The organism is Kamptonema sp. PCC 6506 (assembly GCF_000180455.1).
Classification (GTDB): domain Bacteria; phylum Cyanobacteriota; class Cyanobacteriia; order Cyanobacteriales; family Microcoleaceae; genus Kamptonema; species Kamptonema formosum.
In genome coordinates this window covers 1-57,671 of the sequence record NZ_CACA01000130.1, presented here as the reverse complement: position 1 = coordinate 57,671, position 57,671 = coordinate 1, and the positions used below count along the sequence as shown (strand labels likewise).

The following is a 57,671-nucleotide window of genomic DNA, read 5'->3' as shown; positions in this document are numbered from 1 at the left end:
TCAGAGTGCGGGAGTTAGAAATCTCTACAGGTAGCCAGGAAATTACTATCACCTTAGACAGCGCTGCTACTTGGCAACATTCAGATTTTGAACAAGCAGTCATTGCGGCTGCATCCCTGTATTTCTATGCTAGCAAGCGCCAGCTTAACGTCAAGCTCTGGACGGCGGGGACGGGGGAAGTTAGTAGCAGTAGAGGGGTGTTGGAAGCTTTGGCAGCAGTGAATGCGGGTGAAGATGTGGCTTTTGATTTGCCGAGGGTTCCTTTAATCTGGCTGAGTCAAAATCCAGGGAGTTTGAGCAGTCTTCCCCCTGGTAGCCGATGGCTGCTATGGTCGCCAGAAGAGGTGTTGAAAGGGGAAAAAATCCTCGGAAAGTACGATTTTCCAGGTTTGGAGATTCGCCGGGATGAGCCGTTGGAACTTCAACTCCAGAGGGTTCTAAGTCGCGTTTAGAGAGAGTGGGCAAGAGTAATTTTTAACCAAGTATGCCTTTAGAGGTATAGACATTTATGCTCTTTTGACGGATGATTGATTTGTGTGAGGAGTAGGTTTAAGTTTCTAAATCAAAAGAAAAAGCTCTTGGGGTCGAAACACGGCAAGACTCCCAAGAGCTTTTTCTCAATTCAAAAATCCATTCTCGTGTTTCAACATAGCCGAAGGCAGAAGGAAGAAGCAAAATCTAACGGGAAGCACCGATATTTTCCTCTAAATACTTTCGCCGTTTAGTACCACAAATTGAAGTTTTTACCCACAGCCTACTTGCTTGCCTTAAAATTTGAGTGGCAACCCATCCTGAAATACTAACATTTCCCCCGGCTGCATCTGCGTCCAAACTTCGTTATCAGTAAGCGGAACAGTAGCAATTACAGCCACGCGATCGCTTTCCCCCGTTAACTCTCGAAAATCTAAAGTTAAGTCTTCGTCAACTAAATGAGCAGTACCAAAAGGTGCTTGACGCACAATATAAGTTAGCAGCGTTGAGCAATGTGCAAATAAGTGTTCTCCATCCGAAAACAAATAGTTAAATACACCTTTTGCTGCCAGAATTTTACTAATATCTGCGAGAACTGAATAAAGTTCTTCTAATGGAGGTTTACTTTGAGGAAAGTGTTGCCGCAAAGTTTCTAGTATCAAACAAAATGCTTTTTCACTGTCAGTTTGACCGACTGCTTGATAAAAACCTGCATTTTCCGGCTCAAATTCGGGCAAATTACCGTTATGAGCAAATACCCAATAGCGACCCCACAGTTCCCGCTGAAAAGGATGACAGTTTTCTAGAGTAATTTCACCTTGAGTAGCTTTACGGATGTGGGCAATTACATTAGTAGAATGGATAGGATAGCCCCGCAACAATTTGGCTACAGCAGAACTGACGGAAGGTTGAGCTTCTAAAAACAGACGGCATCCCAAACCCTCAAAAAAGGCAATGCCCCAACCGTCAGCGTGAATATCTGTTTTGCCGCCTCTTGCGGAAAAGCCCTCAAAAGAAAAGCAAATATCCGTTGGCACATTGCAGTTCATTCCTAGCAGTTGGCACATGGATTTTGGATCTCTGGAATTGAGATTAATAATTGAGATTAATAATTATGTCTAATATTATCTCTAATATTATGTTTATTTTATGTGTAAAGGCGAACTATTTGCCCCCGAATCTCTGTAAAAACAGAATTTCCCTGATGCAAACACTTCGCCCTTACAAATTGCCGGAAACTAATCTAAAGTTTCACTTCAATATCCACACCGGCTGGCAAGTCCAGTTTCATCAAAGCATCAATAGTTTTAGCGGAAGGCTGATGAATGTCGATAATGCGGCGATGAGTACGAGTCTCGAAGTGTTCCCGTGAATCTTTATCAACGTGGGGCGATCGCAGCAAACAGAATATCCGCCGTTTCGTAGGTAAGGGAATCGGGCCGATCGCAGTTGCCGCAGTCCGGTTTGCTGTATCTACAATCTTCTCGCAAGATGCGTCAAGAATACGGCGATCGAAGGCTTTGAGGCGAATGCGGATTTTTTGTTGTTGGATAGTTGCCATTTGATTTTCTTTAGTTTTCTAGGTTCAGTTGTTTTTTTATTGTTAACCGTTAACTGTTAACTGTTAACTGTTAACTACAAATTAGAAGAGCAGAAAAGCTTATTGACATTTTGCAGCTTTTCTGCTCCACCTAATTTTAGCGGAGTCCTACTTGAGGATTTTGGAGACAACGCCAGCACCTACAGTGCGGCCACCTTCGCGAATAGCGAAACGCATCCCTTGTTCAATAGCGATCGGGTTGATCAGTTCCACTGTCATTTTGATGCGGTCTCCCGGCATCACCATTTCAGCTTCGCTACCATCATCACTGGTGAACTGATTGATCGTACCAGTTACATCCGTCGTGCGGACGTAGAACTGAGGGCGGTAGCCGGAGAAAAACGGCGTGTGTCGGCCGCCTTCTTCCTTCTTAAGGATATAAACTTCAGATTCAAACTGAGTATGAGGAGTAATCGATTTGGGCTTAGCAATTACCATGCCCCGTTCAATATCCTTCTTTTCAATCCCCCGAAGCAGCAGACCCACGTTGTCGCCAGCCAGACCTTCTTCCAGAGACTTGGTGAACATTTCCACACCAGTTACGGTAGTGCTGCGAGTATCCTTAATACCCACTAATTCCACAGTTTCGCCAACTTTAATTTTTCCGCGTTCGATCCGGCCAGTAGCCACCGTACCCCGACCAGTAATCGAGAATACGTCTTCAACTGCCATCAGGAAGGGCTTGTCAATTTCGCGTTCTGGGGTGGGAATGTAAGCGTCTACTTCTTCCATCAGCTTGTAGATCTTATCGATCCACTCATTCTCGCCTTTCTTGATCTTGGGATTAGCAGTCATCGCTTCGAGAGCCTTCAATCCCGAACCAGTCACAATGGGGATATCATCGCCGGGAAAATCATAAGAACTCAGGAGTTCGCGAACTTCCAGTTCCACCAGTTCCAGTAGTTCTGCGTCGTCTACCATGTCTTCTTTATTCAAGAAGACAACCAGACTAGGAACCCCAACTTGCTTGGCAAGTAGGATGTGTTCGCGGGTTTGAGGCATGGGGCCATCTGCTGCTGATACCACGAGGATACCGCCGTCCATTTGAGCAGCACCAGTGATCATGTTTTTCACATAGTCAGCGTGACCGGGACAGTCTACGTGAGCGTAGTGCCGTTGTTCCGTCTCATATTCGACGTGAGCTGTGTTAATCGTAATACCCCGCGCTTTTTCTTCAGGCGCAGCGTCGATTTCATCATACTTCCTAGCCTTAGCCTGACCAAGGGCAGATAGGGTCATCGTAATTGCGGCGGTTAAAGTTGTTTTGCCGTGATCGACGTGACCGATAGTGCCGATATTTACGTGGGGTTTCGTCCGTTCAAATTTTGCGCGTGCCATTCTTGATTCTGTTCCTTTGTCAGTTATTAGTTGTTAGTAGTTACTTGTTAGTTGTTAGTAGTTAGTTGTTTTAAGTTTACAACTAACTACTAACCCTTAACCCTACCACTAACAATTAGTTGTCATTAGTTAATTGTTAGTGGTTAGTAGTTAGTTGCTTTGAGTTGGCAACTAACTACTAACTCCTAACCACTAACAATTAAGAGTTCCCTTTGCTCTTGGCGATGATGGCTTCAGCCACGTTGCGGGGGACTTCTTCGTAATGGCTGAATTCCATTGTGAAGATCCCGCGACCTTGGGTTTTCGAGCGGATGTCTGTGGCATAACCAAACATTTGTGCCAAAGGAACTTTGGCCGCAACTTTGGCAAGTCCTTGTTCCGTCTCTTGACCTTCAATCTGACCCCGGCGAGAGTTGAGGTCGCCGATGATGTTCCCGATATAATCTTCGGGCACTTCGACCTCTACTTTCATCATAGGCTCTAGCAGCACGGGCGTTGCTTTCATCACGGCTTCTTTGATGGCCATTGAGCCGGCGATCTTAAATGCCATTTCGGAGGAGTCTACATCGTGGTAAGACCCATCTACCATCGTGGCTTTAAGGTCGATCACTGGATAGCCAGCGACAATGCCGGATTCGCAAGCTTCTTTCATCCCTTGTTCTGCGGGGCCGATGTACTCTTTGGGTACAGCGCCACCAACAATTTTGGAGACGAATTCAAAGCCGGTTCCTGGTTCCCCAGGTTCCAGTTCGATGACGACGTGGCCGTACTGACCTTTACCGCCGCTTTGACGGATGAATTTGCCTTCAGCGCGGACGGCTTTGCGAATGGTTTCGCGGTAGGCTACCTGGGGTGCGCCGACGTTGGCTTCGACTTTGAACTCTCGCAGCATCCGGTCAACCAGAATTTCCAGGTGCAGTTCGCCCATACCGGCGATGACTGTCTGGTTGGTTTCGTGGTCAACTCTGACTCGGAAGGTAGGATCTTCCTCGGAGAGAGATTGCAGAGCTTTGGAGAGTTTCTCCATGTCGGCTTTGGTTTTGGGTTCGACCGCTACGGAAATCACGGGTTCGGGGATGAACAACGACTCCAGAACAATGGGAGCGGTGTCATCGCAGAGCGTGTCGCCGGTAAAGGTGTCTTTGAGACCCAAGGCTGCTCCTAAGTCGCCGGCTCGAAGTTCGTCTACTTCGATGCGATCGTCGGCTTTAAGGACGATTAAGCGAGAAATCCGCTCTTTTTTGTCCTTAGTGGAGTTCATCACGTAGCTGCCTTTTTTGAGGATTCCGGAGTAAACTCGCACGAAGGTCAGACGGCCGTAGGGGTCTGCCATGATTTTGAATGCCAAGGCGGACATTGCCGCATTGTCATCGGCTCCCCGTTCGGCTGTATCGCCGTTGGGCAAGGTTCCCTGAATTGGGGGAACTTCTAAGGGGGAGGGTAGGTAGTCGATCACTGCATCTAGCAAGAGCTGCACGCCTTTGTTTTTGAAGGCGGAACCGCATAGCATGGGGACGATCGTACCTGCGATCGTGCCTTTCCGCAGGGCAGACATGATTTCTGCTTCTGTGAGTTCTTGCCCTTCAAAGTATTTTTCCATTAGGTCGTCGGAGGTTTCTGCCGCCGATTCGACTAATTTGGTGCGATACTCTTGGGCTAACTCTTGGAGGTCTTCAGGGATTTCGGTTTCTTCAACGTCGGTGCCGAGGTCGGTGGTGTAGATGTAGGCTTTCATCTTTACCAAATCGACAATCCCTTTAAATTCGCTTTCGCTACCGATGGGGATCTGGATGGGGACGGCGTTGGCTCTCATGCGATCGCAAATCTGAGCGTAAACTTTATAGAAGTTCGCACCCGTGCGATCCATCTTGTTTACGAATACAATCCGAGGTACTTTATAGCGATCGGCTTGTCTCCAGACTGTCTCAGATTGGGGCTGGACTCCGCCGACTGAACAAAATACGGCGATTACTCCATCCAATACCCGCATCGATCGCTCAACTTCAATTGTGAAGTCTACGTGACCCGGAGTATCAATGATATTAATCTTGTAATCTTTCCAACTGGTAGTAATGGCAGCGGCAGTAATGGTGATTCCACGCTCCCGCTCTTGAGCCATCCAGTCGGTAACTGCTGTTCCCTCGTGGACTTCACCCATCTTGTGAACCACGCCGGAATAAAACAGGATTCTTTCAGTCGTTGTTGTTTTGCCCGCATCAATGTGGGCGGCAATACCAATATTGCGTGTTCTCTCAAGCGGGACGGAACGTGCCACAGCTACCTCCTTTAGTTTGTGTTGCTGTTATATTACAATAATACTACATAATATCGAGTCATAACAACCGAGCTGGCTGACTCGTACATGGAGTTTACTGTTACATTTTAATATTTTTTGCAAGATTTGTTCACACAAACATTTGCTAAAAGCCCAAGGCAACTGGGGAAGAGTTGGGAGTTTTGAGAGATGGCTACAGATAAGCTTTATTCCTCTCTTGCCAGCATCCCCAGTCTCTAAAATTAGTACCGATAGTGGGCAAAAGCTTTGTTTGCTTCTGCCATCCGGTGGGTTTCTTCGCGCTTACGAATGGCACTGCCCGTTTCATTGGCGGCATCCATCAATTCATTCGCTAGCTTAATCGACATGGAGCGACCAGCTCTAGCCCGTGCAAACCGGATCAACCAACGTAAGGCCAAAGCAGTGCCTCTGTCAGAGCGCACTTCCATTGGGACTTGGTAGGTTGCGCCGCCTACCCGCCGCGCTTTCACTTCTACTAGAGGTGTTGCATTTTTGACAGCTTTTTCAAACAGATCCAAAGGATCGGCCCCCGTCCGTTCTTGGATGGTTTTCATTGCATCGTAAATAATGTTTGACGCAACTGATTTTTTCCCACTTTGCATAATGCGGCGTACCATCATCGTGACTAGGCGGCTGTTATAAACCGAGTCAGCGGGAATCGGACGTTTTTGAATAACCCTACGGCGAGACATAGTTTAATTTTGGATGCGTGATTTTTGATTTTGGCTTTTTGATTGGGCCCAGATGCGTGAGATCGCCACAGGCTTTGAGGAACTTGGCTGGCTATATAGCAGAAGGCACAAGGAAATAAAAGCAATGGCTTCAGCAATTCAGAACTTTTTAGTTACCTTGGCGGTTGCTATTTCACTTTGCTGATAAATAATTAAATCAGCAAGCGTTGTCGCCTTTAACTGCGCGATCGCGGTTAGATTCTTATTTTTTGGCAGCGCCAGCTTTGGGACGTTTGGCTCCGTATTTGGAACGCCCTTGTTTGCGGTCTTTTACTCCGGCGGTGTCTAAAGTTCCACGAATAATGTGGTATCTCACTCCCGGTAAGTCTTTGACCCGACCGCCTCTAATCATCACTACTGAGTGTTCTTGGAGGTTGTGACCAATGCCTGGAATGTAGGCTGTTACTTCAAAACCAGAGGTTAGGCGCACCCGCGCTACCTTTCGTAGTGCTGAGTTTGGTTTTTTGGGTGTGGTCGTGTAAACTCTTGTACAGACCCCACGACGCTGAGGGCAACTCTTGAGAGCTGGGGATTTAGTCTTTTTCTGCGTTTCTTCTCGTGCAGAGCGAATAAGTTGCTGAATAGTGGGCATGAGTTAGGGCTCGTTTAGCTTTGTCGCTAGTTTCTACTTTAAATGGAATCCGCACTGAAATACCCTTCCCCTTGGCAGGGATGGGATTTTGGGGGAAATATGTTTGGGTGGGGATACCAGACCTTCCATTGTAAATGACTTAACTGTTTTTGGCAAGAGATTGGGGAATTTAGGATTGGGAATTTGGGATTGGGAATTTGGGACTGGTCGGTGTAGTGAGTTAAAACTGTCGGGACGATGGTAAGTAGGTAGACACAAATAAACCTGGCTGTGTAACAGAATGTTTATTTGCGATCGCCCCTGCGATTGCTTCGTTTCACTCGCAATGACAGACTTAATGTATTTTCCTACTCATCTACTTAATGGCTTAATGGCGATCGTTCAAATTTGTAGCGGAAGTAGTAGAGAGAACAACGAAGAAGCAAAAACAACAAAGCCATATTTTTCCGATTTCCCTCATCCCCCCACCTTCCCCACCTTCCCCATCCTCCCCATCTCCCTCATCTTCCCATCCCCCCATCTCCCCCCTTTCCGCATCCTTCTAGGGAACCAGTTAGCAGATCGTCTACTCTATGGGAGTATAGCAACCCACACTTGACAAGGGGGTTACTACACCTCTGGTATCGCTCAAATTGCTTAGGCAGTAAGGGTTTAAGGCAATGAAACATAACTTGAGAGTGGTGACATTCCAGGTAACGGTAATCAGCAAAATGTAGTTGCCTGAGAGAGTGGAACACTAGGGTCACTCTTATCCTCTCTACCTCCCTAACATTCAAAGTGTAGAGAGTTGAATCAGGCAAGCGGATTCAAACCCAAAGGAAACCAGCCATTCACCCTCTATATCTTCTACCCTTTCCACGCAGTCGTTCAGTGCATTACCAGAGGTAAAACCATGTCTGTCAAGTTTGCTAACTCCCCCGCCACTAACAATTCTCCGATCGCTCCCATGCTGACAACTGTTGAAGAGGCTGCTCCTGTACGCTCTACTAATTTGAATGCCGCTGAAAAGAGTTCTGAGCTAGGCTTTGATACGATTACTCTGGCGGATTTCATGCTCAAGGAATTGCAAGCAGCACTGAAATCAACGACCAGAAGCGCTCAAACGGTGGCAATGCGAATCGCTTTAGAAGTGGAACGGATTTGTCAAAAGAGCGATCGCATCCAAATTTCTGGTGATGTTCAATCTTGGCAGCTTACCTTAGCCCGTCACCGTTTGCAAAAGTGCTTGGAATACTACCGCTTGGGTTCCAAACAGGGTCGCGTTGAGCTACATTCTCATCTAGCGGCAATGATTTACCGTCATGTTGCGTCTTTTCGAGCTAACTTAAATTTCCAAGCTCGTTACAACATGATTGAAGATTTCCTGCAAGGATTTTACATCGAAGCTCTGAGAGCTTTTCGTCGGGAACACCAAATGGCGGCTGACTATACACCGCGTACTCAATTAGAATTAGCGGAGTATATGGCATTCACGGAACAATATGCCAAACGTCAAATTGGTTTGCCGGGACGTTCTCGCCAAAGATTGATTGTACTTCGGGCTCAGGGTTTTGCTAAGGGCCAACCTCCCGAAACTGCTTTGGATATTGAAATGGCCGTAGAATCGGGTAAGGGCGAAGAAGCGGAAGCTCACAGTCGCTCAGCAGCGATGCAGCAGGTAAGGGAACAGATGGTTTCTGAGTCTGTCGATCCGGCGGAGGCGGTGTTGCGCGATCGCGTGGTCTCGGAGTTGATAGAATATTTGCAATCTCAAGGTCAGTCGGAGTGTATTGACTATCTGACTTTGAAACTCCAAGACCTCTCAGCTTCCGACATTGACCGGATTCTGGGTCTTTCTCCCCGCCAACGGGACTATCTACAACAACGTTTCAAGTACCATGTGGAAAAGTTTGCTCGTACCCAAAACTGGAAACTGGTACACCAATGGTTGGGTGCTGATTTGGATCAAAAGTTGGGTATGACTTCGGTACAGTGGGAAGCTTTTAAGGCAACGCTTTCAGAAGAACAGCTACAACTGCTGGAATTGAAGCGGAATCAAGAGAGCGATAAGGCGATCGCATCTGCTCTTAAATGTACTCTCAAACAAGTGCAAAAACGGTGGGCAGGGTTACTGGATATGGCTTCGCAGTGCCGTAATAGCACTACTCCTGCAAATGTGGGTAACGCCAAATGAGTCTAGACACTTTGTTTAACCCCCCCAGGCGAGGGCGGGATTTCCCCGCCCCATTTCCTACTACTGCGCCAAAAGAAATTCGATATATTAGACAAGGTTAATATTAGTGGTGACGGTATGACTGTCAATCTGGCTCCGGGTTTAAATTTAGAAAGGCCGAGGACTCCTACGGTGCTTGCGCTCAAGGAAGTTTTTCAAGGTCTTGATGCTGATAGCTGTCCGGGTTCTTACAATTTTCATCTGCACACTGTTTGTTCTGATGGGCAGCTACGGCCAGATGAGTTGATGGAGTCTGCGATCGCGATCGGTTTGAAGGGGTTAGCTATTACCGATCATCATAGTACAAATGGCTATTTTCAAGCTCAGATTTGGTTGGAGCGTTGGATATTAAATGATTCTGAGAGTAAATTAATAACGCCTAATCTGTGGACTGGCATAGAAATTAGTGCAAATTTGTTGAATATTGAAGTACATATTCTCGGCTATGCTTTTGAGCCAGGACATTCTAGTTTACAGCCTTATTTGCATGGTAAAACTGCGATTGGAGATGCTTATCTGGCGGAAAATGTAATTGATGCGATTCATCAGGCTGGAGGTTTAGCAGTGTTGGCTCATCCTTGTCGCTATCGGCTTTCACCTAATAAGTTAATTCCAGAGGCGGCAAGTTTTGGAATTGATGGGGTAGAGACTTTTTATGCTTATGGTAATCCTATTCCTTGGTGTCCGAGTCCTCAGCAAACTATGTTAGTTAAAGAGCTTGCTAAGGATTGGGGTTTGTTTAATACTTGTGGGACTGATACTCATGGTGTTAATTTGTTGCAGAAGCTTTAATCAACAGGATTTATGCAAGAGTCAGCAGCGATGATTGCTACCCGTAAATACAGCCGTACCTAGAACTTTTGCGGTTGTTAAATATGATTTTTCAGGAATATGCTTAAGGGCAGGTGTATAAGATTCTAAAATTACCTTTGGTTAAAACTTATGGATGCCATCACGCTAACGACTTCGATCGCTCCTTTTATCACTCCTTTTCTCCCCTTTTTGCTCAAGTTCGGTGAGAAGTCAGCCGAAACTGCGGGCGCTAAATTGGGGGAGGAAGGTTGGAATAAGGCGAAAAAAATTTGGGACAAGCTACACCCCAAAGTTGAAGCTAAGGAAGATGCCAAAGTTGCGGCTGAACAGGTAGCAGCAAAGCCGGATAGTAAGCCTCGCCAAGCGGTATTTCAGGAAGAATTAGAAACTTTGCTGAAAGAAAACCCTGATTTAGTAGAGGCGATCGCCCAAATCATGCAGGAAGGATCGGTTGCTGCTAGTGGAACACAAATTACCCAGACTGTCGAGAATAACGAAGGACAGACGATAGGTCAGATGACGGGCGGTAAAGCAGTCGGCAGGATTGACGGGAATATTCAGGGTGGTGTGAACTTCTAAATTGAAAGCGATCGCATTATGACAATTTCTCCAGATTCCGAATCAGCTTCCACCCCTGAACCTATTACCCAGATTAGGCAAGATACAGACAACAATCAGGGACAGGTAATCGCCCAGATGATAGGTGGTTTTGCACTGGGGCAACTCATTATTCATCAGTCTCAAACTCAAACGCTACCTAAAACAATAGAAACTGCTACCGATTCCGTTGAATTGGGAGAAAACCCCTATCAAGGACTAAAGCCGTTTTGGGAAATGGACGGCGATCGCTTTTTTGGCAGAGATATCGAGATTAACAAACTGTGGTCACGTTTTCAGGAGTTGTATGGCGATCGCACTAAAATTCGAGTATTGCCGATTTATGGGCCATCAGGATCGGGTAAATCCTCATTAGCAAGGGCAGGGTTAATTCCAGCTTTAGGTAAGCAACCTTTACCCGGAAAGGATCGGGGGCGCGTAGTAGTATTGACTCCAGGTAATGACCCCCTTGAAGCTTTAGCTACGGTGTTAGCTCGGATCGCTACTAAGGATGAAACTCCCGTTGCTAAGACAAGGGAATTTAAACAAGAATTACTTGAACTTAACGAAAAGCAAGAATTTGACGGGCTGCGCCGTATTGCCAATGTTTTGCCTGATATCGCTTTTGCACCGTTGATTGTATTGGTAGATCAATTTGAGGAACTTTACACTTACACCCTCTGCAATGATGAGCAGGTGCGCTCTGCTTTTGTAGAGAATTTGCTTTGTGCGGCAAGCGACTCTTCTCAAAGAGTTTCAGTGATTATCACGATGCGGAGTGATTTTTTAGGGAAAACTCAGCAACATCCTCGCTTAAATCAACTGTTTTCCTCTCAGGGTTTTTTAGTCCCGATTATGCAGCCAGAGGAACTGGCGATCGCAATTACTGAACCTGCAAAACAGAAAGGCTACGAATTAGATAAGGCAACAGTACAGTTGCTTGTTGAACAATCCAAAGGACAGGAAGGAGCATTACCTCTGTTACAATTTGCCCTAACTCAGATTTGGGAAGGGTTGCGTAATAAGATAGAACCAGCAGATACCCTAAAGCAAATTGGCGGTGTCGGTGGAGCGTTGGCGAATAAAGCAAAAAGTTTGTATGAGTCTTTAAACACTGAACAACAAAAAATTGCCCGATCTACTTTTCTGGCTTTAATTCAATTGAATGACGATCATACAGCAACCCGTCGCCGTGCGCCTATTTCGGAACTGATTACCAGCAAACAGGATGAACCCCTTGTGCGAGAAGTAATTGAGCGTTTTGCTGATCCGGGTGTATGGATTTTAGTTACTTTTTCTAATGAGCAACAGGTGGAAATGGTGGAGGTTGCCCATGAAGCTTTAATTCACAAATGGAAAGAATTACAGGAGTGGCTTAAGGAACACTGGGAAAACCTTCGCAATAAGCGCAAAATTGAGCAATCTGCTTTCGAGTGGCAAGATAATCGAAAATCTAAGGATTATTTGCTTCAAGGGCGCAGACTCCGTGATGCTAGAGAATTTATACAGGCTCAAAAAGATAATGCTGAAACCTCACTATGTGGATTGGCAAAAGAATTTGTAAAAGCAAGTGTAAAAAAACACAGAATTAATACCTTAAAATCTGCTCCTGTTTTGCTTGTTTTATCAATATCCATTCTGGGTTTTGTTCATTTACAAATCATTGGTAGAGCAAATTCCATATTATCTCGTGATGACTGCAAAGCAGATTTTGAGATTAAAGGACTGTTGGAATATATGTGGTGGACAAGATATGCTAATGGACTTAGAGATGTGAAGCTCTGTAATGAAGATTTATTTAAAGTTCAACTTCCCCGTATATATATATTGAATGCAAATTTTGATATGGCTAATTTGTCTAATTCTAATTTCCGCGGATCTAGATTACCTTTTTCTAGCTTTAAAGGAGCAACGTTGTTATCTACTGACTTTAGTGGAAAAGCAGTATTGACAGGAGCAGATTTTGGGTGCAACCATTCTGAATGCGCTACTTTATTTAAGGCTAATTTTGAAAATTCAAATCTAAGCGATGCTAACTTTCAGGGAGCATTCTTGGAAGAAGCAATTTTCAAAGGCTCCAATCTAACAAGGGCTAAATTAGATGCAGCAGAGGGATTGACTGAAGAACAACTACAAGATTCAATACTCTGTGATACAGTAATGCCTGATTATCTAACTAATATTCCTCGCAACAGAGACTGTCCACGTTAACAAACACATTTTTTCCCATTGCTAATGCCATATTTAATGCAATGGCCTTGGTTATCCACACAGCAACACTGCTCACCCTCCTTGGCAAAAAATGTAGCTTCATTCCTGCTATTAGTATCAAACATAGCAATTTCAGTACCACAGTCTGACAAAGCCTCAGATGCCATTTTTCTGAGCTTTTTAGCTTCTTTCTCTTTGTGTTCCGTTGTAGTGATATCAGTTTCAGTTATTAATAACGCTTCTGTTAAAACAAGAATTGCTGTTTCTTGATATCTACCAATTTTCATCAGTGCTTGAGCCAAAGATATATGTTCTTCTGTGATTTTTGATTTGTCAATTTTTACTTTTTTTGCTTGAACAAGTTGTTCATTCCTTAATTGATTAAGTTGTTCTTTTGTGTAAAAACATTTATCTAATCTTTCTCGCAAAGAAAAAGCAACCTTTGTAATCGGAGAACGAGGGATGAAGTTAGCCTCACTGATTTTCAGTTCAACATCTTCTAATTCTTCATTATTTTTAATTACTTCTTGCAGTTTTTTCTCGAATTCCCAACGGATTTCATCGAGTTTCTTTTGGAGTTTAGGAAATTCAGAATACATAGGTTTCCTCGCTTTTGATGTTAGATAAAGTGTTGAAAATTTTTGATCTGTTCGCTCTGAAGATGCACAATCATCATAATATTTTTCGTTAGTAAATGCCTTAATAGCCTCTACCGAAGCATCAGCATCAGCTAAACCATAGCCTGTTGCTAGATCCACTCCTGGTCTGGCTCGACTGCCTCCTGTACTGGGATTGCTAAAACCTTCAGTAACATCGCGGGCTGTTTGCTGCAAGATTTGCTTTACTCTAGCGGGAGACAAATGGGGATCGCTCTGCTTGAGCAAGGCACAAATACCCGCTAACTGAGGTGCTGCGGCTGAAGTACCACTAAAAACAGCCCATCCATCTGAGGGTAGTGTACCATCACCGGCAGCAGAACGCGCTTGATCTACCCGACTACCTGGAGGGACAGGTAGCCGAATATAAGCTCCATTGGGCAACTGTCCGACTAATCCGCAGACATCTGGAACTCGTCGTCCCGGATAAACTGGGCTAATAAAGCTGCTGGCATAATTGCTTGCCTCCAATAAACCTTTCAATGACCCTTTTAGATGTTTATAAACGCCGCCAACTGCGATCGCCTCTGGATGTTGTGCTGGAAAACCCCATTGTCCATTCCCAGCCGAAAAAATAACCACAATCCCTTCATAGACAGCACGAGCAACAGCAGCAGCTAAGAGTTTGTCTTGAGGAGAAAGTTGACGGTTTCTTTGATCGGAACCCCAACTACAAGAAATAATATCTGGTCGCTGCTCAATGGCTCGCTTGAAGGCTGCCACTGAGTCAACGTTCGCGATTTTATCTTCGACTACTACGCCAAACTTGATCATTATTAGTTCTGCTTCAGGAGCTATGGCAAAAACATTTGCAGATTCTCCTGTACCATGACCGCTAATATCTCGATCGAGATCGGTTGCACCAGGGGCAAGAACGACATTTACCTTATAGTTATGCTCTCTAAAAAATGGATGGGGATACCACCCAGAATCGATCATTGCCACCCTAACGCCTTTGCCTGTGATGCCGTTTTGGTGAACTAGGTTTGCATTTAAACCTTGAGCCACATCATCGGGTACATTCAGGTATTTTGCCGTTTTTTCTGGGGGTTCTGATGTGGGAATAGTCGGTCGAGAGTAGTAAACAGGTTCGTTAATCGCAATTCCATCTAACACATCATCCCAAATTGTCTTAGAGGTATCAATCTCACCAAATGGTGTGTTATCAACTGAATTGATCAATATTGTCGTGCCGATCTCACCCATTTCTGTGATCGTAGGGCGCTCAATTGCCTCCAAGGTTGTCTGAAACGATCGCTCATAAAGCTCTGGCTGGCCAGCAATGCTGATCGTGGCAAAGCCAACCTCTAAAATTTCAAATCCTGCCGCCTTTAAGCGTTTAATCGCTAATTCGACTTGGTGGGGTTCTGCATAAAATTGAGTCACATTTTCGCTAGTCACGGGCTGCGAGTGGCGTAACAACGATGCCCCAGTTATTGAACGAACAACAGCCTCAGTGTAGATTTTAGACGGTAATACTGGCTGATTTTCGCTGCTCATAAGGATTTCCCGTTCACACTGCGTTAGATTGCTAGGCGCGATCGCTTATTTTACCAAATTTACTTTCCCGATTTAGGCTGCTTAGTTTCAGGTTCAGAAGATTGTAAAGCCGCATCAAGAATTATATTATCATGAATTTTAACCTCCACCTTTGCCCACCAATCTATTCCTAAAAAAGCTTGAGCATTACCGCGAAAAACTGCAATTTCTACCCAACCATGAGAACCAACTAAAGCAATCAAATTACCAGATTCGGCGCTGCTGTAACTTGTGCCACTGGGTATGACAAAATCTCGATCGGACTCGCTGCTAAGTTTTGACCGCGCGATCGCAACAGACCAACTTTTACCCGCAACCAAAGTTCCCGGAATATTAGTAATCAAATTGCCAAAATAATCGATATACTGAATACAGCCATCTACACAGTTCGTTGTGGGAGTACAAGCTGGAATAGGCGATCGCACTAGACTATCAGGATCTATGGCTCGTCCCAACTCCTCCAAAGGAACCCCACTAGCTAAGTGAGCTCCCACCGTCGCAAAAATATCTCGACCGTGAAAAGTGCTGCTAGGTTGAGATGTCCGCCAATATTGCGGGTTACTTAATTCTACAGCCGCGTAGGTGTAGCCAGCCGTAGGCATCGCACTCTCGTGACTCAAAACCCCGCTAAACAAGCCATTATCCGGCCCCACCAGCACGCAATTGGCACATTTCACTGCTACACCGCGTCTACTACTTCCAACTCCCGGATCGACAACAGCAATATGTACGGTTCCCGCAGGAAAATAAGGATATGCAGTCATCAGGCAAAATCTACCCGCAGCAATATTTTGCGGCGGAATTTGATGGGTGAGGTCTACGATCGTTAATTGCGGGTTGATTTGAGCGATCGCGCCTTTGAGGACACCAACGTAGACATCGCTCAAGCCAAAATCTGTCAGCAGAGTTATTATTTTAGTTTTAAACATTTTGGAGGCTAATTTTTTATGGCTAAGAGTAAGTTTCCCCTACATCTAAAGATACTTGCCTTAGCCTTATTTTCCCTAGCTTTAACCTTACTTTTACCCACAATTGTCATTTCCCAGTCTGTACCAAAGGGTCTAAGTGAAATTCACTTTTCTCCACCGCAGGAGTCTGCACCAATGGTCGTTAGGAGGCAAGAGTTGCGATCGCGCTGTCCTTGCTACAATTCTATCAATTCTCTCACAGCACTACTACCGCCTACAAGTTTGGCACTAACTACCGCCGAGCACCCAACATTTTTTTTATATGTCCCCCACGCTACTACTACTAAAACCGTAACCGATAAAGATGAAAATGCGTGCAACAAAACTGTCAGCAACTCCCATTTGAGGGAGAGTTTTGAAGTAGAGTTTGAACTCCTTGACGAACAAGAAGAAAAAATTTACCATACAGCATTCACGATCGCAGGTACTCCCGGCGTTATTAGTTTCACTCTTCCTAAAGACTCTCCACCACTGGAACTGACAAAATATTACCGCTGGTATTTTGAGGTAATTTGCGATCCCGAAGATCGCAGCGGTGACAGTGTAGTGAGTGGATGGACTCGCCGAGTCGAATTAATTCCTAATTTAGCCCAAGAATTAGCACAAGCATCGCCTACAGATCGCCCTGCTATTTATGCCCGTTCTGGTCTTTGGCACGATACTCTAACGGCCTTAGCGCAGTTACGGAAATCACAACCCAACGATCTACCTTTAGCTAATGCTTGGGCGGAATTATTAAAGTCTGTAGGATTGGAAAATATCAGTCAAGAACCTCTAGTTGAATGCTGTAATATAGCAGAAGGCAGGAGGCAGGAGGCAGGAGACAGCAGGTAGAGCTAAATATTTAAATTGATTTTTGCTCTAAAATTTAGGAAAGAAATATGAGTCAGCAGTGGGACAATTTTCTAAAAAATTTAGGAGTTTGGGAAGGTACTTTTACCAAGTTCTCACCATTAGGAGAGCAACTTGAAGATATCCCTAGTATTCTGTCCTTAGAAGGCTTAAATAATAAAAAAAGTGCGCGCCTAACTCTCCGCCGCTTTTTACCTAACCCTAACAATGCCTCCGAATCAACAGTCAATGAGTTGGTGCGAGAATATCAGTATCTAGGCAGAGATATTCTGTTTTTTGAAAATGGGGCTTTTTCTCAAGGTAGTATCCAACTCGCCCCCTATTCAGAGTTTGGGGCCGAGTTGAGTTTTATCTACGGTAATCAGCGTCTGCGCCTAGTGCAGCTATGCGATCGCGACGGCAATTTAGCTAGTTTAACACTGATACGTGAAAAGCTAGCGGGTAAAGATGTACCCGAAAAACCGCCTTTGAAGGTTGATGATTTAATTGGCGAATGGCGAGGAGAAGCAGTAACAATTTATCCAGATTGGCGACCATCGGACTCTTATCCTACCTCACTGCAATTGCACCGCGATGACCACAATCAATTATTACAAAAGATAACTTTTGGTAGTGGTTTAGATATTAAAACAATTGCTTCTAGTGCTTTAATTGACGGTTCTATCCTCCGGTTTAATCAAAGTTCCCAAGCAATGCAAGTGCTATTGCTGCCCGGCGGTGCTTCTGCTACCACGCCAGTGCCAGTTCAGCGAAGAAAATCTTTCTTTTTAGAGGCGGGTTGGCTGGTAGAATCAGACTTACGGCAACGGATGATTCGCTCTTATAATGAAAACGGAGAATGGGTGAGCTTGACCTTAATAACCGAACGTAAAGTTAGCTAAAACTATTGACTTAAATTGTCAGCTACTTCTAACAAACTTCAGATAATCATTCCATTTTCAGGGTAAATGTTTTCTGGGATACAAAGAGGTAAAAGCAAGACTGTTATAGTTGAGCTAGTACCTAAGTATCATCATTTATAGTATGCGTCCTCACCCTATAAAATTTCCTCTGCGCGGGGTTCTTGTTGTTCCTTTTGTATTGCAAATTGTTCTTGCTGTCGGACTTACAGGATGGCTTTCCTTACGCAATGGGCAAAAGTCAGTTCATGATGTTACTGCTCAATTACGTAGCGAGATTACGGCCCGGATTGAACAGAACCTCAAAAGCTACATCGAGCTACCACATATTATTAATAAAATCAACGAAGATATTGTAAAACTCGGTAAGTTAAATGTGGACGATCAAGATGACTTGAGACTTTACTTACGGAAGCAACTTCAGTCATTTGAGTCAATCAATTACATCTCCTTCGGCAGCGAACAGGGACAGTATACTTCCTTCGATAGAACAACTACAGATGGTTCATTTCGCATTAGTTGGTTAACAGAAGCTCCGGGTAATCTACATATTTATGCAGCTAACAGCACAGGAGAGCGAGCCAAAGTCTTAGATGTTTTCCCTAATTACGATCCGCGTCGCCGACCTTGGTATCGCGCTCCCATCGAACAAGGTGGCCCCGCCTGGAGTCCAATTCATGCTTTGTACGCTCAATCAATACTGGCAATTAATGCTAGTCAACCCTTATACGATGAAACCGGGACTCTTCGCGGAGTATTCACAGTCAACTTTAGCCTCTCGCAAATTGGGAATTTTCTACGTAATTTAAAAATCGGTCGTTCTGGACAGACTTTCATTGTCGAACGTTCTGGAGAATTGGTGGCAAGTTCCGCAAACGTGCTGCCATTTACAATTACCGCTCAAAAAAAAGCAACGCGCATAAAAGCTACAGAATTTGGCTCTCCCCTGATTCGCGCGACCGCCAAATATTTAGTCGAAGATTTTGGGGGATTGAATCAAATTACTCAGAGCAAAAATCTTACTTTTCTAGTCGAGAATCAGCGGCAATTCGTGCAAGTATTGCCTTTTTCAGATAGCCGTAACTTAGATTGGCTAATTGTGGTTGTTGTTCCCGAATCCGATTTCATGGAGCAAATTAATGCCAATACAAATACTACAATTATTCTCTGTATATTTGCACTGTTAATAGCAACCGGATTGGGAATTTTAACTTCACAATGGATTGCTGTCCCTATTCAGCGATTAAGTCAAGCTTCCAGCGCCATCGCTGATGGCAAACTCAACCAAACAGTAATCGTCAAAGGGGTGAGTGAAATCCAGGTTTTGGGTGAGTCATTTAACAAAATGGCACGGCAGTTACAAGACTCTTTTACAGCTCTGGAAGTTAGAGTAAAACAACGAACAGCCGAACTACAAGAGGCCAAGCTTGCTGCGGAACTAGCCAACAGTGCCAAAAGCGAATTTCTCGCTAACATGAGTCACGAACTGAGAACCCCTCTCAATGGTATTTTGGGCTATGCTCAAATCTTAATGCGCTCAAAAAACATTCAAGAAACTGACCTCAAAGGTTTAGGTATAATTCAGCAGTGCGGTTCTCACTTATTGACTCTGATTAATGACATTTTAGACCTCTCCAAAATAGAAGCAAGGAAAATGGAAATTTATCCTAATCAATTCCATTTTCTAGCATTTCTTCAAGCCGTAAGTGAAATTGTCAGGATTAAAGCTGAACAAAAAGGAATTACTTTTATTAGCCAATTCGATCCAGCACTGCCGGTGAGCGTACAAGCCGATGAAAAACGCTTGCGACAAGTATTAATCAATCTTTTGGGTAATGCAGTCAAGTTTACTGAAGAAGGGAGCGTTACCTTCAAGGTTGGTGTGATTGAATCATCTACGATTGATGCAGAAGCAAGCACCTTCAATGCCATCAATAAAATCCGTTTTCAAATAGAAGATACGGGATTAGGGATGAGTGAAGAACAAAAACAAAAAATCTTCGATCCCTTTGAACAGGTAGGCGATAGTAAACGCAGAGCAGAAGGAACGGGGTTAGGTTTAGCAATTAGCTCAAAAATTGTGGAGGTGATGAGTTCCCAAATTAGAGTGACTAGCCAACTGGGAGAAGGTAGTCAATTCTGGTTTGATTTAGACTTGCCTTGTGCCAGCGAATTTACATTAAAACCGACTTTTGATTTAAAGGGAACAATTGTTAGTTTCCTCGGCAATAAACGCAAAATATTAGTTGTAGATGACCGCTGGGAAAATCGCTCCGTGATTGTCCATTTATTATCTCCTATTGGTTTTGAAGTCTTTGAAGCTACTAATGGTGCTGAGGGGTTAGACAAAGCAAATGAGTTAATACCAGATGCAATTATTACTGATTTAATTATGCCGATAATGGATGGTTTTGAATTACTGCGTCGCCTCCGTATTTCTGACCAGTTTAAAGATACAGTTGTCATAGTTTCTTCTGCTAGCGTGTTTGAAGCAGACCAATACAAGAGTTTAGAGGCTGGAGCAAATGCTTTTTTACCCAAACCTGTGCAAATTTCAGAATTGTTTGAAGTATTGCAGAAACAATTAGGTGTATCTTGGGTTTATGCAGAGCCAACTCCAGCAGCACTTACTAGCGGATCGAATACTGAATTATCCTCTGTTAGATGTTTGGTGATTCCCCCACCAGACAAAATGAAAATTTTGTATGATTTAGCAAAAAAGGGTAATCTTAAAGGTGCGATCCAACAAGCAGAGGAATTGAAAAAGTTAGATGAGCAATGGATTCCTTTTGCCGATCGTATATGTGAAATGGCAAAAGGGTTTCAGGAAAAACAACTTCAAGCTTTCTTAAATCAGTATCAAGTTAAATAGTTAAGGCTAAAAGAATAGTCCGCGTTAGTCATCTCCTTGATTGGTAATTCTGTCGTCATTGGGAGCTCCGTGAAGCAATCGCCAAGTCTCTGCGATTGCTTCGGGATTGCTTCGTACCCTCAGATGGCAACGCTTTTGCATCATCAATATTAGGGCTTACGCTCATAGCCCCAGAAACCGGGTTTTTGAGAGCATCTGTGGGTCACGAAGAAGGCAGGAGGCAGGAGGCAGAAGGCAGGAGGTAGAAGGTAGGGCGAAGTATTTTCGTCAAAAAACCCGGTTTCTTTGGTTGGGTGCGTAAGTGCTCTGTACTTCTATGTAACAGAATATCTAAGTGATGGACAGTCTTACAGTTTTTTTGTATTCGATACATATATTTCAAACCGAACTTTCTCCTCAAGTTAACCATTGCGATGTATTTTTTGCTACATTGAAATTCCACCTCAGACTTACATAGTCAGATGTATGGCGATCGCGATCGCAAGTTCTGAGCACTTGAGTATCTAACTTCCCGACACAGCGGGGCGTGCCATATTCGTCCCTTGTGGATATATCTCCCAACATCCCTTTTATGCAAACAACTTCCACAACTTCAGACAGCAATCGACCTTTTTTAACTTGGCAGCGAATTATAGACTGGGCACAAGAACACTACCGCTATCGAACTTTTAACAAAGACGAACGGATTCCTGCCAGACCCGGCTTGCTCTATTTAGTAGAGCGCGGTTCTATCCGACTGGTAGGCTCTTCCCTAATTAGCGCCAGCGGTACTAAAAAATCCCCGCGTCGCAATCCTGAAGAAGCTTTTTTAGGCTTCGTGGGTGCAGGTCAACCCTTTGAACTCGTAGCTCAGTCGCCTTTTACACTCCAAGCTTACGCCCATACTGACCAAACAAATGTACTGTGGATGTATTGGCACGATCTAGACAACTGGCCCCACTTCCGCCGGGAAGTCTTAGATGCCTTTCGCTATCAGCATCAGCGAAAACTTTTATGGCTCAGTACATTAGGCCAACGGCGAACTCTGGACAGATTGTACGGATTTCTAACTTTGCTGATCGAGGAATTCGGCGAACCTTACATTAATGAAGCAGATCCCGATCTAGTCCGGGGCTACCGTTTGCCTTGGCTTTTAACTCATGCTCAAATTGGCAGCGCGATCGGTTCTACACGAGTGACAGTGACGCGCTTAATGGGCAAATTGCGCTCCAAAGGTTTGATTTATACCCAAGATGATAATTTAATTTGTCTGCCTACCGACTCTGACCAAAACTAAAAAGTTTTTAACTGTTTAACTGTTTAATTGTGTGCTATTGACTGTAATGGTATGGGAATAATGTAAGATTAATTCTGTACTGCCTTGGCATTCTTGCAGGGTACGATTAATTATGACTAATGACCGACAAATATCTCTAACTTCCAATCAACTGAAACGAGTGGTCTTCTGTGACTTTGACGGTACGATCGCCCTTGAGGAAACTTTTGTCGGAATGCTAAAGCACTTCGCACCGGAGTTGTCGGCTCAACTAATCCCAGAAATGTACGCTAGAAGGCTGACGCTGCGGGCAGGAGTCCGACAGTTATTAGAGTCTATTCCTTCGGAACGTTATCAGGAGATTATCGAATTTTCTCAAGGGAAGTTAATGCGGCCCGGATTGGTAGAACTCCTAGATTTTCTTAAGGATCGCGAAGTACCTTTTGTGGTAGTTTCAGGTGGTATTCGGGTGATGGTAGAGACAGTGATGGGCGATTTGGCGGCTCGTACAGAAGCTATTTATGCGGTAGATTTAGATCCTAGCGGCTCTCACCTGAAAGTGTGTTCTGAGTTTGAAGGGGATACGGAACTTGTGTCTAAGGTGCGGGTAATGGAGCTGTATGAGGCTGACGAGCAGGTGGCAATTGGAGATTCGGTGACGGATTTGAATATGGCTAGGGTTGCGCCTGTAGTTTTTGCGCGCGATCGCTTGGCTGAATATTTGGATAAGGAGCAGAAATCTTACATATACTGGAATGATTTTTTTGATGTAATTGAGAGTTTATCCCAGCGATGGAGTTAATTGCTAACTGTTAACTGTTAACTGTTAACAGTTAACTGTAGGACTTACGCAGGGAGTCTTAGAAACCGGGTTTTTGAGAGAATCTGTGGGTACGGGCGAAGTATTTTCGTCAAAAAACCCGGTTTCTTTGGTAGGGTGTGTAAGCCTGAACTGTTAAGATGTTATACAGCTAAATTACCTATTCCAATTATTTAGATAATTAGTATAAGCAACAAACAACTAACAACTAACAACTAACAACTAACAATTAACAATTAACAATTAACAACTAACAACTAACAATTAACAACTAACAACTAACAACTAACAACTAACAACTCACCATGAATAGTGATTTAAGACAAAGTTTAATTGCAGCAGCAAGCCACTTTTATAATAGAGGTTGGATGGTTGGTACTGCGGGAAATCTTTCCGCTCGTTTGACTGACGGTAGCTTTTGGATTACAGCTAGTGGCAGAGCAAAAGGACAGTTAACAGAGCAAGATTTTATTCGTATGAATGTAGATGGTAAAATTATCGAGCAACCGCATTCAGATTGTCGTCCTTCTGCTGAAACAAGTATTCATCAGGCAATTTACAAATCTTTTCCAGAAGCTCAAGCTTGCTATCACGTACACTCGATTGAGGCTAATTTAGTCTCTCGATTTACTGAGGAAGATCGATTACCTTTGCCTGCGATTGAAATGCTCAAGGGTTTGGGGGTGTGGGAAGAGAATCCAGAGGTAGCAATACCGCTGTTTACTAATCATTTTGAAGTGCCGCGAATTGCTGATGAGATTTGCGATCGCTTTGCAATTTCACCGCCGCCAATACCCGCTTTATTAATCCGCGATCATGGTGTTACTGTCTGGGGTGACTCGACAGCTAAAGCTTACAATTATATTGAAGTTGCTGAATATATTTTTCGCTATATGGTAGCAGCTCGCTAATGGCTAATTGGTAATTGCTGATTAAAAGCATTACCTACGCACTGGAAAACTGGTATAGAGGCGTTAATACTGCGATGTCAGCAGTGCTACGTAAGTAACTTGTAAGTTTTTAAGTAAAAATTGCTACAGATTAGGCTTTACTTAAGTGGGAAGCCCAGATTAATTTCGCTAGCTCCAATTCATTAATTTTCCTTAAAAATCATCCATCTTTGGCCTAAAGTACCTCTACTTTTGGGAAGATATAAATTAATACCAAAAGTATAAGGTATATTAACATCGGCTGTACCCAGACTACCGGGGATCGTCATCATGTTGAAGTTAAGCTTGAATTTTAAGAATGGTTTAGTCAAGAAATCTGTCCCAGTCAAAACTGAGTTGGCCACATACCGCGACGGGCGCGATCGCGCCTTTGATGAAACATTGGAGGATAGATGGTTTCAGAGGTTTTTCGTAACCTTGTTATTGGGGGGGCAGGTGTGGTTGCGGCTGCTTAAGGGCAAGGTTTGCCGCAAGCTGGTGATCGAGCATTTGGTAACGGTGGGGTTGGGTTCGCTGAGGGCGGTATTGTTGATTGCTCTATTTGCAGGGATGATTTTTACGATTCAATCGGCGCGGGAATTGATTCGGTTTGGGGCGGTGGGGGCGGTGGGAGGTGCTTTTGCGATCGCATTTTGTCGGGAGTTAGCACCCGTTTTAACGGCGGGTGTGGTAGCGGGACAGGTGGGTTCTGGATTTGCGGCGGAAATTGGCGAAATGCAGGTGACGGAGCAAGTTGATGCTCTTTATATGCTGAAAACCAATCCAGTTGATTATTTAGTCTTACCGCGTGTGGTAGCTTGCTGCATCATGTTGCCGATTTTAACTATTTTTTCTGTGGTTGTGGGTATTGGCGGCGGCGCGTTTGCGGCGGCGATTTTTTACCATTTACCTCCGGGGATGTTTTTGGAATCAGTGCGGACTTTTTTGGAACCCTGGGATTTGGTGACAGTGGTAGTTAAGGGGGTGATTTTTGGCGCGATTATTGGCATTATCGGTTGCGGTTGGGGGTTAACAACGACTGGGGGAGGGAAGGGTGTAGGGCGATCGGCAACGGCGGCGGTGGTGACTTCTTGGGTGTCGATTTTTATGGCTGATTTCTTTTTATCGCTGTTGATGTTTCACGAATTGGCGATTACCAGATGAGGTTGAGAGTTACTCCATATTACAAAACTGTAATTCAAATACAGGGATAAATGTCATCTTGAGGCAGCTCAATGATTATAGAGAGGCAATGAAAGGCTGATTGATACTACATTCCCTTAGCCAAAAAGCTTCTTTAACCAAATTGAGAAAACTAATTGAGGCAATTACCCCATGGCAACACTATTTCCTAATTTAACCAATGCACCTGGCGATAATACTATTACGCAAAGCCAGATTCCACCAAATCCTAATCCTCAAAACCCTCCTCAAAATCAAACTCCACCAAATCCCAATCCTCCCAATCCTCCTCAAAATCAAACTCCACCCACTCCACCAACTCCACCAGCTAATAGTATTAGCACCACATCAGGGAATGACAATATTACTGGGGACGCTTCCGATAATTTCATTTTAGGTGGTACTGGCAGCGATACCTTGAGTGGAGGAGAAAGTACCGATACAGTTAGCTATCTTTCCTTAAATAGTGCCATTACCCTTCAGGCTGGAGGTATTGTCAACAAAGGTGCAGCAGGTAACGATATCCTTGACACTATCGAACAGATTATCGCTCCTTTAGGACAGATTAATACCCTTGATGCGTCTACAGGTAGCGGCGTAGCTTCTATTAATGTAGACTTGTCAACTAATAGTGTGGCTGTTAACAATTTACCTGGAATTGGCACACTGAATTTGACTGTAGAGAATTTCGTTAATGTCGTAGGTACTCCCAATGTAGATGTGATTACCGGCAATCGCCAAAATAACAATTTAGTAGGAGGAGCCGGTAACGATACTCTCTCAGGTTTGCGTGGTAATGATACTTTGATTGGAGTCGATCTATCTAGTGCTACACCTGGAAGTAATGAAACAGATGTATTGATTGGCGGTCAAGGTAGAGATACTTTTGTTCTCGGTGATGCCACAAATACATATTATCAGGGAGCAGGAGTTACATTCATTCAAGATTTCCAGCAAAACAGAGATGTCATTCAGTTACACGGACAGCTCTCTGATTATACTATTGTTGGTAATTCTATCAACTTGGCTGGTACTTCCGATCAAATTGCTGTAATTCAAGGCAATTTTACCACTGATAATTTCGTGTTTGTCTAAAAAATGCAATGAGTCTCTACTATTAACCTACTGATATATAGTAGAGACTCATTCAAGATTTTAGGATGGATTACACGAAATAGTTAACAATTGATTTCAGATTAAAAAGGAGTTTCTACCTCTAAATTAATATTTTTTCCTAACTGCGGATGCTCAAAATAAAGCTCCCTCGCGTGCAAATGTAATCTACTTGCGTCGGCTTGACATCCATAGAGGCGATCGCCTAAAATTGGTATTCCTAAACCTCTTTTATCTGACGCATGAACCCGAATTTGATGAGTACGACCGGTGAGCGGCATAAATTCTACACGAGTGTATTCTCCTTCCCTAGCTATCACCTGAAAACGAGTTAAACTAGGTTTACCCCTCTCTATATCAACTTGCTGATAAGGACGATGTTCAGGATTTCCCCAGAGTGGTAATGAAATCTCACCACAATAATCATTTACTACATTACCAGAAAGTACCGCCTCATAAACTTTTTTAACTAATTTATGTTGAAATTGACTGCTTAATTCCCGATAAATTGGTAAAGAACGAGCTAATAACATAATTCCCGAAGTTTCGAGGTCTAAACGATGGACAGGGATAATATTCATGCCATCCGGTAACAATTGACGTAAGCGACTTAAAACGCTATCTTGCCGATCGCGATAACGACCAGGAACAGAAAGTAAACCTGATGGTTTGTTAACTGCTATTAGCCATTCATCTTCATAGATAATTTGCAAATTTTCTGCTTCTAATATATCAAAGTTCTGCCGATATGTACCCATATCTAAAAAACTATTTTGCGATAATCCTGATAGTAAAAATCCCATTAATGGCTGACAACGTTCGAGGCAAGCGCCATAAAATCCTCCCTTAATTCTATCCAGATTTATTGATAAATTTCCCCACCAAAATTCTGCCATTGCTAAAGGTTTAAGGTTATTTACCGCTGCATAGTGGAGTAATTTCGGCGCACAACAATCTCCAGTACCAGTAGGCATTAAACCAGTTGGCATTAATGTTTGTAATGAACGAGAATGGCCGGCAAAATTAGTGAGACTGTAAGCTGCATACATCTGAGTTTGTAGTTGTTTTGATAAAGTTTTTCGCCGTTGTTTCAGTTCAGTAATTCGCTGAGTAGCATTGTCAATTATCTCTTTTAATGGTTGTAATTTCTCATTTTGTTCTCGTTTAAGGTTACGCCGTTCTATTCCATCTTTTTGACTTTCTTTATCAAGTTTTTCTAATGCTAAATTAAGTGCTTTATCTGTAAGAGTTTGGCTGAGAATTTGGCGTTTTTCCTGTCGCTGTTGTTTGCAATTACGATGATGTTGACTCATTAATTGCAACTGCTGTTCAAACTCGCTAGATAATGTTTGGTATTGTTGCCATTGCGGAAGTTGCTTTAGAGTAATTATTTCTTGTTTAATAGCGTCTAATTCAGCTAAGGTGTAGGCTTCTACTAAGGCTACTTTTTCTCGTCCCGGAATGGGTGGAACCCAGCCATCAATAGTATGACAACCATTGAGAAGGCCTGAGAATGCTTTGAGTACCCGTTGTTCGCCATTAGGAAGTTCAACTAAGAGTATGCCATACATTTTACCTTCGCGAGAATAATCATTATTATTGGCTAATTGCTGCATTAAACCTTTAGCAATTGCTTCGGCTATGGGTGTGCGAGGAAGTCTCAGTAATTGACCATTTTGAGGGGAGATTCCTTCGTAGTAATAGGTAGGATCTGAGTTATTGATAGGAGAGTTTTTGGGGATAAAATCTGAGATGGGGTGAAAGTTGAGCATAATAATTATCTCATAAATATTAATCCTTAGACAAGATCAAGTTCAGTACATTTAACTCGTTAGAAGTCAAAAGATACTTATCTGTAAAAAACTTTTCCCGACTTTGTTCTAAACTGTAACTTCTAAACACAACAAACGGGAAATCTTGATATTTATGTCCTATAGGCATAACATTACCAACTGGGTAAAGCGATCGCACATAGATAGACAGAATATCTCTAAACCGCTCGTCTTCTGGTTCTTCCCGCTTAATATCACCAAAATACTCCTTCATTTCTTCACCACTAACAAAGGCAAATAACGGCAAAGCATAATATTGATCCAAACGATGACTATGCTGTTGAAAATACTGAGTTTTATCCACATCCTTATTCAGCAACTTAACTAACTCAATAGCACCTCCTCTGATTGCAGAGCGCAAATTTTCTGGGTAAGAAATACTATCCCTAATGCGATACATTTTATGCATTAATTCCTTATTTACAATTTTTTTAATCTCTTGATGTAGCCTAATTTGGTAGTTTTCCTCTAATTTTTTGTCCGCCAGAGGAACTATCAACAAACTGCCACAAACATAACCTTTTTCCAGATTGCCATAACTGAGTAACCCGTCAAGAGGATTACACAGTTGCAAAAATTTACTATTAAAATTCTCCCGCATTTGCAGATATGAATCACCTGATTGTCGGGAATGTGTTGTATTTTTCAAAACAAACTCGGCTCGACTAAAAAGCTTCTCAATACTTGTATAAATATCTTGTAATGACTTGTTTTCTGGATGACTGCGATGTTCACTTTTTAATTCCTTAATCAGATTTCCCATTTGGCTAGTGAAAGTATCACCAGCCGTAGAAATCGACTTTCCACCGATGGGAATAATCAAAAACTTTTCGCTACCTAAATATCCATAACCTTGAATTCGTGTCATTACTGAAGTCTTGAGAATTAATAACATATTCAAAAGACTTAGCTTGCTTTCTTGCAGAGAAATTTCTGGATCATCTGCGTAGTAAACAGCCTGATCCGAGAGATAAAAAATTAACTCCTTATCTTCATTATCCAAAGTTTTACCTGGTTCGTATTCCCCGCGTCCCCGATAAATAACTTGTATGACTTCCATCAGGTTTTTTTCAATCTGAAAGCGAGGAATATCAACTAAAATATGCTTGGTTTTGGGAAAAGATAACCCCCGACTTCCAGATGCAGTCATAAAGATTACCTTAGCTTTATTTTTACACTCCTGTATTTTTGCTTTCTCCTCTTCTGAAATATTAGCATGAATTTCAAGATAATCTTCAAATCGATCAAATTTTTCGCGACTGTTCTTAATTTTATAAATCAATTCTGTCAATCTTCGCTTATCCTGAATATAGACTATTAATTGTTCGACTCCGGGTTTGGCTAATCGCTCGTTTATGTCTTGAACAATCTCAGACTGTACCAGTTTAATCAAGCTATTTCTTTGATTAAGAGACGCATTATCAGTAAATTTTACAGCTTCTATAAACACTTTATAAGTTATCTCTAAACTGCGAGCCGGATAGGAATTAGTATTAATTACGATAGCTGGTAATTCTCTAAACTTAAAAGGGATAGCTTGTAAGGGTAAGATTTCTTCAGAATTTTTGGCTAACTTCTTAAAATAAATTTTATCTGGTTCCGGTGAGGTATCTTTAAGGTGTTGTGTAATCACATCGTGGTCAACAATTGAAGCATCTGCAACAATAATTTTAGTGTTAAAACCATGTTGGGGATTGTACAAATCATACTTAGTGATAATCTTACTAATTCCTGTTAAAAATTCTACCCCGCCGTCATCTCCTGTAATTTCATCGATCATAATAAAGATGTGTTTAATGCGGCTAGAAATTTCTTGCATTTTAGCAGAAATTACCTGCTGTTCTCTTTTGTTATAAGCATCCTGAAATATCTTGTCAAAATGCTCAAGAGTATTAACTCCATTTTCTATTACCTTCAAAGACTGAATAGACACGGTAGCGACAATATTATTTGATGGTTGAGAGTTTATCAGCGTGTATATTGCTTCACAAATGCTGTTGAGGACTCCTTTACCTTTAACCTTTGCAGGTTGAATGATGGTTTTACTCTTCCTTTCTATTTGCGTTTGATGGTATTGCTGACGCTGAATATCTGGATTTTCTTTGAGGAAGTGAACAGTGTTTTTTGTAAAATCTTTTTGCTGACTATTAGCTACGTATTTAACCGTACATTTGCCACCATTGCCTTTAATAATATCAGAGTTAGTGTTAATGCAAAATAGGCGATTGTCTGACAACAAACCTGTTTCTGGATTTTTGAATTTTTCAATGATGTCTAGGTTAACTTGCTTGCGAGGACTGACATAAAAGAATAGGAAACCGTCATCAATATGCTGTTCAAGAAACTTGGCAATTGCAGTAGTTTTGCCTATTCCCGGATTTCCAGTTAGAAAGATGTAAGTTTGCTCAGAATTAAGTGCTTTAATAATCAATTCAGCATGAGCTTGTCTTAGATTTAATCCGGGAGCAACTTGCAATTTTTCTGCCAGTTTATCTGGTATAACACCAACAGAATTAAAAAAGTTATCAAGTCGCTCTGTATGAGCAACAGGTGTGGGAGTATTTCCTGTACTTTCTAATAAGCGATTGATAAACTTTTTACCATCTTGAAAACTGCGAATAGCGTTAATTTGAATAACTTTTAATACTTCTTTGCGAACCTCGCTAATATCTTTAGTATTAGATTCATTCTTATAAATTTGTGAACAAGTTGCTAAAATATTGATTTTATCTTTACGTAAGGAAATAGCACTAATGCCGCGATCGCTATTGCCAACTACATTAAATAATACGTCAGCATTATCTGGAATAATTCCTTTTTCTTGCAAAAATTTATAGAAACTATGAGCATAGCTACCCGCCTGAATCAACTTAGCACTTTCCTTATCTTTATACTTAAAAGCAGTAAAATAGCGTTTTAAATCCTCAGAGAAATCAATCCCCAAAGTGCTAGTATCTATCCGCAGATTAGAAAAAACACTCTTTGAGCGCAAATAGCTAATTTCCCTCATTAACAATTTCCGCATTATCTCTATTTCATGGAGGTCTACTCCCGACAACGCTAATACTGGAGAAAATACAGATAAGTCAACGCAGAGAATTCTAAAATCATTACGTTGTTGTACCAGCATAAGCGTATCAGCTTGCAAAAACTCACCTTTTTTTGAGTAGCGATGGATTAACAAATCAATATCAGCATTTGCAAAATCTGGTTGCACATTTGTAATCTGAGATAAAACCTCTTTAAATCCTTTTTGTTGACCCTTATTATATGTTCTAATACTGTTAGCATCACTAAAACTGCACTGATAGTATAAAATCTTAAGATTTTGCAGTTTACTACCAGCAGATTTGATGTACTCGCGAAAAAAGTTTAAGCCAGAAAAAAAACCTTTCTGTATAAAATAAAGGCTCCATTTCTCAACTATTTTACCATCCAGACTACCCAGGAGATTTGCTTCCCTAGTTATTTCTGCTGTCATTTTTGGCAATTTTAGGTGCTGCAAATCCAGGCGGTACAAATTGCCAAAGTTGTGAGGGATATTTTCCTGCTGAATATAAGCCAGAATTCCAATATTGAATCCGACTTCAAACAGACGACCCAAATCTTCACCAATCATTATTATCTACCTCATTATCTAATTCTCTTACCTTATTCAAAAAAGCCAACGAGTTAAAATTTGCACTTCCACCAGTATGACTAAATATAGATAAAGCACCAACCGAATCATCGCCAATAATCCGCTCGTAGGGGTCGAGTTTTAAACTAATATTCTGACGAGCTTCATACCTAGAAAAGTGAAATATTGTCAGATAGTGTAGCAAAGTATCTTTAGTTAGACCATCATAAATCAAATCTTGATGAATATCTTTGTCATCCAAAATGCCTTGATAGATATGCAGAAGTGTCGAGTAGGAAATCACACCATTATAAAAGTTTTTGTCTCCCTGTTGATCGACTTTAATCCCATTAAATAGGTTAAAAAACATCACGGATTCCTGATTGGGATCGTCAGCTAAATTACTAAGTTCCATTATATCTTGAATATAGAAGGATTCTCCTCTATGTTGTTCAAAGCTACGGACGAAATATTTATCAAAGAAAATGGGATAAATCTTGATGTCTCGCCTCTCTCCTTTCAAAGTTCGGATGAGACTTTTGGACATAAAAAACAAATCCTCATCTTCATCAGTTTTGGTAATATGTAGCGTGCTCGTATAAGGTGCTTGTGAAATATAAGCAAAGTTCCTATATCCTTGCTCATAAAGTTGACTCATTGCATCTTCCAGAATTGATGGCTGAGTATAGAGATGAGTAACGCTGTAATTTTCCGAAAAAGTTTTTAGCATTTCCACCTGAATTGAACCATCTTCTTGGCGATTAATGCCGACAATTTCTCCGATTAAACTTGCTTTTCTCTGAAAACGATTAGCGTTACCTTTTCTCGCATCACTTTCCCGACTGGAAACCACAATAATTGCTAAATTATCCAACTCTGGAGATAGCTGCACATTGTCGAAGCGAAACTTTTTGGGTAATATTGAATAGAGGGAACTTAGACCATTTCCGATAGTAAACTTTTTCGGTGGATGCTTAATCCGAAATCCTTGGGAATTACAGCGATATTTTTCGCTTAACAAATGAGACAATGTTTTAGAAAGATGGGCCATAAACTTTTCTGACGGTGAAGGGTTATTGTGGTCGCCTTCGTGAAGTCTCACCATCGGAATAAATAAATTTTTGCCCCAATTTTCTGCTAATATCTTCAGACACATATAAGATAGCAGGAGCATAGTAAACTTGTAAACAAAAGCCTCTGCTGGTGGTAAACCTCCATCGCTTTTTAATCGTTGATTTTCATAACGAAACACAACTAATTTTGTGTTGAAATGCTTGGCGTAGGTATCTTTAGAAATTGCACCTCTAGGAGTTAAAAGTACAGGCAAAGCATTAATACCTTTGATATTATATTCCATACTGAAACTTTGCCGTTCATCAGTAGGGAAATAACGGATATCTTCTATGGTAATATTGACTGGTAGCTGACAAATAGCTCTGGGATTCACCCTAGCATTTTCAACTGTAATATACTGGAGTGCTTGTTTCGGATTTCGCTCCAAAATGTCATTGAAAAATTTCCCAGTTGTTAAAGTATCATCTATCTGTTCTAGGATACCTCTTTTGATGTTGATGTGTCGTGATTCTGTTCGAGGCGGCAAAATTGTTTCCCTGTCTAAAAAGCCTTTTAAAAGTTGTTTGAGACGGTCTATTTTAACCTTAATGTTATATTGATTTAAGCCTCGGATGATACCACGAAGTATTTGCTGTTTCCTTTCTTCATCCGAACCACTTAAAACAGGCATTACCACAGACTCAAAGCTTTCTCGCGGTTGGTAATTCCCTTCAGATTCAGGGTTGTAATCATTCGCTAAAGGATTACTACGAGAAGCAAAGACAAAATAGTAAAGCAAGGCTATTTTTAATACCTTGCGGACGAATTTTTCCCGATTAAAATCCTCTGCTAGTTCTGTTTTTTGTTCATCACTATCAGGATTAAGCAAATTCAAATTATATTCAAATACATCATCCCCACCCCGTGCTTGAACCGGGTTATCAAACTTGATTTTCAAACCAAAGATAAATTTACGTTCGCTTCGGTGAGTATCTGTACTTTCTCCCAAATAACCTGCTACAATTGGAACTATCGGAAGTATATCTAACACTTCTGCTCTGGAAAAAATATCCCTGTAGTTAACTCTTACTCCGGCATAATTTACCTCATAGTCCCCATCACTTTTGTCAATATCGCTAATATATTCTTCTATCAACCGGAGTCGCCGAATTAAGTCTTGTAAATAGATTATCCCTACCCGATCTGTGCTATTACTACGAATATTCTCTAAAAGATACTCTAAATAGGTAATCTTAGCTTCTTTATTCAGCTTACCCAGGGTTTCCTTATCTACAAGTCGAATCAATTTATGAAAATTAGAGCTTTCATCTTGAACGATCTCATCAAGGCGATCGGTGAGATTTTCCCGATCCTCTTTATTGTCAGTATTTTCATTGATATATTTTTTTAAACCCTCCCTTAGCTGCTGCTGAAAAATGTCTGAGTTTCGCACAGAAATTGTCAATTTGTGCAGCTTTAAAATTGCCCGCGTGCTAGAATCCAGACGTTGCAAAGTTAATTTCTTTTTTTCTAAGGTAGAATGTCTGGGAAAATTGTATTTAAAACCTAACTCAGTACCGCCACCTCGAAAATACGTTGAATCCAAAGGCACAATTAAACTTGCCACAAATCTTTCAACAGCATCATCTCCTCCCAATATAGTTTCTAAATGTTGCCGCAAATACTCTCTAATCTGTCTAATTTGACTGCGAAAGCGAACCTCAACTTCCGCAGGAAAATTCACAGTAGCGGAATGCGCTTGACGTTCAAAAGAACCCAAGGGAGGAATGATTTGTAACTGGGAGACTTCATTGGCAATTGCATCAATATCAATTACCAGGCGATAGTTATCACTTGACCGACTAAAAGGATTTTGACTCTGTAAAACTCCCAAGATTTTATCCAGTAAATCCGTATAATCAACAGGAACTAAATCATCGTCACCTAATCTTAAGCTATTCACCATATTAACTCCTTTAAAAAGCCTGAATCCACTCTTTCACATCATACTCAGTCCAAACCCCATTTTCCCAATAAGGATCGGCCTCCACCAATTGTCTCACAGTTGCCTCATCTTCAGCTTCATAAATGCCAAAAACCTTAGTTAAATCCTTAGTCGGCCCAATTGTAATCAACACACCCGACTCTTTTTGCTTCGCCAATCCAGCCAGATGAGCGTCGCGAAAAGGAGCGCGTTTTTCAAGAACGTCTTCGCAGTAACTTCCCCACAGCACATATTTAGTCATATCTGTCAATCTTTCTAATAAATTAACTTTCAGGCGATCGCTCTACAATTAAATCCATTGCTATTGCAATAATATCACCTTCGCTTACCATCTTGGCAATTACTTCGACATCATAAATTCCTTCAAAAGCTTCTAAAGCCGCAGACTTCAACGCAGATTCATAAGCATCCTGTAAAGTCTCTATTAATTCCTCTTCGGTGAGATAGGTTCCTTTAGCTTTATGTCGCTTGTTAGTGCGCTGAATTTGCTTGACGGTATTGAAAATCAAAGTTTCCCAAGACTTAGTAGTTCGGTCTTCAGCAACTTTTTTAATCAGATGCAACAGCAAGATTATACCATAACTAAAAATTTTGTTAAGCTTATCCGACTTACTCATGTCCTCCAATTCTTGCACCAGTAGCAAAGCCTCTGCAACTTTGCCTCGGTGCAGCAGCTCCTTTAACTCCATTAATTCTTCCATAAAGTTTGATAGTGTTGCCTTTAATCTATTATGCTAGAATTAGTAATTACAAAATATTGCTCGTTCGGCAAGTACAGGAGACAGCTATGACATTATTAGAAATTCGTCTTTTCACAGTTCAAGACTATCACCAAATGATAGAAAATGGTATTCTTAATGAAGATGAAAAAGTAGAATTATTAGCAGGACAGATAGTAAAAATGGCAGCCAAAGGAACCGCACACAATGCAGCAGTAAAGCGCACTGTAGAGCTATTGCAAGACCTTTTAGGGAGATTAGTTTTGATTAGCGTACAAGACTCTATTCAATTAAATGATAACTCCGAACCAGAGCCAGATATTGCCTTGCTTATGCGAGATCCACTATACTACGAAGACCGACACCCAACCCCCTCAGAAATTTACCTGATTATTGAAATTGCCGATACTACACTCAGAAAAGATTGCGGTATCAAAGCCACAATTTATGCTCAATCAGGAATTACCGATTATTGGGTATTAGATGTCAACGATCGCCAACTCCACGTCTTTCGAGAACCGAGTCAGGAAGGCTACCAAAGTGAGCTCATACTTGCCGATCGCATGAGCATTTCACCTTTGCACTTTCCTGACACTTCCTTTATGGTTAGCGCAATGTTACGACCATTGACAACGCCCTAACTCCTTAAACTAACAGCAAACTGCTTCACCAGGGCATTGCGGACTTTTTGTTGCACAGGTTCAATATCACCGTCAGAAAGAGTGCGATCGCTAACCCGATAAATTAACCGAAAAGCCAAACTTCTTTGACCATCTGGCACATTCTCGCCGCGATACTCATCAAACAACTGCACCGACTCTAGCAGGCTCCCAGCAGCCTTTTTCATCACACCTTCAATCTCAACAACAGAAACATCAATAGGTGCAAACAAAGCTAAATCTCGGTCAGCCGCAGGATAGCTAGAATAAACACTGAATTTGCGAGTTAAATTATCAGCTTCATTCAACGCCGCTAACAACACCTTCAAATCAAATTGGAAGGCATAAACTGCCTCTGGTAAACCTCGTTCCTGTTGCAATTGTGGGTGCAATTGTCCGAATATTCCTAAGCGGCTACCATTTAAAGATAACGCCGCTGTCCGGCCTGGATGCAGTCGTGAATCACTGCGATCGCTCTCATATTCTACCGCCAAACCCAAGGACTCAAACACACTCTCTAAAATCCCCTTCGCCTCAAACCAAGTCAAAGCGCGATCGCGTCCACTCTGTTGCCATTTACCTTGCACGGGATCGCCGCCAATAATACCAGCAACCCTGTCCCCTTCCTGCATTTCCTCGCCATCTTTCCAGAAAATACGACCAATTTCAAACCCATTTAATGGCCCATTTCCTTGTTCTAAATTGTACTCAAAAGCATCAATCAATCCTGATAGCATCTCCGTCCGCAAAGCTGAATACTCAACCAACAACGGATTAGCTAAAACTACTTGATTTTCACCTTCCGTCTTCACTAACGAATAGTGCATCAATTCCGTCAAACCCGCCGCTCGAAAAGCCGCCCGAATATTGCGAATTGCCGCATATTCCAGAGGTAAAAAACCCGCCGCAGTCTTGCTTGGTAAAGTATCGCAGAAGCGATCGTAACCGTAAAGTCGCGCAATTTCCTCAATTAAATCAATCTCCCGTTCTAAGTCCCGATAGCGATAAACTGGGACTGTCACCGTCCAGACTCTTTCCTCAATACTTGGAGCAACACCGCAACCTAAAGCTGTCAGAATGCCCTTGATTTCATCAGGTTGCAGATACTTTTCATAAAGCGTATCTTCGCCCCGCTTAAGCTGCCCTAAAACCCGATCTACTCGATCTAAACGCAATTCTACATTGCGGGTTAAATTCGACTTATCTACACCAATGCTCGCAGTTTCCTGAACAACAGGAACTCCTTCTGCCAGTTCAACAATCAACTTTAAAGCACGGCGACAAGCTAAGGCTAATTCTGCCTGATTTACACCTCGTTCGTAGCGAGTAGAAGCTTCACTTCGCAAACCTTGAGAACGAGCAGAACGCCTAATTGCTACTGGTTCAAAAATTGCAGCTTCCAAAACCAAATTTTGCGTACCTTCGTAAACTTCCGTCTCTTCCCCACCCATCACGCCAGCTAGAGCTACGGGTTTGTCATTAACAGTAATTAAAAGCGTTTGTGCTTGCAAATTCCGTGTTTGACCGTCAAGAGTTTTCAGCGATTCCCCAGAATTGGCAAAACGAACGCCAATAGTTAAATCGCTGCTACCTGCAACAGCTTCCAATCGATCTCTATCGAAAGCGTGTAGCGGTTGACCCCATTCTAAAAGAATGTAATTAGTAACATCAACTACATTACTAATTGGTCTTACTCCCGCCGCTTGCAATCGCTGCTGCAACCACGCCGGAGAAGGGCCAATTTTGACTTTTTCAATCGCAGTACCGATGTAAATTGGGCAAGCTTGAGACTGAGAAATATCAATTGCTAAACTTGCAGTCTCGCCCCCTTCTTGCCCTTGAATTAACACCCCCGCTGCTTCAGGAATTCTCAGATTTGCTCCAGTTAGCGCCGCTACTTCTCTAGCTACACCTACCATACTTAAAGCATCAGCGCGATTTGCTGTTGCTGTCAAGTCTAAAATTACATCATCTAAGCCCAATAGTGGCCGGATATCACTGCCTAATTCAGGATTTTCTAACTCGAAAATGTGAATGCCCGGTGACTCTTTAGCTAGTCCCAATTCCGCCACAGAGCAAATCATCCCCTCAGAAGGAACGCCCCGCAGTTTAGCAGGTTTAATTTTCAAGTCGATATTCGGTAGATAAGTTCCGACAGTGGCGACAGCTACATAGATATTAGCTCTAGCATTAGGAGCTCCGCAAACAATGTTTAAAGGTTCGCCCTTACCGATGTCTACTTGACAGACTCTCAGCTTGTCAGCATTAGGATGTTGCTCGCAAGTGAGTATTTTGCCCAATACTACGCCATCGGCCCAAGTGCGGCGGTCTTCAATTTCTTCTACCTCAAACCCAGCCATTGTCAGGGTTTCCGCTAGTTCTTCTGGCGTTACGGCGATGTCTACCAGTTCCCGCAACCAGTTGATAGAGATACGCATTCTTTTGTCCTTTGTCTTCTTTCCATGTCCTTTTCGTAACGTAGCATCCAGAGGGCGACTTAAGCCAAAACTTGCTGGGGACTTAAGCCCCTGAGATGAAGGTTAACTCCTTCGGAAGAGGACTGTTAAATTCATTAGTCTTCTGGAGAGGAGTTAAATTCTGAGGGAGGGGTTTCAACCCCTGGGGGACTGGGCGATCGCGATCGTTTCCTAATTTTGACAGCATATTTACTTGAAAGTGTCAACAAAAAAACTATGGTATAATAAATCTTGATAATTCACAGCTAAAGGCTAACTGCCCCTTGCCCGCAAGCAACATTCTCAACAGAGTAACGATCTACCAGATAGAAATGACCGAGATAAGTTTTGACATTCTTAATTGCTCAAAGCATTGCTGAAGATTCCATTTCCCTTGTGTCTTGTAGCTTATGCCTTCTCCTATAAAAGTATCCAAAGCAGCAAAAAGCCCTTAAGTTTAGAAATAAATTCTATAATAGATACTAAATTCCGCAAGTCTTTAAAGAGTCTTTAAATATTTTCTCGAAAAATCGACCAGAATAGCGAGATAATTAAAATATAGTAAGGATATCAAGCTAAAAGACGTAGGTGCATCGAAAATTAGCAGCCCCGCCTACACCCCCCGACAACTGGCAGAAAATCATATTTCTAGCTGCTGTACCCACAGGGGGTCTCTGTAGTCGAGCTGTCCTAGCTAGATTAGCAAAACTTAGGCACACTTGATTAACATGAGCTACTGCATAAATCCGGCCTGCCCCCAACCTCAGAACCCGCCTGAAGCCATCCAATGTCAGGCGTGCGGTTCGCGATTGCTGCTGCGAGCTCGCTATCAAGTAATCCAACCTCTAGGACAAGGGGGTTTTGGAGCCACATTCCTAGCCAAGGATATATCATTACCTGGTCAGCCGACTTGTGTGGTCAAGCAACTGCGCCCCAACGCCACATCGCCGCGAATTTTAGAAATGGCACGGGAGTTATTTAAGCGCGAAGCCAAAACTCTTGGCAAATTGGGCGATCACCCCCAAGTACCGCGACTGCTAGACTACTTTGAAGCCGGTCAGCAATTTTATTTGGTTCAGGAATACATCAAAGGCGCTACCCTCAAACAGGAGGTCAAAACCTCTGGCCCCTTCAATGAATCCGGGATTATAGAATTTCTTAAAGAACTGCTACCAGTAATCAATTACATTCACAGTCAAGGAGTGATCCACCGGGATATTAAACCCGCGAATATCCTCCGCCGCAGTCAAGATAACCGCTTGGTACTGATTGACTTCGGAGCCGTAAAAGATCAAGTGGGTCAGACAATTTTACTGGACATGACGGATCAGACGGCTAATACAAAATTCTCCGTCGGTACATTTAGCTTCGCCCCTCCCGAACAGATGGCGATGCGACCAGTTTACGCCAGCGATATCTATGCTTTGGGGATGACGTGCTTATTCCTGCTGACAGGCAAATCCCCTAAAGATTTAGATTTCGACCCAGTAAGCGGCGAAATTATCTGGCAGTCCCATGTTTACGTCAGCAAGCACTTGGAAGGTATCCTCGACAAAATGCTTCAACCGATGGTTGGCTACCGCTACCAGTCGGCTAACGAAGTTCTCAGAGCCCTCAATCACGAACTAGAAGATACCTCTAGCCTTTCCGATGGCATGGTCAGCCAAAGAAGACCCCATCAGCAACCGGAAGACCCGACTGTATTTAACGCTGACGGTTCAGCATGGCTGTCGCCGGCAGCAAAAATCGCTCAGGATATTCGGGCCAGACAAACTCGCTTGGGTAATAAAAGCTCCTTCTCTCAAACTGGGGGAACGGGGATGCAGTCTAAAAATGGGCGCAATCCCGCTACTTCCAGAACTGGAATGACGGGGATGACGACCCACAATTCGGGCGGAAAAGGCTCGAAACTTCCGCCAAAGTGGGATGCGAATACGCTGCGCTCTGCCTATTTTAAAGGCAAGAGAGACTTTGCCGATTGCGATTTGGGCGGTTTGAACTTGAAGGGTGTAAATTTGGCCGGGGCAAATTTTTACGAGGCTCGATTGACTAGAGCAAATTTGCAAGGGGCTGATTTGTCGGAGGCAAATTTAGGTCACGCCCGATTAGTGGAAGCGAATTTGCGGGATGCGAATTTAACTCAAGCTTATTGCAGTACGGCAAATTTACAATCAGCGGATCTCAGAGGTGCTAATCTCGCTGGTGCTTACTTAAGTAAAGCCAATTTGCGCGGGGCTAATTTGTGCGGGGCTAATCTGATTGATGCAACGGTTTCTGATGAGCAATTAGCTATGGCTAAGACGAATTGGATGACGGTAAAGCCTGATGGTAAAAGAGGTTTTGGGCTTTAGAAAAGTAGCGAAAATTGTAGTAAGTATGTAACTTTTGTATTATTCAAAACTTAAAACTTAAAACTCAAAAATTACTTCCTTCACCCAATCAGGTAATGCAGTGGAAGGAAGTACGATCGCTTTGGGAAAGTGTAATTTAAAAGTAATACTCAATCGATCGTTCTACTACCTCTGGCAGATGTGGTATCAATAGTTCAGATGAAACTGCTTAAAAACCGCTATGAGCTGATATTGCACATAGGCATCCTTGCCTTAGCCTATTTTTTGACGGGAAAACTGTCCGCGTCGATGTTGGGACTGGCGAAAGCGGAGGCTTCCCCAGTGTGGCCGCCGGCGGGAATTGCCTTAGCAGCATTTTCATTGAAAGGCTTCCAAATGTGGCCAGGGGTAGCGATCGGTTCTTTTTTATTGAATTCAACGGGGGGAATAAGTATACCTTGGCCGACGATCGCGACCAGTGCTTTTAGCGTTACTCTCCAAGCGATCGCTGGGAAAATGCTGCTCGATCGCATCGGTTTTTCTCCCCGCCTGGAACGTCTGCGAGATGTGATGGCATTACTGGCTGCTGCTGTCATCTCTACGATCGTAGTGGCTACTCTGGGTAATTTGAGTGGGTGTATTTTTGGTATCGCTAACTGGAGCAGTTTTTGGACGAATTGGTGGACAACTTGGATCGGAGATGGCATGGGGATTTTAATTGTGACTCCCTTGTTGTTGATTTGGAGTTTAGGAGTTAAAAATTTCAAATTAAAGATTAAAAATGGGATTTATCCAATTTCAAATTGGAAATCTGAAACTTTTAATTATTTTGAGTTTAGTATCTGTCTGAGTTTATTGACCTGCGTTAGTTTGTTAGTATTTGGCTCGAAAACTGAGGCAGAAATTGCACTTTATCCTTTAGAATATTTGCCTTTTCCTTTAGTAGTTTGGGCGGCCTTGAGATTTGGTCAGGAAGGGGCGATTTTGGCTAGCGTGATTGTTTCCACTCTCGCTATTTTTGGTGCTGTTCAAGGAGGCGGCCCTTTTGTTGCTAAGAGCTTAAATCTCAGTCAGGCTGTGTTATTTTTACAAGTTTTTATGGGTGCGATCGCGAGTACGGCTTTAATCTTAGCTGCTGCTGTTGCGGAACGTCAGCAAGCATTAGTAGATGTACATCGCACGGCTTCTCTATTGCGAGAGAGTGAAGCAAGTTTAGCTAATGCTCAACGTATTGCTCAATTAGGTAACTGGGATTTAAAATATGCAGTTGAAAATGCAGCTAGCGATAATTTTCAATCCTTAATTGAAATGCCTTATTCATCGAAATTAAGAGGGGAAAGAAAGTCTATAATTGAGTTGCGGTGGTCGGCGGAACTTTACCGTTTGCTGGGTTATGTTCCTGGTTGCTGTGAACCCAGCGAGGAAGCGTTTTTACAAGCAGTACATCCCGAAGATCGGGAGTTAGTGGCGCGATCGCATCAGAGAGCAGTATTTGAGCAAAAACATTATTGTATTGAGTACAGAATTGTCCTCCCAGATGGGAGCGATCGCACTTTGCGGGAACACTCAGCCGTTAAGCACAATGGGATGGTGGCGGCGGTACAGGATGTCACGGAGCGTAAAGCCACTGAAGAAGCTTTGCGGGTGTCTGCTTGGCGCGATCGCTTGTTAGGCGAAATTGCACTGCGAATTAGGCGATCGCTTGACCTCGACGAAATTCTTAATACTACTGTCGCCGAAGTCAGACAATTTTTGAAAGCAGACCGCGCCTTTATTGCTACTTTAAATAGTATCGAAGCATCCCCGACAAAATCTCAGTATAGTATCATAGTTTCCGAGTCGGTAAATCCCGATTTTCCTTCGATTTTAGCCTGGAAATTTACCGATAATAATCACATTAATGAAGTGAGAAAATATTACGCCCATAATGCCGTCTGTGCCATTGCCGATACCACTCAAATAGAAATACCAGCCGCAATGGTTGAATACTACCATAATTATCAAGTACGGGCGGCATTAAACCTGCCAATTATGTTAGGAGAACAGCTATTTGGACTGTTGGTAGTCAATCAGTGTGCCGGAACGCGCCATTGGCAAGAATTTGAAATTGATTTATTAGAAAAACTAGCTACACAAGTCGCGATCGCTCTTCAACAAGCGCAGTTGTTACAGCAAGTAACAACTCTCAATGCTAACCTAGAACGCCAAGTCGAAGAACGCACCCAAGAACTCCAGCAAAAAATGCAAGAACTTCAAGAAAGCAACCGACTTAAAGACCTATTTATACACGCAGTTTCTCACAATCTCCGCACCCCACTGATGGGAATGTTGATTTTGCTAAAAAATTTGCTTAACAAGCCTTGCATGGGCAATTTGCCAGGGGAAAATCAGCAAAAAATACCCGTTCCTCGTTCAATTTTGGAACGAATGGTACAGGGTAGCGAACATCAGTTAAGTATGGTTAATTCTCTTTTAGATGCTCACGCCAGCGAAGTAAACGGAATTGTCCTCAACTGCACCCCACTACAATTAAGCGATTTGAGTTCAGACGTTGTAAAGGATTTAGAACATATTTTAGGTAAAAACAACGCAACTTTAACTCAAAGCGTACCCGCAGATTTACCCCTAGTAAATGGCGATGCTAAACAGTTGCGGCGCGTATTTGAAAACCTGCTGACGAATGCTCTCAAACACAACCCACCCGGAGTAAATTTAAGCCTTAAGATAGATGTGATTAATGCAAGCATCAAAACAAGACAATGCTCAATCCCCCATCCATCGACTTATAATTTAGGGAAAAGCACAAGCGAAAGTAACATAATTCGTTGTACGATTGAAGATAATGGAATAGGGATAAGTCCTCAGCAATGTGCATCTCTGTTTGAACTTTACGTTCAAGACCCTAATAATAGACAATTGACTGGTCTAGGTTTAGGACTATATATCTCTCGCCAAATTATTAAAGCTCACGGTGGCGAAATGGGAGTTGATAGTAATCTCGGAGTTGGTTCAAAGTTCTGGTTTACACTACCTATTGCTAACTATTGTTTGAATTATGAAATATAACAATCACGAAGATGGACAAGGCTATTTCTATTGCTTTAAAAACTTACGTAACGCCATCTTCTAGGCGGTATATTACCGCCTAGAAGGCGGCGTTACGTAATTAGTTCTAGGTTGTTTATAGCTAAATCCTTCTTACTTCTTCTTCTTCTTCTTCCTTCTTCCTTCTTCCTATGACCAATCTGAGCAATGTTAAAGCAGCTCAGTTGTCCGTCAATTATGAGGTTTGGCGTGACCGTTTTCTGAGAAACCGCCTGCGTCCCGCCTTGTGGATTGCAGTCTTTTTTGCTTTAACAATTACGGTTTATCTTTGGGGAGAATCTATCTTCGATCCCAAAGAATTTAAAGCTGCAAATCTCTATATTGGTATTGCTGTTGAATTAGGATTGCTTACCTGTTTAACATTGCACCAAACTGAACTAGGAAGGCGCTATCCTAGTTTATTATTTTTAGGTTTTTCTTGGTCGCTAACTATCATTGTACAGGTAGGAGCGGCCCTAATTGGTCAAGCAGAACCTCAGACTTTAATGTGGTGTTTGGCATTTTTAACTCAGGCGACATTAATGCCCGTGCGATGGCCCCTTCATGTAGTTTCACAGTTAGGCGTAGTTGCTTGTTATATAGGAGTAAATTGGGCGCTTAATCTCACCATCGCGAAGATGACAGCTTTCCATTTTGCAGGATTTTATTTATATTTATTTTGGTTTTGTTTTATCTGCGATTTGTCGGTATATTTGTACGAGCGCTTACAGCGAGATGAGTTTGAAACTAGGCGGTCTTTGGCAGTAACTTATGATAAGTTAGAAGCAGCGGAAGCGAAGTATCGCAGTATTTTTGAAAATGCCGGGGAGGGAATTTTTCAGAGTACTCCTGATGGGAGATATATTACAGCAAATCCGGCTTTAGCTAGAATTTATGGCTACGATTTATCGGAAGAAGTAACAGATATTTTTACTGATATAGAACATCAATTATATGTAGAACCAAATCGCCGCGCTGAGTTTATTAGACAGATTGAAGAACACGGGAGAGTATCGGATTTTGAGTCTCAAATCTACCGCAAAGATGGCAGCATTGTCTGGATTTCTGAGAACGCACGAACGGTGCGAGATGCTAATGGCAAGGTGCTTTATTATGAAGGTTTAATTGAGGATATCACGCAGCGAAAGCAGGCGGAGGAAGCTTTGCGGGTGTTTATCCATGCTCTCTCTCACGACTTGCGAAACCCGGTTGCAGGGATGTTAATGGTGTTGAAAAATTGGGAGAAAAAGCCTGGGGATGGGATCGCAGTACCGCGATCTATTTTATTGCGGATGATTCAAGGGAGCGAACAGCAATTAAAGTTAATAAATTCGCTTTTGGAAGTACAGGCTAGCGAGGTACGGGGTTTAGTTTTGCAATGCGAACCCCTACATTTGAGAGGTTTAATTGAATCTGCGATCGCAGATTTAGAACCAATGCTAGTGCAACATCAAACGGCTGTAAAAAATCAAGTTTCAGCCGATTTACCATTAGTTAATGCTGACTCTACGCAGTTATGGCGAGTATTTTCAAATTTGATTGCTAATGCTTTAAAACACAATGCGCCGGGACTTAATTTGACGATGACTGCGGCAATAATAGAGGTGGATAATCAGAGGAAAATTGCCGAGCGTTCAATCAAAATGATTCGCTGTACTGTGGAGGATGACGGCGTGGGAATACCTGCTGAACTATGCGATCGCCTTTTTGACCTTTATGCTAGGGGTTCTCAAGTTCGGCATTCTCTTGGTTTGGGTTTGGGACTATATCTTTGTCGCCAAATTATTGCCGCTCACGGAGGGGAAATTGGAGTAATTAGTAGTCCGGGTGCGGGTGCTACTTTTTGGTTTACTTTGCCGATTGTTGATAGTTAGGTTAAATAAAATTGCACTTAGGCATCATATTTTAATGGTTCGCCATTGAGAAAATTAATTAGTTTTTCCTGTGGGCCTAATCCGACCTCTTTTATTCCCATAAAACTTAAGAGATTATATGTGTTTAGCCTTTCTTGGTTGGTGGTTATCCTGTCGGCAATTAAACGCAGAATCACTTGCTGAGGTTCTGTTAACTGATCGATAGTTGTACCTTCTGGGATCTTTTGCCAGTTAAAAGCAAGTTCCTGTAATAAATCCCCGCAGTCATATATTTGTTGTTCAGGTTCCGCCAAAACTACTAAAATCTGCGCTAATTTACTATCGTCAAGCCGGCTAAAAAAATTAATAATCATCCAGTAATGTGCGGTTGCCATTGGGTTGTCATAGTGTTCCCACAAATGGGTAAATAACTCTTTATTTTTGATCAAACTTAGGAGCCGATTGAAAGCATTGTTTGAGATATTTTCGCCCGCTATATAAGCAAGGCTAACCCCGGCAGAAAGTTTGACAATATCGCTTTCATTTGAGTTCAAAATTTCCTCACAAAAAGCGGCATCTACAAGCGTACTTTTGCTGAGAAATGCCAGACACAAGGGAATTGTCGCTTTTACCATTTCATCAGACTCGCAGGTAAAATGCTGAATCATTAAATTGCATATCCGCTCTGCCTCTGACTTGCAACAAGAAAGCGTATAAGCAGCGGCTATTCTAACTTTGGGATAGTTGTGTTCTAGTAAATTAAGATAAAGATTGATTCCTTTATAAACTGCCTCAAAAGTCCCATTTACCCACCCTAACTCAATTAGCAACTGTTCCTGATATTCAGAAGGATATTCCTTATCTAATTCTAATATCTCATACTTGAAAACTGGCTGAGTGCCAAAAAATGTTGCTGCGGTTGCCAAGTGTGCCAGATCGATCAATATTGATTCTAATAAATCTGGTTCTGATTCGCGTGAGAGACGTTCTTGGAAAAATGGGACTATAAAATAAGCAGGCCAGGTCAATGTTCCCTGGTGCCAACTTGCATACCACAATTCCATCTGAGCCTCGCTACGTACCTTTTTATCATCCGCTGATAGGTCTTTTAAAAGAGTTACTAGCTTCTCGCCTAATTCGCTTTCTAGCCTATCCCAATCAATGTTTTCTAAGTTTTTAAACATTGTTATTTTCCTCTAAACTTGGCGTGTAAGTTATAGATATTGGCTTCCTTTCAATTTAACGCAACTTTTTGTATTACAGTCAATTTCTATTGCCTTACTTTTAATAGATGCAACCAAAAACTGCTACATCATAATAAATCTCCTGACATAAACTCTGTTACAACGGCAACAATACAACCCTCAGCATCAAGTCCAAAATAAGAAGCGTAGAAACCATCACCCTCACCCGAATCAAATGCAATCACATTTGCGTGTGTAGAGTCATCTACACATAGATTAGCCCAATTAAATCCAAGGTTATAGTTTTCTTCTAGTGCTTCTCCAAGCTTGCAACTCAAACTTTCTTCATAAGTTTCTGCTTTCCAAGTATTATCAACAATAATTTGACCAGCATCTGCATCCATAAAACAACCTGTTCCAGAGTCAACGCCATAACCGAATACTTCATTTCCTGAAAGCACACTTAAGTCTTCACCCAGTTTAGTAGCCAATTGCCACTTGATAGGAGCTTGCTCGTTGAAGCGAAGCATTGCATAAGCAACTGTTTTATTATCATCCTTTGGATTATATCCAACACTTAAAATCACTGGATAATGACCAGATTTAAATTGAGGAGCAAAAGGTTCTGTACCTGGAAAAACTAGAGGGTCGCAAGCTACTAACTTTCCTGAATTTAAAGTTAATTTTCCAATTTCATAGGATGTTAAAGTCAGCTCGCAAAACTGAGTAATTAATTTGTGTCCAGGCTGAAAAGCTTTCATCAAATCTAGCTTACTCATTCTTCACATCCTTATAATCTTAAACAAGCCCTGCTCTCAATGCTACTACTGCTGCCTGCACTCTATCATCCACTGCTAACTTATTCATAATACCACGAACGTGAGTTTTAATAGTATTAGGACTGAGATAAAGTGCAGCAGCAATTTCAGGATTGCTATAACCTTCTACCATCAGTTTCAATACTTCTGATTCCCGCTGTGACAGTTGACCTATACTTGCTGTAGATACAGGGGTAGGAGGCTTGAGATTTTCAATCACAGTCCTAGCAATTTGAGGATCGAGATAGGTAGCACCTTCAGCAGCAGCGGCAATTGCAGCTAACAAACGCTCTACTGAAGCACCTTTAATACAGTAAGCATCTGCACCGCTAGAAAGAGCAGCAATAATTTCTGTTTCCGCCGTATGAGAAGTTAGCATTACCACTCGTACATCAGGTAATTTTTCTTTAATTTGTTGCGTTGCTGCAATTCCATCCAGTCGTGGCAAACCGATATCCATCACGATCAGATCGGGTTTAAGCCTTAATGCTGCTTCGACTGCTAAGTAACCGTCTTCTGCTTGTCCTACTATTTCTAAATCGGGACAATCCCCTAAAACTTGCTCTAATCCCAATTGCATCATTGGGTCATCTTCAACAATTAAAATTCGCATAATTGGTAATTGCTAATGGCTAATGGCTAATGGCTAATGGCTAATGGCTAATGGCTAATGGCTAATTGCTAATTGCTAATTGCTAATAGTTAACACTTGAACTAAGTCTCCGGCTTGAATCCAAGTTTGATCCACAGGGATAACTGCTAAACCTGTAGTATTAGCTAGGTTAATTAAATTACCTGAACTTTGACTGCCGCTAGCGGGTTCAAATTCGTAATTGCCAGCACATAAATGTAATTGACCCCAGAGGTAACTTTCTCGCTTCCCATCCGATCGCAAATCTACGCGCGATCGCGCCTGCACAAACTCTGGCCCCCAAGCTTCCTGTTTAAGTCCAGAAAGTTTCCGCATTGCTGGCTGGACGAAACGCCAAAACGTTACTAAACTAGAAACGGGATTGCCAGGTAAACCAAAGTAAAGACATTGAGAATTGGTAATTGGTAATTGGTAATTGGTAATTGGTGAAATCGGGGAATTTCTCTGTTCCTCTCGTTTAAAACTTGCTACAGTTAGGGGTTTACCTGGTTTCATTCCTACCGCGCGGATGTGAATTTCTCCTCCTAAAGATGCGATGATTTCTTCAACATAATCGTAATCCCCCACCGAAACGCCGCCAGTGGAAAGTACGATATCGGCGGTGGAAATGGCAGATGCGATCGCATCTTTTAACTTTTCGCGATCGTCGGGAATAATCCCTAACCGGATAATTTCTGCACCCGCTTGCGAGCTCAAGGCGGCCAAAGCATACTGATTCGAGTCTACCAATTGACCCGGTTGCAAAGGTTGCTCAGGAGACACTAATTCGTCGCCAGTGGAGAGAATTGCAACGCGGGGACGGCGGTAAACTGGTACTTGGATACATTGCGCGGCCGCTAACACGGCGATTTCTGGAGGGTTGAGGACTGTACTCGGCATCAACAAAGGCGTACCTGCTTGATAAAAAGCGCCTTTGTGACGCACAAATGCTGTGGGTTTGGAAGGAGAAACTAAGATCGAAATGCGATCGCCATCCCTGCGCGTTTCCTCCTGCATCACCACTGTATCAGCACCAGCAGGCATAACAGCGCCAGTAAAAATCCGGGCAGCCTGTCCCGATTCAACAGTAAACTGAGGCTGATATCCTGCGGGAATTTCTTCGATAATTTCCAGTATTATAGGTTGAGTTGAGCTACAATTTTCCACATCCGCAAACCTCACGGCGTAACCATCCATTGCCGAATTATCCCAGTGAGGAAAGTCGAGGGAACTTGTCACAGGTGCAGCTAAAATTCGCCCCGACGCGGCCAATAAGTCTATCTTTTCTACATCCCTTTGACTGTCGAGGGGTTGTACTAAATCTAAAATAATTGATTCTGCTTCTTTAACTGACAGCATCGCTGTCCCCCTATCTGATAATACTTTTGTTAGTTTAGCAAAAAAGTAGCCATAGTGGGAATTTATTTTTTGCTATTCTAGGATAATCTTATTGTTTTAGCCTTCACTTATGTCCACATTTATCTCTCTATTTTGGCTGAATACGTTATCTTTGCTACTGGTAGGGATTTCAATTATTCTTACTAAATTATATGGATTAGAAGTCAAGGATTTATTTTTTCATCCTTTGTTTTACCCTCAGCCAAATGTCGCTTTTTTAACTCGCATATTCCAGTTATTGTGCTGCGTACCTGTCATTGTTTGTGCTTTTAGCTATGGACTACTTAAAACTTTTAATCCTCGCAATTCAGACAAGGAATTTATTCTAGCATCGGCTCTTTTGACAGGAGGATTCATGTTAAATGAAATTTACAGAATTCATATATACCTTGTAGGAATGGGAATCTCTAAGCTAGGAGTTAGTTTTTTCTATGCTCTTGCTTTATTTTCCTACGGATGGTTTTTTCGGCGGCAACTAAAATCTACTCCTTACGGGGTATTGCTAGTGGGCGTGGGGTTATTGTTTTTTGCGATCGCAGTAGACTCCCAGCACTTAAAAAACAAGATGATTTCCAGCTTATTAGAGGGAGTTCCCAAGTTATTTAGCGAGATTAATATCGTATTCTATTATTGGTGTGTCTGTAAATATTCAGTAGAAAAATCTATCAATCAAATTATTAAAACATAATTTTTAACCTTTGACAAATTAGTTAATCTCTGATATGATAATGATATCTACCGCAAACTAGATTAAAATATTTGCTGCTTACTTAGCACAAAATTGTCAACATCTATGTTTAGCATAAAATAGTATAAAAATAGAAACAATTATGACCGCTGTCACCATAAACTTTAACTCTGTTGTCCAAATAACTGACGACCAATTTTATCAATTGTGCCGAGATAACCCCGATGTCAAATTTGAACGTAATGCCAAAGGAGAAATAATTATTGTGCCACCTACAGGAGGAGAAACCGGAAATTGCAACTCAGAAATTAATGCAAATTTTGTTATTTGGAATCGTCAAACTAAGCTAGGCAAAGTATTTGACTCTTCGACTTGTTTCAAATTCCCAAATGGTGCAGATCGTTCCCCCGATGTTTCTTGGATAAAACAAGAAAGATGGGATGCACTCACTCCCCAACAAAAAGAAAAATTCCCGCCAATTTCTCCAGATTTTGTCTTAGAATTAATGTCGCCGACTGATACTCTCAAAGAGACACAATCCAAAATGCAAGAATATATGGAGAATGGTGTCAGACTCGGCTGGTTAATTAACCGCAAAACCCGGAGAGTTGAAATCCATCGCCAAGGACAAGAGGTAGAAGTGTTAGCATCGCCAACAGAATTATCAGGAGAGGATGTTTTACCCGGATTTGTTCTCAACTTGCAAACAATTTGGTAACAATTTTATTAATACTAAAATCCCTATTACTATGAACGCTGTCACCATAGATTTCAATTCTGTCATCAAAATAACCGACGAACAATTTTATCAACTGTGCCAAGACAACCCCAATGTCAAATTTGAACGTAATGCCAAAGGAGAAATAATTGTCATGCCACCGACGGGAGGAGAAACTGGAAATCGTAATTTTGAAATATCAGTTGATTTTGGAATTTGGAATCGACAAACTAAACTAGGAGTTTGTTTTGACTCTTCCACTTGCTTTAAACTACCTAACGGTGCAGATCGTTCCCCCGATGTCTCTTGGATTAAACAAGAAAGATGGGATACACTTACACCGGAACAAAAAGAAAAATTTCCACCAATTGCCCCAGATTTTGTTTTAGAGTTAATGTCACCAACTGATACGCTCAAAGAAACACAATCTAAACTGCAAGAATATATCGATAATGGTGTCAGACTCAGCTGGTTAATTAATCGCAAAACCCGCCGAGTCGAAATCTATCGTCAAGGACAAGAGGTGGAAGTGCTGCAATCTCCAATAGAATTATCAGGAGAAGATGTTTTACCCGGATTTGTTCTCAACTTGCAAACAATCTGGGACTAATTTTGATAAAATTGTATAAATATTACTTAATGAATCTGATGCAAACAAATACTGAGATTGAATTAAATCAAACAAGCGATCGCGCAAATTCCCTTACCCCCGAACAACACAAGCAGAAAATGCAGCGTCGCAAAGAAGTACAAGACCAACGCATTGCTGAAAAATCAGGGGAAAAAGGTTTAATTATCGTCAACACTGGTAACGGTAAAGGGAAGACGACGGCCGCCTTGGGAATGGTGCTGCGATCGCTTGGTCACGGCTACCGCGTCGCCATAGTACAATTTATCAAAGGAGCCTGGGAACCCGCAGAAAAAGCCGTTTTTGAGAAGTGGGAAAACCAGCTAGAATTTCATGCAATGGGAGAAGGCTTCACCTGGGAAACCCAAGACCGCGATCGCGACATTGAAAAAGCTCAACAAGCATGGGGAAAATCCTTAACATTTATCCGTAATTCTGACTTTAGATTAGTCTTGCTTGATGAAATCAATATAGCACTAAAATTAGGTTATTTGCAAGTCGAGCAAGTGCTAGCAGGACTGGAAGAAAAACCAGAACTATCTCACATTATTTTAACAGGTAGAGGCGCACCAGCAGGACTCATAGAACGGGCAGATTTAGTAACAGAAATGACTTTAGTTAAACATCCTTTTAAAGAGCAAGGTGTTAAAGCTCAACCAGGTATCGAGTATTAAATACATAACTTCCACAAATGACAACTAATGGACTAGAGCCGACTACCTTTAACGATCTATTATCCTTGGCACTATCTTCTATTGAGTCTGCACAATCAACAGCAATACCTATCTCTGGAAAACTGGCGCTACTGCAAGCAAATCAACTAATCTTATCTCAAAACAACATTAATGTTAATGCCAATCTCTTGCTGCAAACCTTATGGAAAATAGCCCTAATTAATCCCTTTGATGACTTTGTTCAGACTTGCTTAACCTGCGAAGGAATCAATCAAGTTCAGGGATTTAGAGAACTTAGAAATAAAATAGCAATAGCCTACAATATTCAAGGGAATGCCTTCTATCAACAGGGTCAAATTCAGCAAGCAACCCTGCAATACGAAAAAGCATTACAAATAGGACAAGAACTTGCTCCCGCTGACTTGCTTGGCATTTACTTTAATGCAGGAATGGCATCTTTTGTACAAAAGCAACCCGAAAAAGCACAACATTTTTTTCAAAAAGCACTACAAATTCAACCTAACTTAGCGCAAGTAGAGCAGATGCTCATTAGGGTAAATTATCAACTTGAAACTAAGCAAAAAGGATATAAATTTAGTCAAGATTGGTTTAGCAGAAATCTCGCAATCTGGCAAGAGTATTTAATGTGTTTTCGCAATCAACCCGATTTAAACATACTAGAAATAGGAAGTTGGGAAGGGAGGTCTACTTGTTGGCTATTAAACAATATTCTCACTCATCCCTCGTCGCAAATTACCTGTATCGATACATTTGAAGGCGGTGGAGGAACTGAACTAGAAGCAAGCGATACTAAAGAGTCTATAGAAGCAAGATTTGACTTTAACATTGTCCTGACTGAAAGCATAGCAAAAGTCACAAAAATTGTCAACAAATCGAGAGCAGCATTGCGGGAAATTCCCTTTGATAGCTTTGATATTATCTATATTGACGGCTCTCATTTAGCTTGCGATGTACTAGAAGATACCCTTTTAAGTTGGGGACTTCTCAAGATAGGAGGTTTGATGATTTTTGATGATTACGATCATGTTTTTCGAGAATTTCCTCATCAAAATACTAAGATTGGGATTGATGCTTTTATGGCAAGTTTTTGTAATAAAATTCAGCTTGTTCATCAATCTCATCAAATTTTTGTTAAAAAGATAGCTGATTAAAAATGTAGAGGAATTTAACTACTATATTCTACTCATTTAATTAGTAGCCTGCCTAATTCCTGATATTTTCTAACAATGTGCTATACTTAAAGATTAGTTAGCTACAAGCTAAAGCTACTAGCCCCTGTCAAAGCAGGAGAAGAAAATGGTTCAGAAAATTGCTCTATTTAATCACAAGGGTGGTGTTAGTAAAACCACAACTACATTCAACTTGGGATGGATGTTAGCCACCAAAGGAAAAAAAGTAATCTTAGTAGATGCAGATCCACAATGTAACCTCACAGGAATGGTTTTAGGATTTTCAACTAAGGAAGACCTAGAGGAAGTCTATAAAAAAGAACAGAATATTAAATCAGGTTTAGCACCTGCATTTGAATCAAGACCTAAGCTAATTGAGGCTGTAGATTGTTTACCAGTAGAAAAGTGTGATGGTTTGTTTTTATTGCCTGGTCATGTGGGATTTGCTGAATATGAGGTAACATTAGGCATGGCACAGGAGCTAACTGGTTCAATTAAAGCATTGAAAAACTTACCTGGTTCAATTTCATATCTTTTGCAGAAAACAGCAGACAAATTTGAGGCCGATTATCTATTGATTGATATGAGTCCAAGTTTAAGCTCAATCAATCAAAACCTACTGATGACCAGTGATTTTTTTATCCTTCCTACCAGTCCTGACTTTTTTTCAGTAATGGCAATTGATTCTTTGGCAACAATTTTGCCAAAATGGTATGCCTGGGCTCAAAAAGCTTCAGAAATCAGGATTTTAAAAGAAGCTGACTATCCATTTCCCAAAGTTACACCGCGCTTACTTGGGACTATTCTTCAAAACTATACAATCATAAATGGAGAGCCTGCTGCGGTTTTTCCAAAGTGGATTGATGAAATTAAAGTAGCTGTTTCTACTAGATTAGGGCCATCTTTGCGACAAAATAATATGCTCCTAGCTAAAAAGATATACAGAACTCAAGAAATCAGTAGTGATTTCTGCCTTGCAAAAATTTCTGATTTTAACAGCCTGATTGCTAAGTCTCAAGAGAAGCAAACACCAATTTTTGCTCTCACGCGAGATCAAATAGGGCAGTCTGGTATAATTCTTAAAAAGACTCTAAGAGCACAAGAAGAGTTCAAAAAAGTTTTTTCCACACTGGCAGACAGAGTAATTGAGTTAACGTGCCATGCAGTCAGCAATTGATCAATTTCGCATCAGTATTACCCGCGTTCGCGATCTAATTGCTTTACATAACTCTCTCAAAGCTCAAGCTACCAGTGTTCTGGATATTTCAGATATTTTAAGAGCCGCACTTGTTCTAGCAGTTAGCGCTTTAGACTACTATATTCACGAAGTTGTCAGGATAGGAATGTTAGAAATTCATCGCGGCCAACGTCCTGAACCTCCAGCATTTTCCCGATTTCAGCTTTCATTAGGTAGTGCTCGCGCAGGTATAAATGCAGGACAAAATATTGATGCCTGGTTAGAAGATGAAATTCGTCAACGCCACAGCTATAAAAGTTTCCAGCAACCAGAAGCTATAGCTGATGCTATCCGGCTGATTTGTGATAAAAAGTTATGGGAAGAAGTCTCTATGAGCATGGGTAGACCAGCTAAAGATCCTCAGATTAAACAACAATTAAATCTCATTATCGATCGTAGGAATAAGATTGCTCACGAAGCAGATATAGATCCTACATTATCAATAGGTAATCGCTGGCCTATTGACGAACTATTAGTCAATGAGGCGATTGACTTCCTAGAGCAAGTTGTTGAAAGCATACACAATATTTTATAACCCACAACAACATTTTAGCTCCAAATTTCTCTAAGTTCTGTTAGTTTTAAATAAATTAGCGATAGGTTTCAAACTATCAGCATTAAACCTATCGCTACCACCTCAAAACTACTAAACCTTAGCCCCCTCCTTCACCAAATTACCCCAACCCAAATCCTTAAGCGAATTATTCCGACGCAAAGGACGAGTCACCAACTCCAAAATATCCCGCGCATTCCCAAACCCGTGAATCTGAGCAAAAGTAAACTCAACTGACCACTTAGTATTAATCCCCCGCGCCTCCAAAGGATTAGCATGAGCCATACCCGTAATCACCAAATCAATATTCTGCTCATAAATCCGCTGAATCTGATTGTAATTATCCGGTTTCTCCACAATTCTCGGAGTAGGAACCCCCATCTCATGGCAAGTCTTCTCCAATAACTCCAACTCCGCCGCTTGATACCGCTTATCCATATAAGGAATACCAATTTCCGGGCAAGTCATACCGCAGCGAATCAAAAACCGAGCCAAAGAAATCTCCAGCAAATTATCTCCCATAAAGAAGACAGACTTACCGCGAACTATCTGTAAATAATCCTCCAAACTTGCCCAAATTTGTGCTTCCCGCTCGTCTAAACCCTTCGGTTCAATATTTAAAACCGAGCAAATCTTTTCAATCCAAGCGCGAGTACCATCAGGGCCAATCGGGAACGGAGCACCAATTAACTTACACTTCCGACGGCGCATCAAAGTAGTAGCAGTCCGCGACAAGAAAGGGTTCATCCCAGACACATAATACCCTTCTTCCAACACTGGCAATTCAGTGTAACGCTTAGAAGGCAACCAACCAGAAACCTTAATTCCTTGCTTCTTCAATTCTAAAGTTAACTGAGTTACAACCGGGTCAGGCAAAGAACCAAAAAGCACCAAAGGAGTATGCTTCACATATTCCGATTCATCGGCTGCAACTTCCTCTTTCTTCTTCCCAAAATTCAGTAATTGAGAAATAGCATTCCGTTCCTGTTTTTGAGATTCCATAACAGGCGCTTTCTCAGGACACTTAGCAGCCATAGCCGCTAAAACCGTATCTTCCCCTTGGGTAAAAGCATAATCCAAACCATTAGCACGAGCCGTTACAATTGGAATCCCAATCTCAGCTTCTAACTTCGGTGCTAACCCTTCCAAATCCATCTTAATAATTTCCGTCGTGCAAGTGCCAATCCAAACAATTACACTAGGATTGCGATCGCGCTTAATCTGCAAACACAAACGCTTCAACTCTTCATAATCATTCAACTGAGCCGAAATATCGCCCTCTTCCAACTCCGCCATCGCATAGCGGGGCTCAGCAAAAATCATCACTCCCATCGCATTTTGCAGAAAATAGCCACAAGTCTTAGTACCAATTACCAAGAAAAAGCTATCCTCAATCTTTTGATAAAGCCACGCCACACAGCTAATCGGGCAAAAGGTGTGATAATTTCCAGTTTCACACTCAAAATGTAGCGCTTCAGGTTGAGTAAGAGTCTCCATGACCTAAAATTTTCTCCGTTTAATTGTTTATTAGTGCGTAATTCCTAATTTGAGCAAACAAACCCTCCCTGAAGTACATACCGCCTTCAGGGTGGGGATTCATTTCCCCAAACTGCACAGTCAAAATCAGTAATTTTGAGTTATAGCAACCGCCAGGGCGGTTAGGGGCTAGGGGCTAGAGGCTAGGGAAAGAAGGGAAAGAGAGTCAATGGTTTCAGCCACGATCGAGTGTCCTAACTGCCTTGGCGGTTGCTATATCAGATTGCTTCCTTCACAATTCGAGTTAAGCGCCTGAGATGATTTGTAGGGGTGGTGTTTCTCCGTCCGTAAGCAAGTTTTGAATATTGAGTTAATTCGCAATTCCAAACTTAACAACGACGAGAGCGATGGGTACTCCACCCCGAACCATCAACGATCTAGGCAACAACTCTTAAGTTGAATACAACCCTTACTTAAAGTCCGATAAGAACCCAGAAATTTCTTCATCCTCATCGGCATCGTCATCTAGTCCCAAGGCATCTAGATCGGCTTCATCAGCATCTCCAGATGTTGCTTCGCCTAGAGCATCAAGCCCGATCTCATCCAAGTCATCTGATAAGGACAAGCCGCCAAAATCGTCATCTTCCTCATCCAAACCCCCCAGATCCATATCTAGGTCATCTGAGGTTGCTTCCCCAAAGGGATCGGGTATGGATTCTGGCACGAAATCATCGTCTTCTTCCCCAAAAGGATCTGCACTCGCGACAACTATCTCCTCAGACTCCTCAGAAACCGATAGCCCAAACTCATCATCGGCATCTTCCTCTAGTCCACCGAACCCATCCAAGTCATCGGAGGCTGATACCCCAAACTCATCATCATCTGACTCTTCCTCCATGTCACCTAAGCCCATGCCGCCC

General features: G+C 42.0%; 47 protein-coding genes and 1 pseudogene (1 of these 48 running past the window's edge). 25 read left to right on the top strand and 23 right to left on the bottom strand.

From position 1 onward, the window contains the following. A protein-coding gene (locus OSCI_RS07675) for a DUF58 domain-containing protein (RefSeq protein ID WP_007354335.1) crosses the window boundary here: on the top strand, positions 1 to 452 show its final stretch. Its footprint begins 724 nt before the window's first position; the window shows 452 of its 1,176 coding nt (coding positions 725–1,176); its start codon lies off the left edge, out of view; the stop codon is at positions 450 to 452. Positions 453 to 767: 315 nt separating this feature from the next. On the opposite strand, the gene OSCI_RS07670 is transcribed toward OSCI_RS07675, so the two are convergent. The 6 genes from OSCI_RS07670 to rpsL all read right to left on the bottom strand — a co-directional run bounded on the left by OSCI_RS07670 (position 768) and on the right by rpsL (position 7,028). Further along, complete coding sequence (locus OSCI_RS07670) at positions 768 to 1,538, bottom strand: class II glutamine amidotransferase (RefSeq protein WP_007354333.1); 771 nt, start codon at positions 1,536 to 1,538, stop codon at positions 768 to 770. Positions 1,539 to 1,714: 176 nt separating this feature from the next. Further along, the gene (gene rpsJ, locus OSCI_RS07665; RefSeq protein WP_202796229.1) at positions 1,715 to 2,023 is read right to left on the bottom strand and encodes a 30S ribosomal protein S10; all 309 of its coding nucleotides are present in this window, start codon (positions 2,021 to 2,023) and stop codon (positions 1,715 to 1,717) included. A gap of 156 nt (positions 2,024 to 2,179) precedes the next feature. Continuing rightward, the gene (gene tuf / locus OSCI_RS07660; RefSeq protein WP_007354331.1) at positions 2,180 to 3,409 is read right to left on the bottom strand and encodes an elongation factor Tu; all 1,230 of its coding nucleotides are present in this window, start codon (positions 3,407 to 3,409) and stop codon (positions 2,180 to 2,182) included. A 199-nt stretch (positions 3,410 to 3,608) separates the two neighbouring features. Then, positions 3,609 to 5,684 carry an elongation factor G gene (gene fusA, locus OSCI_RS07655; protein ID WP_007354330.1) on the bottom strand — a complete coding sequence of 692 codons (2,076 nt, stop codon included), beginning with the start codon at positions 5,682 to 5,684 and terminating at the stop codon, positions 3,609 to 3,611. A gap of 242 nt (positions 5,685 to 5,926) precedes the next feature. After that, positions 5,927 to 6,397, bottom strand: coding sequence for a 30S ribosomal protein S7 (gene rpsG, locus OSCI_RS07650; protein WP_007354329.1), 471 nt, complete (start codon positions 6,395 to 6,397; stop codon positions 5,927 to 5,929). A 241-nt stretch (positions 6,398 to 6,638) separates the two neighbouring features. Then, positions 6,639 to 7,028, bottom strand: a complete 390-nt coding sequence (gene rpsL / locus OSCI_RS07645) for a 30S ribosomal protein S12 (RefSeq protein WP_007354328.1) — start codon at positions 7,026 to 7,028, stop codon at positions 6,639 to 6,641. Positions 7,029 to 7,353: 325 nt separating this feature from the next. Between rpsL and OSCI_RS29740 the strand changes: the two genes are divergently transcribed. The 5 genes from OSCI_RS29740 to OSCI_RS07625 all read left to right on the top strand — a co-directional run bounded on the left by OSCI_RS29740 (position 7,354) and on the right by OSCI_RS07625 (position 12,861). Next, positions 7,354 to 7,626: a hypothetical protein gene (locus OSCI_RS29740; protein WP_157135548.1), complete on the top strand. Its 273-nt coding sequence runs from the start codon at positions 7,354 to 7,356 to the stop codon at positions 7,624 to 7,626. 294 nt (positions 7,627 to 7,920) lie between these two features. Beyond that, on the top strand, positions 7,921 to 9,201 hold the full coding sequence (locus tag OSCI_RS07640) for a HetZ-related protein (RefSeq protein ID WP_007354325.1): 1,281 nt from the start codon (positions 7,921 to 7,923) through the stop codon (positions 9,199 to 9,201). Between the two features lie 117 nt (positions 9,202 to 9,318). Next, the gene (locus OSCI_RS07635; protein WP_007354324.1) at positions 9,319 to 10,032 is read left to right on the top strand and encodes a PHP domain-containing protein; all 714 of its coding nucleotides are present in this window, start codon (positions 9,319 to 9,321) and stop codon (positions 10,030 to 10,032) included. 150 nt (positions 10,033 to 10,182) lie between these two features. After that, on the top strand, positions 10,183 to 10,632 hold the full coding sequence (locus OSCI_RS07630) for a hypothetical protein (protein ID WP_007354323.1): 450 nt from the start codon (positions 10,183 to 10,185) through the stop codon (positions 10,630 to 10,632). Between the two features lie 18 nt (positions 10,633 to 10,650). Continuing rightward, on the top strand, positions 10,651 to 12,861 hold the full coding sequence (locus tag OSCI_RS07625) for a pentapeptide repeat-containing protein (protein WP_007354322.1): 2,211 nt from the start codon (positions 10,651 to 10,653) through the stop codon (positions 12,859 to 12,861). On the opposite strand, the gene OSCI_RS07620 is transcribed toward OSCI_RS07625, so the two are convergent. Both OSCI_RS07620 and OSCI_RS07615 read right to left on the bottom strand, forming a co-directional pair. After that, positions 12,858 to 15,017 carry a S8 family serine peptidase gene (locus tag OSCI_RS07620; protein ID WP_007354321.1) on the bottom strand — a complete coding sequence of 720 codons (2,160 nt, stop codon included), beginning with the start codon at positions 15,015 to 15,017 and terminating at the stop codon, positions 12,858 to 12,860. The genes OSCI_RS07625 and OSCI_RS07620 overlap by 4 nt on opposite strands. A gap of 59 nt (positions 15,018 to 15,076) precedes the next feature. Next, on the bottom strand, positions 15,077 to 15,985 hold the full coding sequence (locus OSCI_RS07615; protein ID WP_007354320.1) for an SAM hydrolase/SAM-dependent halogenase family protein: 909 nt from the start codon (positions 15,983 to 15,985) through the stop codon (positions 15,077 to 15,079). A gap of 18 nt (positions 15,986 to 16,003) precedes the next feature. Here OSCI_RS07615 and OSCI_RS07610 point away from each other — a divergent pair, with 18 nt between their 5' ends. From OSCI_RS07610 to OSCI_RS07600, 3 genes are all read left to right on the top strand, one after another. Next, positions 16,004 to 16,858, top strand: a complete 855-nt coding sequence (locus tag OSCI_RS07610) for a DUF928 domain-containing protein (RefSeq protein ID WP_019487724.1) — start codon at positions 16,004 to 16,006, stop codon at positions 16,856 to 16,858. 47 nt (positions 16,859 to 16,905) lie between these two features. Then, complete coding sequence (locus OSCI_RS07605) at positions 16,906 to 17,757, top strand: DUF3598 family protein (protein WP_007354318.1); 852 nt, start codon at positions 16,906 to 16,908, stop codon at positions 17,755 to 17,757. Positions 17,758 to 17,899: 142 nt separating this feature from the next. Further along, the gene (locus OSCI_RS07600; RefSeq protein ID WP_007354317.1) at positions 17,900 to 20,647 is read left to right on the top strand and encodes a hybrid sensor histidine kinase/response regulator; all 2,748 of its coding nucleotides are present in this window, start codon (positions 17,900 to 17,902) and stop codon (positions 20,645 to 20,647) included. A 396-nt stretch (positions 20,648 to 21,043) separates the two neighbouring features. On the opposite strand, the gene OSCI_RS29735 is transcribed toward OSCI_RS07600, so the two are convergent. Then, a complete protein-coding gene (locus OSCI_RS29735) occupies positions 21,044 to 21,211 on the bottom strand; it encodes a hypothetical protein (protein ID WP_155523422.1) in 168 nt (55 codons plus the stop codon). 7 nt (positions 21,212 to 21,218) lie between these two features. On the opposite strand from OSCI_RS29735, the gene OSCI_RS07595 reads away from it, so the two are divergent. From OSCI_RS07595 to mtnB, 3 genes are all read left to right on the top strand, one after another. Further along, positions 21,219 to 21,923, top strand: coding sequence for a Crp/Fnr family transcriptional regulator (locus OSCI_RS07595; protein WP_007354316.1), 705 nt, complete (start codon positions 21,219 to 21,221; stop codon positions 21,921 to 21,923). A 112-nt stretch (positions 21,924 to 22,035) separates the two neighbouring features. Continuing rightward, entirely contained in the window at positions 22,036 to 22,704 is a 669-nt protein-coding gene (locus OSCI_RS07590; RefSeq protein ID WP_007354315.1) for an HAD-IB family phosphatase, read from the top strand. A gap of 323 nt (positions 22,705 to 23,027) precedes the next feature. Continuing rightward, positions 23,028 to 23,633: a methylthioribulose 1-phosphate dehydratase gene (gene mtnB, locus OSCI_RS07585; RefSeq protein WP_007354314.1), complete on the top strand. Its 606-nt coding sequence runs from the start codon at positions 23,028 to 23,030 to the stop codon at positions 23,631 to 23,633. Between the two features lie 182 nt (positions 23,634 to 23,815). On the opposite strand, the gene OSCI_RS31895 is transcribed toward mtnB, so the two are convergent. After that, positions 23,816 to 23,944 carry a hypothetical protein gene (locus OSCI_RS31895; protein WP_019487722.1) on the bottom strand — a complete coding sequence of 43 codons (129 nt, stop codon included), beginning with the start codon at positions 23,942 to 23,944 and terminating at the stop codon, positions 23,816 to 23,818. On the opposite strand from OSCI_RS31895, the gene OSCI_RS07580 reads away from it, so the two are divergent. Both OSCI_RS07580 and OSCI_RS07575 read left to right on the top strand, forming a co-directional pair. Next, positions 23,943 to 24,815: an MlaE family lipid ABC transporter permease subunit gene (locus tag OSCI_RS07580; RefSeq protein WP_007354312.1), complete on the top strand. Its 873-nt coding sequence runs from the start codon at positions 23,943 to 23,945 to the stop codon at positions 24,813 to 24,815. The genes OSCI_RS31895 and OSCI_RS07580 overlap by 2 nt on opposite strands. Positions 24,816 to 24,986: 171 nt before the next feature. Continuing rightward, positions 24,987 to 25,928, top strand: coding sequence for a calcium-binding protein (locus tag OSCI_RS07575; protein WP_007354311.1), 942 nt, complete (start codon positions 24,987 to 24,989; stop codon positions 25,926 to 25,928). Positions 25,929 to 26,029: 101 nt separating this feature from the next. Here the strand turns inward: OSCI_RS07575 and OSCI_RS07570 are convergent, their stop codons facing one another. The 5 genes from OSCI_RS07570 to OSCI_RS07550 are packed head-to-tail and all read right to left on the bottom strand — an operon-like array spanning position 26,030 to position 35,156. Further along, positions 26,030 to 27,718, bottom strand: coding sequence for an RluA family pseudouridine synthase (locus OSCI_RS07570; RefSeq protein ID WP_007354310.1), 1,689 nt, complete (start codon positions 27,716 to 27,718; stop codon positions 26,030 to 26,032). Positions 27,719 to 27,737: 19 nt separating this feature from the next. Beyond that, on the bottom strand, positions 27,738 to 31,397 hold the full coding sequence (locus OSCI_RS07565; protein ID WP_007354309.1) for an ATP-binding protein: 3,660 nt from the start codon (positions 31,395 to 31,397) through the stop codon (positions 27,738 to 27,740). After that, the gene (locus tag OSCI_RS07560) at positions 31,387 to 34,416 is read right to left on the bottom strand and encodes a hypothetical protein (protein ID WP_007354308.1); all 3,030 of its coding nucleotides are present in this window, start codon (positions 34,414 to 34,416) and stop codon (positions 31,387 to 31,389) included. The genes OSCI_RS07565 and OSCI_RS07560 overlap by 11 nt, the downstream gene beginning before the upstream one ends. 10 nt (positions 34,417 to 34,426) lie before the next feature. Continuing rightward, entirely contained in the window at positions 34,427 to 34,696 is a 270-nt protein-coding gene (locus tag OSCI_RS07555) for a YciI family protein (RefSeq protein ID WP_007354307.1), read from the bottom strand. Between the two features lie 22 nt (positions 34,697 to 34,718). Next, the gene (locus OSCI_RS07550) at positions 34,719 to 35,156 is read right to left on the bottom strand and encodes a DUF29 family protein (protein WP_007354306.1); all 438 of its coding nucleotides are present in this window, start codon (positions 35,154 to 35,156) and stop codon (positions 34,719 to 34,721) included. An 86-nt stretch (positions 35,157 to 35,242) separates the two neighbouring features. Here OSCI_RS07550 and OSCI_RS07545 point away from each other — a divergent pair, with 86 nt between their 5' ends. Continuing rightward, positions 35,243 to 35,815, top strand: a complete 573-nt coding sequence (locus OSCI_RS07545) for a Uma2 family endonuclease (protein WP_007354305.1) — start codon at positions 35,243 to 35,245, stop codon at positions 35,813 to 35,815. Here OSCI_RS07545 and pheT read toward each other — a convergent pair. Both pheT and OSCI_RS30610 read right to left on the bottom strand, forming a co-directional pair. Continuing rightward, entirely contained in the window at positions 35,812 to 38,271 is a 2,460-nt protein-coding gene (pheT, locus tag OSCI_RS07540) for a phenylalanine--tRNA ligase subunit beta (RefSeq protein ID WP_007354304.1), read from the bottom strand. The genes OSCI_RS07545 and pheT overlap by 4 nt on opposite strands. 82 nt (positions 38,272 to 38,353) lie before the next feature. Continuing rightward, a complete protein-coding gene (locus tag OSCI_RS30610) occupies positions 38,354 to 38,497 on the bottom strand; it encodes a hypothetical protein (protein WP_155523421.1) in 144 nt (47 codons plus the stop codon). Positions 38,498 to 39,017: 520 nt separating this feature from the next. On the opposite strand from OSCI_RS30610, the gene OSCI_RS07535 reads away from it, so the two are divergent. From OSCI_RS07535 to OSCI_RS07525, 3 genes are all read left to right on the top strand, one after another. Further along, entirely contained in the window at positions 39,018 to 40,640 is a 1,623-nt protein-coding gene (locus OSCI_RS07535; protein ID WP_007354303.1) for a serine/threonine-protein kinase, read from the top strand. A 198-nt stretch (positions 40,641 to 40,838) separates the two neighbouring features. Then, positions 40,839 to 43,685: an MASE1 domain-containing protein gene (locus tag OSCI_RS07530; protein ID WP_007354302.1), complete on the top strand. Its 2,847-nt coding sequence runs from the start codon at positions 40,839 to 40,841 to the stop codon at positions 43,683 to 43,685. Positions 43,686 to 43,855: 170 nt separating this feature from the next. Beyond that, positions 43,856 to 45,577 carry an ATP-binding protein gene (locus tag OSCI_RS07525; protein WP_007354301.1) on the top strand — a complete coding sequence of 574 codons (1,722 nt, stop codon included), beginning with the start codon at positions 43,856 to 43,858 and terminating at the stop codon, positions 45,575 to 45,577. Between the two features lie 17 nt (positions 45,578 to 45,594). On the opposite strand, the gene OSCI_RS07520 is transcribed toward OSCI_RS07525, so the two are convergent. From OSCI_RS07520 to glp, 4 genes are all read right to left on the bottom strand, one after another. Continuing rightward, positions 45,595 to 46,740: a hypothetical protein gene (locus OSCI_RS07520; RefSeq protein WP_007354300.1), complete on the bottom strand. Its 1,146-nt coding sequence runs from the start codon at positions 46,738 to 46,740 to the stop codon at positions 45,595 to 45,597. 128 nt (positions 46,741 to 46,868) lie between these two features. Further along, positions 46,869 to 47,519, bottom strand: a complete 651-nt coding sequence (locus OSCI_RS07515; protein WP_007354299.1) for a DUF4241 domain-containing protein — start codon at positions 47,517 to 47,519, stop codon at positions 46,869 to 46,871. A gap of 19 nt (positions 47,520 to 47,538) precedes the next feature. Continuing rightward, positions 47,539 to 48,171 carry a response regulator gene (locus OSCI_RS07510; protein ID WP_007354298.1) on the bottom strand — a complete coding sequence of 211 codons (633 nt, stop codon included), beginning with the start codon at positions 48,169 to 48,171 and terminating at the stop codon, positions 47,539 to 47,541. A 75-nt stretch (positions 48,172 to 48,246) separates the two neighbouring features. Next, positions 48,247 to 49,548 carry a gephyrin-like molybdotransferase Glp gene (glp, locus tag OSCI_RS07505; RefSeq protein WP_007354297.1) on the bottom strand — a complete coding sequence of 434 codons (1,302 nt, stop codon included), beginning with the start codon at positions 49,546 to 49,548 and terminating at the stop codon, positions 48,247 to 48,249. A 109-nt stretch (positions 49,549 to 49,657) separates the two neighbouring features. Between glp and OSCI_RS07500 the strand changes: the two genes are divergently transcribed. The 7 genes from OSCI_RS07500 (at position 49,658) to OSCI_RS07470 (ending at position 55,257) form a co-directional block, all read left to right on the top strand. Further along, the gene (locus tag OSCI_RS07500; RefSeq protein ID WP_007354296.1) at positions 49,658 to 50,275 is read left to right on the top strand and encodes a hypothetical protein; all 618 of its coding nucleotides are present in this window, start codon (positions 49,658 to 49,660) and stop codon (positions 50,273 to 50,275) included. Between the two features lie 142 nt (positions 50,276 to 50,417). Then, positions 50,418 to 50,993 carry a Uma2 family endonuclease gene (locus tag OSCI_RS07495; protein ID WP_007354295.1) on the top strand — a complete coding sequence of 192 codons (576 nt, stop codon included), beginning with the start codon at positions 50,418 to 50,420 and terminating at the stop codon, positions 50,991 to 50,993. Between the two features lie 31 nt (positions 50,994 to 51,024). Beyond that, positions 51,025 to 51,603 (top strand): Uma2 family endonuclease, encoded by a 579-nt coding sequence (locus OSCI_RS07490; protein WP_007354294.1) that lies wholly within the window; start codon positions 51,025 to 51,027, stop codon positions 51,601 to 51,603. A 38-nt stretch (positions 51,604 to 51,641) separates the two neighbouring features. Continuing rightward, complete coding sequence (gene cobO / locus OSCI_RS07485; RefSeq protein WP_026103832.1) at positions 51,642 to 52,295, top strand: cob(I)yrinic acid a,c-diamide adenosyltransferase; 654 nt, start codon at positions 51,642 to 51,644, stop codon at positions 52,293 to 52,295. A 17-nt stretch (positions 52,296 to 52,312) separates the two neighbouring features. Beyond that, positions 52,313 to 53,467, top strand: a complete 1,155-nt coding sequence (locus OSCI_RS07480) for a class I SAM-dependent methyltransferase (protein ID WP_007354292.1) — start codon at positions 52,313 to 52,315, stop codon at positions 53,465 to 53,467. A 145-nt stretch (positions 53,468 to 53,612) separates the two neighbouring features. Next, complete coding sequence (locus OSCI_RS07475; RefSeq protein ID WP_007354291.1) at positions 53,613 to 54,662, top strand: ParA family protein; 1,050 nt, start codon at positions 53,613 to 53,615, stop codon at positions 54,660 to 54,662. Next, entirely contained in the window at positions 54,646 to 55,257 is a 612-nt protein-coding gene (locus OSCI_RS07470) for a HEPN domain-containing protein (RefSeq protein WP_007354290.1), read from the top strand. The genes OSCI_RS07475 and OSCI_RS07470 overlap by 17 nt, the downstream gene beginning before the upstream one ends. Before the next feature lie 111 nt (positions 55,258 to 55,368). Here the strand turns inward: OSCI_RS07470 and OSCI_RS07465 are convergent, their stop codons facing one another. Next, positions 55,369 to 56,772: a ferredoxin:protochlorophyllide reductase (ATP-dependent) subunit N gene (locus OSCI_RS07465; RefSeq protein WP_007354289.1), complete on the bottom strand. Its 1,404-nt coding sequence runs from the start codon at positions 56,770 to 56,772 to the stop codon at positions 55,369 to 55,371. A gap of 448 nt (positions 56,773 to 57,220) precedes the next feature. After that, positions 57,221 to 57,671: pseudogene (locus tag OSCI_RS31000) on the bottom strand (hypothetical protein); the annotation flags it as partial.

Coding starts and splice junctions, on each gene's coding strand:
- OSCI_RS07610 (WP_019487724.1), top strand. CDS start 16,004: ATGGCTAAGAGTAAGTTTCCCCTACATCTAAAGATACTTGCCTTAGCC.
- OSCI_RS07640 (WP_007354325.1), top strand. CDS start 7,921: ATGTCTGTCAAGTTTGCTAACTCCCCCGCCACTAACAATTCTCCGATC.
- glp (WP_007354297.1), bottom strand. CDS start 49,548: ATGCTGTCAGTTAAAGAAGCAGAATCAATTATTTTAGATTTAGTACAA.
- mtnB (WP_007354314.1), top strand. CDS start 23,028: ATGAATAGTGATTTAAGACAAAGTTTAATTGCAGCAGCAAGCCACTTT.
- OSCI_RS07570 (WP_007354310.1), bottom strand. CDS start 27,718: ATGCTCAACTTTCACCCCATCTCAGATTTTATCCCCAAAAACTCTCCT.
- OSCI_RS07475 (WP_007354291.1), top strand. CDS start 53,613: ATGGTTCAGAAAATTGCTCTATTTAATCACAAGGGTGGTGTTAGTAAA.
- OSCI_RS07635 (WP_007354324.1), top strand. CDS start 9,319: ATGACTGTCAATCTGGCTCCGGGTTTAAATTTAGAAAGGCCGAGGACT.
- OSCI_RS07510 (WP_007354298.1), bottom strand. CDS start 48,171: ATGCGAATTTTAATTGTTGAAGATGACCCAATGATGCAATTGGGATTA.
- cobO (WP_026103832.1), top strand. CDS start 51,642: ATGCAAACAAATACTGAGATTGAATTAAATCAAACAAGCGATCGCGCA.
- rpsG (WP_007354329.1), bottom strand. CDS start 6,397: ATGTCTCGCCGTAGGGTTATTCAAAAACGTCCGATTCCCGCTGACTCG.
- OSCI_RS07625 (WP_007354322.1), top strand. CDS start 10,651: ATGACAATTTCTCCAGATTCCGAATCAGCTTCCACCCCTGAACCTATT.
- OSCI_RS07575 (WP_007354311.1), top strand. CDS start 24,987: ATGGCAACACTATTTCCTAATTTAACCAATGCACCTGGCGATAATACT.
- OSCI_RS07545 (WP_007354305.1), top strand. CDS start 35,243: ATGACATTATTAGAAATTCGTCTTTTCACAGTTCAAGACTATCACCAA.
- OSCI_RS07465 (WP_007354289.1), bottom strand. CDS start 56,772: ATGGAGACTCTTACTCAACCTGAAGCGCTACATTTTGAGTGTGAAACT.
- OSCI_RS07560 (WP_007354308.1), bottom strand. CDS start 34,416: ATGGTGAATAGCTTAAGATTAGGTGACGATGATTTAGTTCCTGTTGAT.
- OSCI_RS29735 (WP_155523422.1), bottom strand. CDS start 21,211: ATGTTGGGAGATATATCCACAAGGGACGAATATGGCACGCCCCGCTGT.
- OSCI_RS31895 (WP_019487722.1), bottom strand. CDS start 23,944: ATGATGACGATCCCCGGTAGTCTGGGTACAGCCGATGTTAATATACCT.
- OSCI_RS07480 (WP_007354292.1), top strand. CDS start 52,313: ATGACAACTAATGGACTAGAGCCGACTACCTTTAACGATCTATTATCC.
- OSCI_RS07495 (WP_007354295.1), top strand. CDS start 50,418: ATGACCGCTGTCACCATAAACTTTAACTCTGTTGTCCAAATAACTGAC.
- OSCI_RS07630 (WP_007354323.1), top strand. CDS start 10,183: ATGGATGCCATCACGCTAACGACTTCGATCGCTCCTTTTATCACTCCT.
- rpsL (WP_007354328.1), bottom strand. CDS start 7,028: ATGCCCACTATTCAGCAACTTATTCGCTCTGCACGAGAAGAAACGCAG.
- tuf (WP_007354331.1), bottom strand. CDS start 3,409: ATGGCACGCGCAAAATTTGAACGGACGAAACCCCACGTAAATATCGGC.
- OSCI_RS07620 (WP_007354321.1), bottom strand. CDS start 15,017: ATGAGCAGCGAAAATCAGCCAGTATTACCGTCTAAAATCTACACTGAG.
- OSCI_RS07470 (WP_007354290.1), top strand. CDS start 54,646: ATGCAGTCAGCAATTGATCAATTTCGCATCAGTATTACCCGCGTTCGC.
- OSCI_RS07590 (WP_007354315.1), top strand. CDS start 22,036: ATGACTAATGACCGACAAATATCTCTAACTTCCAATCAACTGAAACGA.
- OSCI_RS07615 (WP_007354320.1), bottom strand. CDS start 15,985: ATGTTTAAAACTAAAATAATAACTCTGCTGACAGATTTTGGCTTGAGC.
- OSCI_RS07565 (WP_007354309.1), bottom strand. CDS start 31,397: ATGATTGGTGAAGATTTGGGTCGTCTGTTTGAAGTCGGATTCAATATT.
- OSCI_RS29740 (WP_157135548.1), top strand. CDS start 7,354: ATGACAGACTTAATGTATTTTCCTACTCATCTACTTAATGGCTTAATG.
- OSCI_RS07535 (WP_007354303.1), top strand. CDS start 39,018: ATGAGCTACTGCATAAATCCGGCCTGCCCCCAACCTCAGAACCCGCCT.
- OSCI_RS07550 (WP_007354306.1), bottom strand. CDS start 35,156: ATGGAAGAATTAATGGAGTTAAAGGAGCTGCTGCACCGAGGCAAAGTT.
- OSCI_RS07555 (WP_007354307.1), bottom strand. CDS start 34,696: ATGACTAAATATGTGCTGTGGGGAAGTTACTGCGAAGACGTTCTTGAA.
- OSCI_RS07525 (WP_007354301.1), top strand. CDS start 43,856: ATGACCAATCTGAGCAATGTTAAAGCAGCTCAGTTGTCCGTCAATTAT.
- OSCI_RS07580 (WP_007354312.1), top strand. CDS start 23,943: ATGTTGAAGTTAAGCTTGAATTTTAAGAATGGTTTAGTCAAGAAATCT.
- OSCI_RS07515 (WP_007354299.1), bottom strand. CDS start 47,519: ATGAGTAAGCTAGATTTGATGAAAGCTTTTCAGCCTGGACACAAATTA.
- OSCI_RS07530 (WP_007354302.1), top strand. CDS start 40,839: ATGAAACTGCTTAAAAACCGCTATGAGCTGATATTGCACATAGGCATC.
- OSCI_RS07670 (WP_007354333.1), bottom strand. CDS start 1,538: ATGTGCCAACTGCTAGGAATGAACTGCAATGTGCCAACGGATATTTGC.
- OSCI_RS07490 (WP_007354294.1), top strand. CDS start 51,025: ATGAACGCTGTCACCATAGATTTCAATTCTGTCATCAAAATAACCGAC.
- OSCI_RS30610 (WP_155523421.1), bottom strand. CDS start 38,497: ATGCTGTCAAAATTAGGAAACGATCGCGATCGCCCAGTCCCCCAGGGG.
- OSCI_RS07600 (WP_007354317.1), top strand. CDS start 17,900: ATGCGTCCTCACCCTATAAAATTTCCTCTGCGCGGGGTTCTTGTTGTT.
- OSCI_RS07595 (WP_007354316.1), top strand. CDS start 21,219: ATGCAAACAACTTCCACAACTTCAGACAGCAATCGACCTTTTTTAACT.
- OSCI_RS07605 (WP_007354318.1), top strand. CDS start 16,906: ATGAGTCAGCAGTGGGACAATTTTCTAAAAAATTTAGGAGTTTGGGAA.
- pheT (WP_007354304.1), bottom strand. CDS start 38,271: ATGCGTATCTCTATCAACTGGTTGCGGGAACTGGTAGACATCGCCGTA.
- OSCI_RS07520 (WP_007354300.1), bottom strand. CDS start 46,740: ATGTTTAAAAACTTAGAAAACATTGATTGGGATAGGCTAGAAAGCGAA.
- OSCI_RS07500 (WP_007354296.1), top strand. CDS start 49,658: ATGTCCACATTTATCTCTCTATTTTGGCTGAATACGTTATCTTTGCTA.